General features: G+C 52.4%; 55 protein-coding genes, 2 tRNA genes and 1 pseudogene (1 of these 58 cut by a window edge). 18 read left to right on the forward strand and 40 right to left on the reverse strand.

Annotated elements, in window-relative coordinates; translation table 11 throughout:
* Nucleotides 1–57 precede the first annotated feature (57 nt).
* From ACTIDN_RS00640 to ACTIDN_RS00695, 12 genes are all read right to left on the reverse strand, one after another.
* Entirely contained in the window at nt 58–534 is a 477-nt protein-coding gene (locus ACTIDN_RS00640) for a type II toxin-antitoxin system RatA family toxin (RefSeq protein ID WP_415507762.1), read from the reverse strand.
* A gap of 2 nt (nt 535–536) precedes the next feature.
* The gene (lipA, locus tag ACTIDN_RS00645; protein WP_415507761.1) at nt 537–1508 is read right to left on the reverse strand and encodes a lipoyl synthase; all 972 of its coding nucleotides are present in this window, start codon (nt 1506–1508) and stop codon (nt 537–539) included.
* Between the two features lie 137 nt (nt 1509–1645).
* Nucleotides 1646–3058 (reverse strand): dihydrolipoyl dehydrogenase, encoded by a 1413-nt coding sequence (gene lpdA, locus ACTIDN_RS00650; RefSeq protein WP_441375630.1) that lies wholly within the window; start codon nt 3056–3058, stop codon nt 1646–1648.
* A 16-nt stretch (nt 3059–3074) separates the two neighbouring features.
* On the reverse strand, nt 3075–4313 hold the full coding sequence (locus tag ACTIDN_RS00655) for a pyruvate dehydrogenase complex dihydrolipoamide acetyltransferase (RefSeq protein WP_441375631.1): 1239 nt from the start codon (nt 4311–4313) through the stop codon (nt 3075–3077).
* Between the two features lie 12 nt (nt 4314–4325).
* Nucleotides 4326–5684, reverse strand: a complete 1359-nt coding sequence (locus tag ACTIDN_RS00660; protein WP_441375632.1) for a pyruvate dehydrogenase complex E1 component subunit beta — start codon at nt 5682–5684, stop codon at nt 4326–4328.
* 6 nt (nt 5685–5690) lie between these two features.
* Nucleotides 5691–6701 carry a pyruvate dehydrogenase (acetyl-transferring) E1 component subunit alpha gene (gene pdhA / locus ACTIDN_RS00665; RefSeq protein ID WP_441375633.1) on the reverse strand — a complete coding sequence of 337 codons (1011 nt, stop codon included), beginning with the start codon at nt 6699–6701 and terminating at the stop codon, nt 5691–5693.
* A gap of 118 nt (nt 6702–6819) precedes the next feature.
* The gene (gene moaC, locus ACTIDN_RS00670; protein WP_441375634.1) at nt 6820–7302 is read right to left on the reverse strand and encodes a cyclic pyranopterin monophosphate synthase MoaC; all 483 of its coding nucleotides are present in this window, start codon (nt 7300–7302) and stop codon (nt 6820–6822) included.
* A gap of 1 nt (nt 7303) precedes the next feature.
* The gene (gene trpC, locus ACTIDN_RS00675) at nt 7304–8170 is read right to left on the reverse strand and encodes an indole-3-glycerol phosphate synthase TrpC (RefSeq protein ID WP_441375635.1); all 867 of its coding nucleotides are present in this window, start codon (nt 8168–8170) and stop codon (nt 7304–7306) included.
* Nucleotides 8171–8172: 2 nt separating this feature from the next.
* A complete protein-coding gene (gene trpD / locus ACTIDN_RS00680; RefSeq protein WP_441375636.1) occupies nt 8173–9297 on the reverse strand; it encodes an anthranilate phosphoribosyltransferase in 1125 nt (374 codons plus the stop codon).
* 2 nt (nt 9298–9299) lie between these two features.
* Entirely contained in the window at nt 9300–9896 is a 597-nt protein-coding gene (locus ACTIDN_RS00685; protein WP_441375637.1) for an anthranilate synthase component II, read from the reverse strand.
* 56 nt (nt 9897–9952) lie between these two features.
* Nucleotides 9953–11488 (reverse strand): anthranilate synthase component I, encoded by a 1536-nt coding sequence (gene trpE / locus ACTIDN_RS00690; protein WP_441375638.1) that lies wholly within the window; start codon nt 11486–11488, stop codon nt 9953–9955.
* Nucleotides 11485–13401: a peptidyl-prolyl cis-trans isomerase gene (locus tag ACTIDN_RS00695; protein ID WP_441375639.1), complete on the reverse strand. Its 1917-nt coding sequence runs from the start codon at nt 13399–13401 to the stop codon at nt 11485–11487. Before ACTIDN_RS00695 ends, trpE begins: the two co-directional genes overlap by 4 nt.
* Before the next feature lie 231 nt (nt 13402–13632).
* On the opposite strand from ACTIDN_RS00695, the gene tpiA reads away from it, so the two are divergent.
* The 4 genes from tpiA (at nt 13633) to kdsA (ending at nt 17407) form a co-directional block, all read left to right on the forward strand.
* Nucleotides 13633–14373 carry a triose-phosphate isomerase gene (tpiA, locus tag ACTIDN_RS00700; RefSeq protein WP_441375640.1) on the forward strand — a complete coding sequence of 247 codons (741 nt, stop codon included), beginning with the start codon at nt 13633–13635 and terminating at the stop codon, nt 14371–14373.
* 26 nt (nt 14374–14399) lie between these two features.
* Nucleotides 14400–14807, forward strand: a complete 408-nt coding sequence (secG, locus tag ACTIDN_RS00705) for a preprotein translocase subunit SecG (protein ID WP_441375641.1) — start codon at nt 14400–14402, stop codon at nt 14805–14807.
* 141 nt (nt 14808–14948) lie between these two features.
* On the forward strand, nt 14949–16580 hold the full coding sequence (locus ACTIDN_RS00710) for a CTP synthase (RefSeq protein ID WP_441375642.1): 1632 nt from the start codon (nt 14949–14951) through the stop codon (nt 16578–16580).
* A complete protein-coding gene (kdsA, locus tag ACTIDN_RS00715; RefSeq protein ID WP_441375643.1) occupies nt 16577–17407 on the forward strand; it encodes a 3-deoxy-8-phosphooctulonate synthase in 831 nt (276 codons plus the stop codon). Before ACTIDN_RS00710 ends, kdsA begins: the two co-directional genes overlap by 4 nt.
* Nucleotides 17408–17491: 84 nt before the next feature.
* On the opposite strand, the gene gyrB is transcribed toward kdsA, so the two are convergent.
* The 6 genes from gyrB to mutM all read right to left on the reverse strand — a co-directional run bounded on the left by gyrB (nt 17492) and on the right by mutM (nt 25516).
* Entirely contained in the window at nt 17492–19933 is a 2442-nt protein-coding gene (gyrB, locus tag ACTIDN_RS00720) for a DNA topoisomerase (ATP-hydrolyzing) subunit B (protein ID WP_441375644.1), read from the reverse strand.
* Between the two features lie 99 nt (nt 19934–20032).
* Nucleotides 20033–21145 (reverse strand): DNA replication/repair protein RecF, encoded by a 1113-nt coding sequence (recF, locus tag ACTIDN_RS00725; protein ID WP_441375645.1) that lies wholly within the window; start codon nt 21143–21145, stop codon nt 20033–20035.
* Between the two features lie 103 nt (nt 21146–21248).
* The gene (dnaN, locus tag ACTIDN_RS00730; protein WP_415507745.1) at nt 21249–22373 is read right to left on the reverse strand and encodes a DNA polymerase III subunit beta; all 1125 of its coding nucleotides are present in this window, start codon (nt 22371–22373) and stop codon (nt 21249–21251) included.
* Between the two features lie 127 nt (nt 22374–22500).
* Nucleotides 22501–23937, reverse strand: a complete 1437-nt coding sequence (dnaA, locus tag ACTIDN_RS00735; protein WP_441375646.1) for a chromosomal replication initiator protein DnaA — start codon at nt 23935–23937, stop codon at nt 22501–22503.
* 340 nt (nt 23938–24277) lie between these two features.
* Entirely contained in the window at nt 24278–24547 is a 270-nt protein-coding gene (rpsT, locus tag ACTIDN_RS00740; protein ID WP_048839403.1) for a 30S ribosomal protein S20, read from the reverse strand.
* 123 nt (nt 24548–24670) lie between these two features.
* Nucleotides 24671–25516 carry a bifunctional DNA-formamidopyrimidine glycosylase/DNA-(apurinic or apyrimidinic site) lyase gene (mutM, locus tag ACTIDN_RS00745; protein ID WP_441375647.1) on the reverse strand — a complete coding sequence of 282 codons (846 nt, stop codon included), beginning with the start codon at nt 25514–25516 and terminating at the stop codon, nt 24671–24673.
* A gap of 29 nt (nt 25517–25545) precedes the next feature.
* Between mutM and ACTIDN_RS00750 the strand changes: the two genes are divergently transcribed.
* From ACTIDN_RS00750 to ACTIDN_RS00770, 5 genes are read left to right on the forward strand one after another with little or no spacing between them, the layout of a single operon-like run.
* A complete protein-coding gene (locus tag ACTIDN_RS00750) occupies nt 25546–26328 on the forward strand; it encodes a class I SAM-dependent methyltransferase (protein ID WP_048839219.1) in 783 nt (260 codons plus the stop codon).
* An 8-nt stretch (nt 26329–26336) separates the two neighbouring features.
* Entirely contained in the window at nt 26337–27575 is a 1239-nt protein-coding gene (coaBC, locus tag ACTIDN_RS00755; RefSeq protein ID WP_441375648.1) for a bifunctional phosphopantothenoylcysteine decarboxylase/phosphopantothenate--cysteine ligase CoaBC, read from the forward strand.
* Nucleotides 27576–27595: 20 nt separating this feature from the next.
* Nucleotides 27596–28075 (forward strand): dUTP diphosphatase, encoded by a 480-nt coding sequence (gene dut / locus ACTIDN_RS00760; RefSeq protein WP_441375649.1) that lies wholly within the window; start codon nt 27596–27598, stop codon nt 28073–28075.
* Nucleotides 28072–29838, forward strand: coding sequence for an ABC transporter permease subunit (locus ACTIDN_RS00765; protein ID WP_441375650.1), 1767 nt, complete (start codon nt 28072–28074; stop codon nt 29836–29838). The genes dut and ACTIDN_RS00765 overlap by 4 nt, the downstream gene beginning before the upstream one ends.
* A 53-nt stretch (nt 29839–29891) precedes the next feature.
* Complete coding sequence (locus ACTIDN_RS00770) at nt 29892–31196, forward strand: ABC transporter ATP-binding protein (RefSeq protein WP_441375689.1); 1305 nt, start codon at nt 29892–29894, stop codon at nt 31194–31196.
* A 25-nt stretch (nt 31197–31221) separates the two neighbouring features.
* On the opposite strand, the gene msrA is transcribed toward ACTIDN_RS00770, so the two are convergent.
* From msrA to ACTIDN_RS00790, 4 genes are all read right to left on the reverse strand, one after another.
* A complete protein-coding gene (gene msrA / locus ACTIDN_RS00775; protein WP_441375651.1) occupies nt 31222–31752 on the reverse strand; it encodes a peptide-methionine (S)-S-oxide reductase MsrA in 531 nt (176 codons plus the stop codon).
* A gap of 79 nt (nt 31753–31831) precedes the next feature.
* On the reverse strand, nt 31832–34525 hold the full coding sequence (locus ACTIDN_RS00780; RefSeq protein ID WP_441375690.1) for a valine--tRNA ligase: 2694 nt from the start codon (nt 34523–34525) through the stop codon (nt 31832–31834).
* 135 nt (nt 34526–34660) lie between these two features.
* On the reverse strand, nt 34661–35347 hold the full coding sequence (locus ACTIDN_RS00785) for a DUF2497 domain-containing protein (protein WP_441375652.1): 687 nt from the start codon (nt 35345–35347) through the stop codon (nt 34661–34663).
* 30 nt (nt 35348–35377) lie between these two features.
* Nucleotides 35378–36805, reverse strand: coding sequence for a TolC family outer membrane protein (locus ACTIDN_RS00790; protein ID WP_441375653.1), 1428 nt, complete (start codon nt 36803–36805; stop codon nt 35378–35380).
* 306 nt (nt 36806–37111) lie between these two features.
* Here ACTIDN_RS00790 and ACTIDN_RS00795 point away from each other — a divergent pair.
* From ACTIDN_RS00795 to ACTIDN_RS00805, 3 genes are all read left to right on the forward strand, one after another.
* Nucleotides 37112–37185 (forward strand) — tRNA-Cys (locus tag ACTIDN_RS00795).
* A gap of 156 nt (nt 37186–37341) precedes the next feature.
* Complete coding sequence (locus ACTIDN_RS00800; RefSeq protein ID WP_441375654.1) at nt 37342–38544, forward strand: tyrosine-type recombinase/integrase; 1203 nt, start codon at nt 37342–37344, stop codon at nt 38542–38544.
* A gap of 172 nt (nt 38545–38716) precedes the next feature.
* Nucleotides 38717–38793: transfer RNA gene (locus ACTIDN_RS00805), tRNA-Arg, on the forward strand.
* A 343-nt stretch (nt 38794–39136) separates the two neighbouring features.
* Here ACTIDN_RS00805 and ACTIDN_RS00810 read toward each other — a convergent pair.
* The 9 genes from ACTIDN_RS00810 to ACTIDN_RS00850 all read right to left on the reverse strand — a co-directional run bounded on the left by ACTIDN_RS00810 (nt 39137) and on the right by ACTIDN_RS00850 (nt 42610).
* Nucleotides 39137–39337 carry a hypothetical protein gene (locus tag ACTIDN_RS00810; protein WP_441375655.1) on the reverse strand — a complete coding sequence of 67 codons (201 nt, stop codon included), beginning with the start codon at nt 39335–39337 and terminating at the stop codon, nt 39137–39139.
* Nucleotides 39338–39339: 2 nt separating this feature from the next.
* Nucleotides 39340–39717: a hypothetical protein gene (locus ACTIDN_RS00815; RefSeq protein ID WP_441375656.1), complete on the reverse strand. Its 378-nt coding sequence runs from the start codon at nt 39715–39717 to the stop codon at nt 39340–39342.
* The gene (locus tag ACTIDN_RS00820; protein ID WP_441375657.1) at nt 39714–39965 is read right to left on the reverse strand and encodes a hypothetical protein; all 252 of its coding nucleotides are present in this window, start codon (nt 39963–39965) and stop codon (nt 39714–39716) included. Before ACTIDN_RS00820 ends, ACTIDN_RS00815 begins: the two co-directional genes overlap by 4 nt.
* Nucleotides 39962–40450 (reverse strand): hypothetical protein, encoded by a 489-nt coding sequence (locus ACTIDN_RS00825; RefSeq protein ID WP_441375658.1) that lies wholly within the window; start codon nt 40448–40450, stop codon nt 39962–39964. Before ACTIDN_RS00825 ends, ACTIDN_RS00820 begins: the two co-directional genes overlap by 4 nt.
* The gene (locus ACTIDN_RS00830; protein WP_441375659.1) at nt 40447–40773 is read right to left on the reverse strand and encodes a hypothetical protein; all 327 of its coding nucleotides are present in this window, start codon (nt 40771–40773) and stop codon (nt 40447–40449) included. Before ACTIDN_RS00830 ends, ACTIDN_RS00825 begins: the two co-directional genes overlap by 4 nt.
* Nucleotides 40773–41087 (reverse strand): hypothetical protein, encoded by a 315-nt coding sequence (locus ACTIDN_RS00835; RefSeq protein WP_441375660.1) that lies wholly within the window; start codon nt 41085–41087, stop codon nt 40773–40775. Before ACTIDN_RS00835 ends, ACTIDN_RS00830 begins: the two co-directional genes overlap by 1 nt.
* A 101-nt stretch (nt 41088–41188) precedes the next feature.
* Nucleotides 41189–41332, reverse strand: coding sequence for a hypothetical protein (locus tag ACTIDN_RS00840; protein WP_441375661.1), 144 nt, complete (start codon nt 41330–41332; stop codon nt 41189–41191).
* 172 nt (nt 41333–41504) lie between these two features.
* Nucleotides 41505–41792, reverse strand: a complete 288-nt coding sequence (locus ACTIDN_RS00845) for a hypothetical protein (protein ID WP_441375662.1) — start codon at nt 41790–41792, stop codon at nt 41505–41507.
* Between the two features lie 191 nt (nt 41793–41983).
* The gene (locus ACTIDN_RS00850; RefSeq protein WP_441375663.1) at nt 41984–42610 is read right to left on the reverse strand and encodes a toxin-antitoxin system HicB family antitoxin; all 627 of its coding nucleotides are present in this window, start codon (nt 42608–42610) and stop codon (nt 41984–41986) included.
* A 110-nt stretch (nt 42611–42720) separates the two neighbouring features.
* On the opposite strand from ACTIDN_RS00850, the pseudogene ACTIDN_RS00855 reads away from it, so the two are divergent.
* From ACTIDN_RS00855 to ACTIDN_RS00880, 6 genes and pseudogenes are all read left to right on the forward strand, one after another.
* Nucleotides 42721–42831, forward strand: a pseudogene (locus tag ACTIDN_RS00855) (Arc family DNA-binding protein); the annotation flags it as partial.
* A gap of 15 nt (nt 42832–42846) precedes the next feature.
* Complete coding sequence (locus ACTIDN_RS00860) at nt 42847–43269, forward strand: hypothetical protein (protein ID WP_441375664.1); 423 nt, start codon at nt 42847–42849, stop codon at nt 43267–43269.
* Nucleotides 43266–44084, forward strand: coding sequence for a KilA-N domain-containing protein (locus tag ACTIDN_RS00865; protein WP_441375665.1), 819 nt, complete (start codon nt 43266–43268; stop codon nt 44082–44084). The genes ACTIDN_RS00860 and ACTIDN_RS00865 overlap by 4 nt, the downstream gene beginning before the upstream one ends.
* Before the next feature lie 134 nt (nt 44085–44218).
* Nucleotides 44219–44458, forward strand: coding sequence for a hypothetical protein (locus ACTIDN_RS00870; RefSeq protein WP_441375666.1), 240 nt, complete (start codon nt 44219–44221; stop codon nt 44456–44458).
* 133 nt (nt 44459–44591) lie between these two features.
* Nucleotides 44592–45113, forward strand: coding sequence for a hypothetical protein (locus tag ACTIDN_RS00875; RefSeq protein WP_441375667.1), 522 nt, complete (start codon nt 44592–44594; stop codon nt 45111–45113).
* Nucleotides 45114–45152: 39 nt separating this feature from the next.
* On the forward strand, nt 45153–45437 hold the full coding sequence (locus ACTIDN_RS00880; protein ID WP_441375668.1) for a hypothetical protein: 285 nt from the start codon (nt 45153–45155) through the stop codon (nt 45435–45437).
* On the opposite strand, the gene ACTIDN_RS00885 is transcribed toward ACTIDN_RS00880, so the two are convergent.
* The 9 genes in view from ACTIDN_RS00885 to ACTIDN_RS00925 are tightly spaced (each overlapping or abutting the next) and all read right to left on the reverse strand, a layout consistent with a single transcriptional unit that may run on beyond the window.
* The gene (locus tag ACTIDN_RS00885) at nt 45434–47776 is read right to left on the reverse strand and encodes a lytic transglycosylase domain-containing protein (RefSeq protein WP_441375669.1); all 2343 of its coding nucleotides are present in this window, start codon (nt 47774–47776) and stop codon (nt 45434–45436) included. The two genes, ACTIDN_RS00880 and ACTIDN_RS00885, sit on opposite strands and share 4 nt — an antisense overlap.
* Complete coding sequence (locus ACTIDN_RS00890; protein WP_441375670.1) at nt 47766–49271, reverse strand: hypothetical protein; 1506 nt, start codon at nt 49269–49271, stop codon at nt 47766–47768. Before ACTIDN_RS00890 ends, ACTIDN_RS00885 begins: the two co-directional genes overlap by 11 nt.
* The gene (locus ACTIDN_RS00895; protein WP_441375671.1) at nt 49271–50161 is read right to left on the reverse strand and encodes a hypothetical protein; all 891 of its coding nucleotides are present in this window, start codon (nt 50159–50161) and stop codon (nt 49271–49273) included. Before ACTIDN_RS00895 ends, ACTIDN_RS00890 begins: the two co-directional genes overlap by 1 nt.
* Entirely contained in the window at nt 50158–50517 is a 360-nt protein-coding gene (locus tag ACTIDN_RS00900) for a hypothetical protein (protein WP_441375672.1), read from the reverse strand. The genes ACTIDN_RS00895 and ACTIDN_RS00900 overlap by 4 nt, the downstream gene beginning before the upstream one ends.
* Nucleotides 50514–50831, reverse strand: coding sequence for a hypothetical protein (locus tag ACTIDN_RS00905; protein ID WP_441375673.1), 318 nt, complete (start codon nt 50829–50831; stop codon nt 50514–50516). Before ACTIDN_RS00905 ends, ACTIDN_RS00900 begins: the two co-directional genes overlap by 4 nt.
* The gene (locus ACTIDN_RS00910; protein WP_441375674.1) at nt 50795–51283 is read right to left on the reverse strand and encodes a hypothetical protein; all 489 of its coding nucleotides are present in this window, start codon (nt 51281–51283) and stop codon (nt 50795–50797) included. Before ACTIDN_RS00910 ends, ACTIDN_RS00905 begins: the two co-directional genes overlap by 37 nt.
* Nucleotides 51280–52725 carry a hypothetical protein gene (locus tag ACTIDN_RS00915; protein WP_441375675.1) on the reverse strand — a complete coding sequence of 482 codons (1446 nt, stop codon included), beginning with the start codon at nt 52723–52725 and terminating at the stop codon, nt 51280–51282. Before ACTIDN_RS00915 ends, ACTIDN_RS00910 begins: the two co-directional genes overlap by 4 nt.
* Nucleotides 52725–54671 carry a glycoside hydrolase family 66 protein gene (locus tag ACTIDN_RS00920; RefSeq protein ID WP_441375676.1) on the reverse strand — a complete coding sequence of 649 codons (1947 nt, stop codon included), beginning with the start codon at nt 54669–54671 and terminating at the stop codon, nt 52725–52727. Before ACTIDN_RS00920 ends, ACTIDN_RS00915 begins: the two co-directional genes overlap by 1 nt.
* On the reverse strand, nt 54662–55455 hold the 3' portion of the coding sequence (locus tag ACTIDN_RS00925; protein ID WP_441375677.1) for a hypothetical protein. The gene runs 298 nt beyond the window's last position; 794 of the gene's 1092 nt are visible here — the last part of the coding sequence; its start codon lies off the right edge, out of view; it ends in the stop codon at nt 54662–54664. The genes ACTIDN_RS00920 and ACTIDN_RS00925 overlap by 10 nt, the downstream gene beginning before the upstream one ends.

A 55455-nucleotide genomic window follows, 5' to 3' on the forward strand; every position in this document is an offset into this window, starting at 1 on the left:
CAAACAGGGTCGCCTCTCAACGCACGGAAACCGTAAAAGTCTCAAAAAGAATGTGCGTTACCGAGCTGTTTGGCTGGTTTCGGGGCTGACGGTGCCAATTTGTGGTGGACCGTAAACATCACGAGCGCGTTTTATAAATGCGGAGACCATTAAACGCACAGCTTCACCAAAAACCACCCCAATAGCAGCCTGTAGAATGCGGGAGCGAAATTCAAAATCGACATAGAACTCGACAAGGCATCCTTTGGGATCCGGTGTGAACTTCCAAATATTTTTCAGGTACTTGAAAGGCCCTTTCTCATAATGAACAGTGATCTGAGAAAAGCGATCGAGCGTTACACGAGACGTAAAGCTTTCCCGGAACGGACCGAAGCCAACCGTCAGGTCTGCAACAAGCTCTGTGGTCGTTCGGGAGCGTATAGTGGCTGACGTGCACCAAGGTAGAAATTCCGGATACCGGTTTACATCAGCAACTAGATCAAAAATCTGTTCTGGCTGGTAAGCTAGGACACGCTTTTCTGCGTGTTTTGGCATTCTTAAGCCCCTTTCAGTCGTGCTGCGCGCGCCGCTCTCAATTCCGCGAAATCAGAATCAGCATGATAAGATGAGCGCGTAAGCGGGCTTGAACTTACTTGAAGAAACCCCTTAACCCGGGCCATTTTCCCGTAATCCTCAAACTCCAGCGGTGTGACAAACCTGTCAACAGCAGCATGTTTTACTGTTGGCTGGAGATACTGCCCCATGGTGATAAAATCTACATCTGCTATGCGCAGATCATCCATGACCTGAGCTAATTCCATTTTCTCCTCGCCTAAACCCAGCATGAGGCCTGACTTGGTGAATATTGAGGGGTCCATTTCTTTGACACGGTCGAGAAGACGGAGGGATTGATAATATCGCGCACCGGGTCTGATGGTGGGATATAGTCTCGGCACAGTCTCGAGATTATGATTGAAGACATCAGGTTTTGCTTTAACAACAACCTCTAACGCATTGTTTTTGCGTAAAAAATCCGGTGTGAGAATTTCTATTGTCGTCTCAGGGGATGCCGCACGGATCGCACCGATAACTTCTGCGAAGTGACGGGCGCCACCATCAGCGAGGTCATCACGATCTACAGAGGTGATAACCACGTGACGTAAGCCCAGTTTTGCTACGGCTTCAGCTACGCGTGCAGGTTCATCAGCGTCCAGAGCATGGGGTAAACCCGTGGTGACATTGCAAAAAGAGCACGCGCGTGTGCAAATTTCCCCCATAATCATCATGGTTGCATGGCGTTGAGACCAGCATTCGCCAATATTCGGGCACGCCGCTTCCTCGCACACTGTCACCAGACGATTATCGCGCATGAGCTGCCGGGTCTCATGATACACTGGATGGGTAGGTGCTTTAACGCGGATCCATTCCGGTTTACGGGCAATCGGATTATCTGGTCGATGCGCCTTTTCCGGGTGCCTGACTTTACTTGCTCCACCTTTACGGTGATCGATTAAGACACGAGTAGACATGATGCCCGCCTGCACACAAACTGAAGACTAAGGAATAGAACTGTGACGCTCCCTCCTTCACGTCAAGGCAGAAGCGTCACAGATAAGCCAGCAAAGGCATCACACCCGTGCGATGACCAGACTAGGGTATAATTTTACTAGAAATGCAGTGCACCGCTATAGGCAGCCAAGACCGCTTCATGCATCGATTCAGAAATGGTCGGGTGCGGGAAAATGGTTTCCGTCAGTTCCGCTTCGGTCAGTTCTCCGGAACGTGCAATGACATAACCTTGAATCATCTCGGTCACTTCTGCACCAATCATATGCGCCCCGAGTAGCTCGCCTGTTTGTGCATCAAAAACCGTTTTGACCAACCCCTCGGCTTCCCCCATTGCCAAAGCCTTACCATTGGCAATCAGCGGGAATTTCCCCACACGCACTTTGTAACCGGCTTCCTTTGCGCGTGCTTCTGTGTAGCCCACAGAAGCAACCTGCGGCCGGCAGTAAGTGCAGCCAGGAATTTTGGTTGCATCGATAGGATGTACGGTTTTTCCTGCAATAGCTTCCACACACATTACAGCTTCATGGCTGGCTTTGTGCGCAAGCCATGGCGCGCCTGCGACGTCTCCAATGGCATAAACACCAGCTTCTCCCGTACGGCACAGAGCGTCGGTGACAATATGCGTACGATCAACTGTTATTTTAGTGTTTTCTAACCCTAGATTTTCAACATTTCCGACGATACCCACAGCCGAGATAACACGATCTACAGTAATGTTATGGGTTTTACCGCCAGCTTCCACGGTAACCGTTACGTCTGTCGCATTTTTTGAAAGCGGGCCAAGCTTAGCGCTTGTGAAAACTTTCATGCCCTGTTTTTCGAACGATTTTTGGGCAAGCGCGCTGATTTCTTCGTCTTCCACTGGCAGTACGCGTGGTGCGACTTCAACCAGCGTTACCTCTGCCCCCATATTCCGGTAGAAAGACGCAAATTCGGTACCAATTGCTCCAGAGCCAATAACAAGCAGCCGCTTGGGCAACTCATCCGGCACCAAAGCTTCACGGTAAGACCAAACGAACTTGCCATCAGGCTCAAGGCCGGGAAGGACACGCGCCCGCGCACCTGTCGCTAGAATAACATGCCGAGCTGTAAGGGTTGTCTCAGCGCTATCTTTTTGGCTGAGCTTAACCTTGCGTTTGCCTTCTGGGCCAATGCCGTCCAGCTTCCCATATCCGTTAAAAACGGGGACTTTCGCCTTTTTGAGGAGGTGCGCAACGCCGGAGGCAAGCTGTTTGGAAACAGCACGAGAGCGCCCCACAATTTTGGAGAAGTCAAAGCTGACCCCTTCAGCTTTGAAGCCATACGTGTCTAGATCATGCAGCAGGTGATTGATTTCTGAAGCACGTAGCAAGGCTTTTGTGGGAATACAGCCCCAGTTAAGGCAAATGCCGCCAAGATGCTGGGCCTCCACAACACCGACTGAAAGCCCGAGCTGCGCAGCCCTCAGTGCCGCGACATATCCGCCAGGGCCACCGCCTATGACAAGAATATCAAAATCTGTCTTACTCATGGGTGTGTTCCTAACTTTAAATCACGAGGCTTAAAGGTGATTCCACGATAGAACGGAAAGCGGAAAGCCACTCTGCTGCTGTAGATCCATCTACAACACGATGATCGACCGATAGAGTTACGGTCATGACGGTGGCTATAGCGATCTCATTCCCTTTTACCACGGGCAGCTTACGGCCCGCTGCAATGGCAAGAATAGCAGCCTGCGGCGGGTTAATGATGGCAGAAAAATCTTTCACGCCGTACATACCCATGTTGGAGATGGAGAAAGTACCTCCCTGAAACTCTTCAGGTTTCAGTTTTCCAGCCCGTGCGCGCTTTACCAGATCTTTGGTTTCCTGACTGATCTGCTTCAGACTCTTTTTATCAGCCTGCTTAACAATAGGCGTAATCAGCCCGTCAGGAATGGAGACAGCGACAGAAATATCAACGTCATCATACATGATCATGGCATCATCAGTGAATGACGCATTTACGCTGGGAATACGCTTCAGAGCGACTGCTGCGGCTTTTACCAGCATGTCATTCACGGATAATTTGAACGTGTCAGGCCCTTCTGCCGGAGATGTGGCATTGAGCTGTGAACGCAGCGCCAACAGGGCATCCAATTCTACATCAACCGACACATAGAAGTGTGGAACCGTACTTTTTGACTCTGCCAGTCGTTTTGCAATGACCTTGCGCATTGAAGAATGCGGAACGATTTTATGGCCACCAGACGAAAGCGGAGCTGCTGCCACGGCTTTTTCTTGGCCTTTGATGGATGTTCCCGGATGCGCCGCAGCATCCACGTCTTTTCGTACAATACGACCGTTCGGGCCGCTGCCTTTAACAGTAGCGAGATCTATATTTTTCTGGGACGCAACACGTTTGGCCAAAGGCGAGGCAAACACCCGGTTTGTGGGAGGCGTTGAAGCAGCAGGAGTTTGAGACGCTACTTTTGGTTCGGGTGCAGCCGCTTCAGGTTCTTTTTTAACAGGCGCAGCAGCGGACACGCTTTCTGGCACCGCCTCGCCTTCTTCTACGAGGATAGCAATGGGCGTGTTTACACTGACGCCTTGCGTGCCTTCCTGAACCAGAATGCGGCCAAGGATACCTTCTTCCACCGCTTCCACTTCCATGGTGGCTTTATCGGTTTCAATTTCTGCCAGAACGTCTCCAGCAGAAATGGTGTCCCCTTCCTTTTTGAGCCAGCGTGCAAGTGCTCCTTCCGTCATGGTGGGGGAAAGAGCTGGCATAAGAATTTCAGTAGCCATGATATAGTTCCCTCACACTATGCCGCGCACGGCATCCACAATGTGGCTGGCCTGAGGCAGGGCGAGTTTCTCAAGATTGGCAGCAAATGGCATTGGCACATCTTCTCCTGCGATACGCACAGGGGGTGCATCCAGCCAGTCAAAAGCGTGTTCAATCACCTGCATGGCCACTTCTGCGCCAATACCGGCAAAGGGCCAGCCTTCTTCAACCGTAACGAGACGGCTGGTCTTCTTAACGCTTTCAACAACGGTGGCGGTATCAAGCGGGCGTAGCGTACGCAGGTTGATGACTTCAGCCTCAATTCCCTGCTTGGCCAGTTCCTCCGCAGCCTGAAGGGCAACGCCGACCATGATGGAAAATGTTACGATGGTAACATGAGACCCTGCCCGCTCAACTTTGGCTTTGCCGATCGGGAGAATGAAGTCTTCGTCGGTTGGGCACTCAAACTTCCGACCGTAGAGAATTTCGTTTTCCAAAAAGACAACCGGGTTCGGATCGCGAATGGAAGCCCGGAGCAGACCTTTTGCATCAGCGGATGACCACGGTGCGACAACTTTTAAGCCGGGTACGTGTGCATACCAGCTTCCGTAACACTGTGAATGCTGTGCACCTACACGTGCGGCGGCACCATTAGGGCCACGGAACACGATGGGGCACCCCATCTGACCGCCAGACATGTAAAGCGTTTTAGCCGCTGAGTTGATGATATGATCAATGGCCTGCATGGAGAAGTTCATGGTCATGAACTCGACAATGGGTTTAAGGCCAGTCAATGCCGCGCCGACAGCCATGCCGGTAAAGCCGTGTTCGGTAATAGGCATGTCTATGACACGCTTTTCACCAAACTCAGCCAGCAAGCCTTGGGAAACCTTGTAAGCGCCCTGATATTGAGCAACTTCTTCACCCAGCAGAAAGACATCCGGATCACGACGCAACTCGGCTGCCATGGCCTGATTAAGCGCTTCACGCACAGTAATTTCAGCGGTGGGCCCCCAGTCCTTTTCAGGTTCTGGAGTGCTTAAAGCGCGCGGTGCAGATGCATTGACTGGGGATGCTAACGGTGCATCATCCGCGTGATGCGCGGGTGCAGCCTGCGGTGCAACAGTGGATTTGTCAGGGACTTCTTCCCCTTCGCTGACCAGAATGGCAATGGGGGTATTCACAGCTATGTTCTGTGCGCCTTCTGGCACAAGAATACGGCCGAGAATGCCTTCGTCAACAGCTTCAACTTCCATTGTAGCCTTGTCAGTCTCAATTTCTGCAAGGACATCACCGCTGGAAACAGCATCACCTTCTTTCTTCAACCACCGGGCAATTGTGCCTTCGGTCATGGTGGGAGAAAGAGCGGGCATTAAAATATCAGTAGCCATGAGTTATCAAGCCTCTAGCAGAACGTCAGTGTAGAGTTCGGCAGCGTCAGGCTCGGGGCTTGTCTGCGCGAATTCAGCCGAATCATTAACAACAGCTTTAATGTTGTTTTCGATGGCTTTTAGGTCTTCTTGTGTGGTTCCGGCATCCAACAGAATCTGACGGACGTGCTCAATGGGGTCACGCGTTTTGCGGATTTCATCCACTTCTTCACGTTTGCGGTATTTTGCAGGGTCAGACATGGAGTGGCCGCGGTAACGATATGTCATCATTTCCAGCAGATAAGGGCCTTTTCCTGCACGGCAGTGGGCTACGGCTTCAACGGCTGCTTCGTTCACGGTTGCAATATCCATGCCGTCAACGCGTCGACCGGGAATGCCCCACGGCTCACCGTTGCGCCACATTTCGTGTGAGGCAGAGGCGCGCTCTACGCTAGTGCCCATACCGTACAAATTGTTCTCAATAACAAATATGCAGGGCAGTTTATGCAAAGCAGCAAGATTGAAACTTTCGTAAACCTGGCCTTGGTTCGCAGCACCGTCACCAAAATAGGCAATCGAAACTTCGTCCGTACCGCGATATTTGTTAGCGAACGCCAGTCCAATGCCTAAGGCAACCTGCGCACCGACAATACCGTGTCCACCGTAAAAATTCTTTTCGCGTGAGAACATGTGCATGGAGCCACCTTTCCCGCGGGAATAGCCGGTGGCGCGGCCTGTCAGTTCAGCCATGACCCCTCTGGGTGTCATGCCGGCAGCCAGCATCTGCCCATGGTCACGGTAAGAGGTGATAAGTTTATCACCGTCTTTTAGTGCCATCTGAATCCCGACGACTACCGCTTCCTGACCGATATAGAGATGGCAGAAACCCCCAATCAGTCCCATGCCGTAAAGCTGCCCGGCTTTCTCTTCGAAACGGCGGATAAGCAACATGTCATGAAATGCTTGGGTAAACTGCTCGCGGGTCAGGGATGGCCCATTCCCCCCAGTTTTCTGAATATCGTCTTTACCCGCCTGCATTGGCTGTTTCCTTTTTCGTAGTCAAAAATGCAAAAAAATCACGAAGTCTTTTAAAATCAGAACGACATGCTGCGTCTCCAGCCGCTTGGCTGCCATGTTTTTTATCGGGTACAACTGTCTATGACTTCGCGTCATAATCCCCAGACTGTCCCCCACTTTTGTGCTCAAGGTGGATGTCGGAGATACGCATTCCACGGTCCACCGCCTTGCACATATCATAGAGCGTAAGCGCTGCGGCTGAGACCGCTGTCAGTGCCTCCATTTCTACGCCTGTTGCCCCTGTTGTAACAACGGTCACGCTGATCTCAATACCGTTATCACTAGGCAAAAGATCGACCTGAACACTGCTAAGTGCCAAAGGGTGGCATAAAGGTATGATATCTGCGGTCTTTTTTGCTGCCATGATGGCCGCTATCCGTGCGGTTGCCAGCACATCACCTTTTGGTGCTGTGCCAGAAACAATCATCTGCAGGGTTGCTGGCAGCATGTGAATGCTGCCTTTTGCAGTTGCTCGGCGTTTTGTGCTCGGTTTGTCTGAGACATCCACCATATGCGCATGTCCTGCATCGTTAAGATGCGTCAGCCGGGAGGATATGCTCATTTCAGGCAGAACCGAGAAGTGCCCGTACGGCCTGTTCTGGGTCCGGTTGCCGTAAAAGCGATTCCCCTACCAGAAAACCAGTCGCTCCAATTTCGGCTAGGCTCACGACGTCCGCATGAGTTTTGATACCACTTTCCGAGACTATAATACGGTCCGGCGGCACCAAAGGGGCAAGCTCACGAGTGGTAGCAATGTCTGTCTTTAAGGTTTTGAGATTACGATTATTTATCCCAATTAGGAATGTATCAAGCGCCAGAGCTCTGTTGAGTTCTTCTTCATCGTGAACTTCAACTAATACATCCATCTCCAAACCCTTGGCATGATCAACCAGTTCAAGGGCTTCTTCATCTTGCAGGATGCTCATAATGAGAAGGATGCAATCTGCACCAATCATGCGGCTTTCATAAACCTGCCACGGGTCAAGGATGAAGTCCTTGCGAAGCACTGGCAGGGAGCAAGCTGCCCTAGCGGTCTGGAGATCTTCGTTCTGTCCGTGAAAGCAAGAGCTTTCAGTCAGAACGGAAAGACATGCAGCACCAGCGCGCTCGTAAGCTTGGGCTATTTTTGCCGGGTCATAGTGTTCTTGCAGAATGCCGGCTGAAGGAGAGGCTTTCTTTATTTCTGCTATCAGACCAATGGAGCGATCAGCGGCCTTTTCTTTTAGCGCCCGACCAAATCCGCGAGGAGCATCTTTGCTTTCCTGCGCTCGAGCGGTAATTTCCTTTAACGGAAGAAGAGTTGAACGGTGCTCAACTTCAACCCGCGTGCGGGCGCAGATACGAGAAAGCACATCCGGCAACTCTTCCGCACGAATGCACGCTTCAACGTCGGATACGCCTGTAGTGGATGAAGAGGGTGTTTCGTTCATGGTCATCCTGTCACGTTTGGAGCATGCGTAGAGGCAGAAGATGTACGCAAACTGGTTAGGACTGCCAAGGCAGAACCATCATCAAGAGGTCGGCTGACGTAAGACACACTTTCCTTAAGGGCCATGGTGTCAATTTTACCGTCAATCAAAAGTTTGGTGCGTCCAGCAACATGCAGAGCACATGCTGCGTTCAACACGACGGTATCACGATACGCGCCGTGAGCACCGTTTAGAAGAGCTAAAAGTGCTTGCGCATTATAGACGGCATCATCGCCTTTAATGTCGGAAATGGGGGCTTGCTGTAAGCCTGCCATTTCTGGCGTTAGGGTGAAATGATATTTTTGTCCCTGATCTAGCGCAACCACCTGCGTTGTGCCCGCAAGCGTTATTTCGTCAATCCCCTGACACTCGCCTTCGGGCTGGCCACACACAGCCCAAACAGTGTGCGACCCCAAAAGACTTAAGACATCGACGATAGTATCGAGCCATTCCGTGGAAAAAACGCCCACAAGCTGACGTTGGACAGATGCTGGATTAACGAGCGGGCCAACAAGATTGAAGAGTGTCCGGATGCCTAGCGCTTTCCTAACAGGTGCTGCGTAGCGCATGGCAGGATGGTGATGGGGAGCCGCCAGAAAAGTGAGGTGATGCTGTGTTAGTTGGTTAGAAAGAGCTTCCAGATTGTCCAGAGGAGCAATTCCCAATGCGGCCAGAACGTCTGATGCTCCTGTGCGGGACGACACAGCACGATTGCCGTGCTTGGCAACTGGAATGCCTAAGGCTGCCAGCACAAACGCAGTGGCGGTCGAAATATTGAGCGTGCCGTAATTGTCCCCACCTGTGCCGCAGACATCTATGGTGTCTGGTGGGACTGTGGGCAGAGAGATCATACGTGCTCGTAAGGCTCGCACGGCCCCTAGTAGTTCCGCCTGCCCTTCCCCTTGCACACGCATGGCTGTGAGAAATGCGGCAATGCGTTCAGAAGAAACACTACCTTCGACAATGATGCCAAAAGCTTGCTCTGTCTCATGAGCATTTAACCTATGACCGAGGCATAGCCTGTTGAGCAGCGATAAAAACACTGCATCTGGTGACAGAGTGTTTGTTGAAAGAGAATAATCGCTCATGCTTATGGTTGGGGCTTTTTGGTAACCCATTCCTGCGCATGGGTCAGAAAATTACGTAAAATGTCATGCCCATATTCTGAGGCAATGCTCTCGGGATGGAATTGCACACCAGATATCGGATATTCCTTATGGCGCACACCCATAATTACTCCGTCTTCCGTCCATGCAGTGACTTCCAGAGTGTCAGGAATACTGTCGGGTGCGAGAGTCAGGCTATGATAACGCGTTGCCTTAAATGGATTGGGAAGACCTTTAAAAACATCAGCTCCATTATGGAAAACCGGACTTATCTTGCCATGCATGGGTGTGGGGGCACGAACTACATTAGCCCCGAATACCTGACCAATAGCCTGATGCCCAAGGCAGACACCAAAAATGGGTATTAGGCCGGCAGCCTGTTTAATAAGATCACAGCAGATACCTGCTTCATTGGGCGAGCAAGGCCCCGGTGAGAGAACAATGGCATCAGGAGCTAAGGCAAGAGCCTCTTCGACAGTCATGCTGTCGTTACGATGGACCTGACAGCTTTCTCCCAGTTCACCCAGATAGTGCACCAAGTTGAACGTAAAACTATCGTAGTTGTCGATCAGAAGGATCATTGCGGTATGATGGCCTTGTGTTGCCGTTACGTCAAATGTCAGTCATCATAAGCTGGTCACCAGCCATGCTGAGCTTGAGAGAGTGCGTGTTCGGCCGCGCGGAACACAGCGCGCGCCTTCTGCCGCGTTTCCTCATATTCAGCTTCCGGTACGCTATCCGCTACAACGCCACAGCCCGCCTGTACATGCATCATACCATCTTTGACGACGGCCATACGAAGGCCGATACAGGTATCCATATCCCCGTCGGCACCAAAATATCCTATACAGCCAGCATAGGTTGCTCGCCGGGTGCGTTCAAACTCGTCAATAATTTCCATTGCCCTAATTTTAGGTGCGCCGGTTAATGTGCCCGCAGGGAAAGCAGCGATAAGCGCATCCAGCACATCAACATCGGGTCGTACTTTACCTTCTACGTTGGACGAAATGTGCATGACGTGGCTAAAGCGTTCAATAACAAAACGCTCAGTGACCTGCACAGAGCCAGGCTCGCACACGCGCCCAACATCATTGCGGCCAAGATCAATCAGCATGAGATGTTCAGCAAGTTCTTTTTGGTCGCTGAGCAAATCTTGCTCAAGTTTCAAGTCTTCTTCGGGGCTTTTGCCGCGTGGTCGTGTGCCTGCAAGGGGCCTTACGGTCATTTTACCATCTCGTACCCGAACAAGAATTTCTGGTGATGAACCGACGAGGGAAAAGGTCCCGAAATCCAGGTGGAATAGAAATGGTGCCGGATTAATTCGGCGCAGGCTACGGTAGAGAGAGAGGGATGGCAGGGGAAATGCGGTCGAAAATCTTTGGCTTGGGACAACCTGAAACGCATCCCCCGCGGCAATGTAATCCTGTATTTTTTCAACTGTTTCGCAAAATTCAGATTTTGTGAAAGTTGAGTGCGGTTCTTCAAATCCGCTCGTCACGGTAGGGGAGCGGTCCAATGGGAGGCCTGCACTCAGGCATGTTTTGGCTTTGAGAAGAAGAGCCTGCGCGTTTTTCCAAGCTTTTTTTGCGGTTTGATGAGGTGCCGGACGGATAGGTGCGGCCAGAATTAGCTCATCACTTACCGTGTCAAAAACAGCAAAAAGCCCAGGCCGAATAAGAATGGCTTCGGGCAAATTGAGGTCATCTATTGGAGCATTAGGCAGATATTCCATCTGCCGTACCATATCGTACCCTAGGTAGCCGAATAACCCGGCAATCATGGGGGGTAGGCCAGCAGGAAGGTCTAACGTGCTTTCTTGAACAAGGGCGCGGAGTGAGGCAAGAGCGGGTTCATGTTGCTTTTCCGGTGCTCCCCCAGCCTCATCAGGAGCCCGATCAAGTGTCACATTCCCTGCGTGGCAGGTCCAGACAAGGTCCGGTTTAAGCGCAATAACAGAATAGCGCCCACGTGAGACACCTCCTTCTACACTTTCCAAAAGCAGGGTGTGTTTATGGGTGGTGCTATCGAATTGACGTAGCCGCATATAAGCAGAAACAGGAGTGAGCAGATCTGCTGGCTCAACGGTAAAGACAACACTTCCCTGCACTTCGCTCCAGCGCTGTTCAACGTCCTGAAGGGAAGGAGATGCTTGGAGATGCGTGTTCAGGCTCATGGAGAAGACGTCCCGTCAAACCCTAGGGAGCTCAGCGTAGCTGTAACGGCACGTTCCGTGATTTTAGGAGGGAAACGTTTAGCAAGCGCATCGACATACGAGGCAACCAAGTCATCGCCCTCAGATTGCGTCAAAGCATCTTTCACGCGCTGAAAGCCAACCGGATCAGCCAAGGGATCTGGCGTATAAACCTTGGTTACTGTCGCGATGAAGAAAGAGTTTTCGTCTTGCGCCATAACTGACTGGCTAGCTTGCATCTGGGGCAGATAGCCCATCAGCTCAGAAGGAATGTTTTTATTCGGCGCGCTGCGGGAGAATGAGAGATCTTTGATGCTTTTTGCTGCATCAGGTGTCTGCGCAATGCCGCCATGATCTTTTGCTGCTGTGTAAATAGACGTGGCGCGCAGATCAGCGGCATGTTTGCGCGCTTCAGCCTGCCAAGCGGCGAGAACATCAGCTTTTGCAAGTTCAAAACTGCGTGGTGCCGCTGGTGTAATGGCGTCCACCTGCACGGCAAACCAGCTATTGTCAGGGCCTTCTATCAGGTTGGGCTGATTACCCTTTGGAAGAGAAAAGACCTTTTGAAGAAGAGCTTCGCGCAGCTTGCCTGATGCAGGAAGAGGTGCAGGTTCCTTTTCCTGTGTGTTGCCGTTGGCGTCCATCGTGCCCGCAGCCGCAACTGCACCAATGTCAGCGGGAATAGAGTCCAGACCACTTCCGGCAATGGCATCCTGTAGTTGACGGCTTCGTTCAGCAACAACAGACGGCGCTTTTGCTGTGCGATATTGCTGCAGAATATCCTGTTTAGCGACCTCAAATGGTGTGGTGCTTGGTGCCGTAATCTTGTTGACACGGAATACAGTCCATCCAGCCTCGGTTTTCACAGGCCCCTGAACTTGAGTCAGAGGTGCTGCAAAAACAGCCTTGCTGAGAACTTCTGATGGAATTCCAGAAGCCCGTGTTGCTGGCATGTCCACAGAAGCTCCGCCTTTGGACGCAGCTTGCACAGTATTCCAGTCCGCACCGCCGTTCCACAGGGCTGCTATCTTGCTAGCAGCTTCCTCATCAGGGAGGGTTATAACCTGCACATCGCGCGTTTCAGGTACGTTGTACCGTGAAGATTCTTCGTCATACACACGCTTTAAATCTTTATCATCGACAGTAATCGTCTGGGCTACCGTTGCCGGTGACAGGACGACAATGCGGGCGTGGCGGAATTCAGGAGCTTGGAATAACCAAGAATGGTTGGCGTAGTAACGCTGTAAGACTGCATCGCTTGGTGTGGCAGGCGTGGCTTGTTCCGCAAACGGCACACGCACCAGATCAACAACTCGCGTTTGTAAACCAAACGCGGAAAGGCGGCGTGCCATGATGGCCGACGATGTGCCACCCTGCGCAACAGGTTGCAAAACCGTGCGTGACGTCAGGTCATCGCGGATCAACGTCAGGAAGTGCTGCTCGTTCATGCCCCGCTCACGCAGTCGCGCATTCAGGATAGTGCGGTCAAACTGCCCAGTGGGGCCTTTAAAATAAGGGAGTGAAAAGACTTCATCCCGTACTGCTGCATCCGGCACACTGACGCCTAGTCGACGCGCCGCTTCAAGAACTTCTTCCTGCCCTACCAGACGTTGTAGCACCTGATAGGCGACCTGTTTACGCAATGCTGGCGGAAGCTGCGATGGGTCTGAAACGCCCATCTGTTTTGCCATGTTAGGCAACTCAGATTGTATGGCCTGTGCAAGATCATCAGAACCAATACGCCCGTTGCCGACTTTTGCGACAACGTCCGTTTCTGTTCCCATATAGTTCACGACATCACCAATACCCCATCCAATAAATGCGAGAAACAGGACGATGGCGATAACCCGGCCTAACCAGGAATCAACAAAAACGTGACGAAGATAGGAAATCATGAACGCAGGATCCGATGGGAGACAGAACAGCATATCACGGCATGCCGTGAACGCGGCACCATAAGCGGCCAGAGAGCGCTTGACCAGTCGTAAGAACAGTAAGGCTCGTTAAACTCGTATCGTACTTGCCTCGAAGTGCCACTGTATGGTTAAGGCTATGTCACCGTAAGGTGGCGGGCACCATGTGCAACAAGCCGCTGCGTAGCGTAGTTCATAGTAGGGAAAGCAGACATGAGCAGACAAATCATCGTCGGTAACTGGAAGATGAACGGCACGACCCGTGACTCGCAGGCGCTTGTTCAGGCTCTTCTTGGTAAAGTGACGGCAGACGGTCCGGAGGTAGTAATATGCCCTCCCTTTACACAGCTTGCCTTGTTGGCCTCAACCGTGGAGCCGTCTCCCATCGGTTTAGGTGCTCAGGACTGCCACAAAGAAGTTTCCGGAGCGCATACGGGTGATATCTCCCCTGCTATGTTGACGGATCTTGGCGTGTCGCACGTCATTCTAGGGCACTCTGAACGCCGGCAGGAGCATGGTGAGTTGGATGAGACTGTGCGGGAAAAAGCCGTTGCTGCGGCAAAAGCTGGCTTAACTCCCATCGTGTGCGTTGGAGAGACAGAAGAGCAGCGTGAAAGTGGTGATCATTTTGATACACTTGGTTGGCAGATCAAAGGCTCTCTACCTGACGGCTTTTCGGGTATTCTTGCGTACGAGCCTATATGGGCTATTGGAACAGGGCGTGCTGCGACAACCGAAGAAATTGCGGAAACAATGACATTCCTGCGGGAAGAGCTTATCCGTCAGTTTGCTGAGGCTGGAAAAACTATCAAAATTCTGTATGGTGGCTCCGTTAATGACAAGAATGCGGCTTCCATTCTGTCGATCGCGGATGTAGCAGGAACGCTTGTTGGTGGCGCCAGCCTGAAAGCTGAAGCGTTCTTGTCCATTATCAGTGCAGCATCTGCTGCCTGAAATTAGTATCTTACCCGGAAGAAGACATGACCACAGCCCTGCTGATTCTGCATTTTTGTGTAACCGTAGCCCTCATAGGCACTGTGCTTATTCAGCGGAGTGAAGGTGGTGGCTTGGGTATTGGCAGCGGTGGGCAGGGCATGGGTGCTTTCATGTCCGGGCGTGGGACTGCAAACCTGCTGACCCGAAGCACAGCGGTTCTTGCTGGCTTGTTCATGCTGCTTTCTCTTGTTCTAGCCGTTCTTAACCGCGGTGCGGTGAGCGGGGCTGGTCACGATATTCTGGCTCAGGCACCTGTTGCACCTGTATCGGCCCCAACACAGCCTGCTCCTGCTCCTGCTCCTGCTCCTGCTCCTGCTCCTGCTCCTGCTGCGGCAACTAATGCGCCGGCTGCGCCTGCTGTGCAGGCACCTCAGCCGCAGACGCAGCACTAATTCTGTGAAGATCGCCCCTCCCCCTTTTCTTAAGGGTGGAGAGGCAACGTGCCTCTGTTCCTCCGCGCTTGTAGAAAGCTGCGGAGGAATTTTTTTGTCCATCTTTACCCACCCGGTTCTGTCCGTGTAGGAAGCCTGCTCATGACTCGTTTTGTATTTATCACCGGTGGTGTGGTGTCCTCCCTTGGTAAGGGCATTGCTTCAGCAGCCCTCGCCTCCCTCCTTCAAGCACGTGGCTATAAAGTCCGCTTGCGTAAGCTGGACCCGTATCTCAATGTGGATCCGGGTACGATGAGCCCCTTCCAACATGGGGAAGTATTTGTCACGGAAGATGGTGCCGAGACAGATCTCGACCTTGGTCACTATGAGCGCTTTACGGGCGTGAATGCGACCAGAGAAGACAATACAACGACAGGCAAGATCTATTCCGACGTTATTGCCAGAGAGCGGCGCGGAGATTATCTGGGCGGGACTGTACAGGTTATCCCGCACATTACAGACGCCATTAAAGACATTGTTGTTGCCAACACGGACGATGTCGACTTTGTTCTGGTCGAAATTGGCGGTACAGTTGGGGATATTGAAAGCCTTCCCTTCCTTGAATCCATTCGTCAACTTCGTAACGATCTCGGTCCGGCTCAGAGTATGGTTGTGCACCTTACCCTGTTACCGTGGATCCCATCAGCGGGTGAACTGAAAACCAAACCAACCCAGCACTCTGTAAAAGAGTTGCAAAATGTTGGTATTCAGCCACAAATTCTTCTGTGCCGGTGTGACCGCGCCATTCCGGATACTGAACGCCGGAAAATTGCTAATTTCTGTAACGTGCGACCTGAGGCAGTTATTGCCGCGCGGGATGTTGATACAATCTATTCCTGCCCGCTTGCTTACCATGCCGAAGGTATGGACAACGAAGTCCTGCGCTATTTCGGACTGCCGTTTGAAGAAGAGCCAGATCTTTCTGGTTGGGAAAAAATTGTTGACGCCATCCGCCGTCCCAACAATGAAGTACGTATTGCTGTTGTTGGTAAATATACTGCCCTCTTGGATAGCTATAAATCCCTCAATGAAGCCCTTCTTCATGGTGGCATAGACCACCGTGTCAAAGTGCGGCTTGACTGGGTAGAAGCTGAGGCTCTTGAAAAATCAGAAGCCGCTCTTGAACGTCTTGCGAAGGCGGATGGTATTCTGGTTCCCGGTGGGTTTGGTGAGCGCGGGTCAGAAGGCAAGATTGCTGCAATTCGTTATGCACGTGAGCATGGCATTCCGTTCTTGGGTATCTGCTTTGGTATGCAGATGGCTGTTATTGAGTGTGCTCGAAATCTTGCGGGGATCCCGGACGCATCCTCTACAGAATTTGGCTATACCAAAGAACCTTTGGTAGGTCTTATGACTGAGTGGGCGCGTGGCAACGAACGTTTGCGCCGTAGTGAAGGTGGGGAGCTTGGCGGGACCATGCGTCTTGGAGCCTACCCTGCCGTGCTGAGCACAGGCTCTCGTGCAGCTGAAGCCTATGGCACGACAGACATCAGGGAGCGCCATCGCCATCGTTACGAAGTGAATATTCACTATCGCGAAAAGCTTGAAGCTGCTGGTTTGAAATTCTCAGGCTTGTCTCCTGACGGTATCTTGCCAGAAGTCGTTGAATACCCGGATCACCCCTGGTTTGTGGCAGTGCAGTATCATCCTGAGCTGAAGTCTCGCCCTTTCGCCCCTCACCCACTGTTCTCCGGTTTTGTCGGTGCGGCTCTTAAAAAAGTGCGGCCAGCATGAGTGGAGCATCGCGTAATTTTCAACTTGGGCAACAATCGGTTGGCAATGATCAGCCGTTTGTTCTAATCGCCGGACCGTGCCAGATTGAGTCTGCTGCCCATGCCTTTGAGACGGCAAGTGCATTGAAGGAGATTTGTTCGGTGGCTGGCGTCGGGCTTATTTACAAAAGCTCTTACGACAAAGCCAATCGCACCAGTCTGTCCAGTGCACGTGGTGTCGGTCTGCATCAAGGTTTGGCAATTCTCGCAGATATCCGTCAACAACTGGGTGTGCCAGTTTTGACGGACGTGCACACGGCAGAACAGTGCGCACCCGTTGCGGAAGCGGTTGATATTATTCAGATTCCCGCATTTTTGTGCCGTCAGACAGACCTTCTGTTGGCAGCAGGAAAAACAGGCGCGGTTGTGAATGTCAAAAAAGGCCAGTTTTTGGCTCCGTGGGACATGCAGCACGTCGCTGCAAAAATTGCATCAACGGGCAACCAAAAAATTATGCTGTGTGAGCGGGGCACCAGTTTTGGGTATAATACCCTGATCAATGATATGCGTGGCTTGCCTATTATGGCGCAAACTGGCTACCCAGTTGTATTTGATGCCACACATTCGGTTCAGCAACCTGGTGGCCTTGGTGGGTCTTCGGGCGGACAGCGCGAGTTCGCGCCCATTCTGTCACGGGCCGCTTTGGCAATAGGCGTTGCTGCCCTGTTTATTGAGACGCATGAGAACCCAGATGCAGCACCTAGTGATGGTCCTAATATGCTGCCCATAATGGCGCTACCTAAGTTGCTGGAGCAGTTCAAAGCGATAGACACGCTGATTAAAAGCTAATCATTAGGCTTTACTTTTAGGCGTAAACAAAAAAGGGCAGACTTTTAAAAGTCTGCCCTTTTTTTGTATTTCTATCTGGCTTCCTTATACGTCCAGATTGGCAACTTTCAGGGCATTCCCGACAATAAAGTCACGGCGGGGCTCAACCACGTCACCCATCAGCGTCGTAAAGACTTGGCTGGCTTCTTCCACATCTCCAACCTTTACCTGCAACAGGGTACGCATAGATGGGTCGAGGGTTGTTTCCCAAAGTTGGGCGTCGTTCATTTCGCCCAAGCCTTTAAAGCGGTTGATCGCCAAACCGCGGCGACCTTGTGTCAGCAAGCGCGTATAGAGCTCTGAGGGGCCAGCAAGCTCGACCTCTGAGCTTTCGTGTTTGAGGATGACGCCTGTTCCGAATTCTTTTTGCAGACGTTCTAACTGCGCGGTAAGCCAACGAGCATCCGCTCCCGCAAAGCTTGTGGGGTCAATCCGATAGACCTCCCCTACGCCGCGTACATTGCGCGCCAGTTCGAGGCCATCTTCACTCGCCACAACTTTCCACCCGCGTTCGTTTTCGGGGGATGCTGCATCCAGATTTTGCTGGAGAGTACTTACCCTGCCCTGCACAATGGCCAGGTCAGCCGCAAGCGCACCAGCAAGAGCAACCTGCTCAATAATCCATTTTGGAATACGGTTGGACAAGCGGGTAATTGCTTGTGCAGTTTGCCGTATGAAAGGAAGGTCTGCTTCCAGCTCTTCACCACTGACAGTTCGCTTGTCGCTATAAACGAAGCTCGCATTATTAAGCGCTTTATCAAGCAGATACTGCTCTAGTGCGGCATCGTCTTTTAGGTAGCGCTCTTCATTCCCGCGTTTGGCACGATAAAGTGGTGGCTGGGCAATATACAGGTAGCCGCGCTCTATCAGCTCAGGCATTTGCCGGAAGAAGAAGGTGAGTAGCAGGGTCCGGATATGTGAGCCGTCTACGTCAGCGTCAGTCATGATGACGATGCGATGGTAACGGAGTTTTTCGACAGAAAAGCCGCCCTGATCTGCTTCCCCCCGACCAATGCCTGTGCCCAACGCCGTAATCAGAGTGCCAATTTCAGCGGACCCAAGCATGCGGTCAAAGCGGGCACGCTCGACGTTCAGAATTTTACCTTTGAGCGGCAGGATAGCTTGAAAACGTCGATCTCGGCCCTGTTTTGCAGTGCCACCTGCAGAGTCACCCTCAACAATGAAAATTTCAGCTTTTGATGGGTCCCGCTCCTGACAATCAGCCAGCTTACCGGGCAGAGAGGAGATATCCAGAACACCCTTACGGCGTGTCAATTCGCGGGCTTTACGAGCTGCCTCACGCGCAGAGGCAGCATCCAGTACTTTGGATACAACAACCTTGGCTTCTTTGGGGTGTGTTTCAAACCAATGGCCGATCATGTCAGATGCAGCCGCGTGAACAACAGGCTGGACTTCTGAGGAAACCAGTTTGTCTTTTGTCTGTGAGGAGAATTTTGGGTCTGGGACTTTGACGGACAGAACAGCCGTCAGGCCTTCCCGCATGTCTTCGCCGACCAGAGACTGAGAATCTTTTTTAGCAATGCTCTCGGCATATTTGCCGACAATACGTGTTAAGGCCTGCCGGAAACCAGCAAGATGAGCACCCCCATCACGCTGAGGAATATTGTTGGTAAAGCACAGCATTGTTTCATGGAAACTGTCATTCCAGCTCAACGCGAACTCTACTTTGATCCCGCTTTCCTCGTTTTCGAGGCTACCCGTGATTGGAGGGGTGACAATCGGTGTTCTGGCTCGGTCAAGCCATTGGACAAATGCTTCTAGGCCGCCATCATAGTGGAAGATTTCTTCGCGTTTTTCTTCCGTACGATGGTCTCTAAGAACAATTTCCAGCCCGGAGTTCAGGAAAGCCAGCTCCCGAAGTCGGCGTTCAAGAATAGCAAAATCGAACACGGTTTTCGGGAAAGTTTTGTCACTTGGTTTGAAGGTAACCAGCGTGCCGCGTTCTTCTGATGATGGGCCGACCACCTCCAAGGCGCGGTCTCGTTCACCATGTCGGAACGTGATCACATGTTCTGTGCCGCCACGCCAAATGCGGACTTCCATTTTTTCAGATAAGGCATTGACCACAGCAGCGCCAACACCGTGCAAGCCGCCTGAAACTTTGTATGAATTCTGGTTGAATTTACCGCCAGCATGAAGGCGGGTCAGCACGACTTCAGCAGCGCTAATGCCTTCCTCAGCATGCATATCTGTAGGAATGCCGCGGCCGTTATCCCGCACACTCACCGTGTCATTAGGGAGGAGAGTGACAATGCAGCGCGTAGCATAGCCAGCTTGTGCTTCATCCACTGCGTTATCAATAATTTCAAACGCCATGTGATGCAGGCCAGACCCATCGTCTGTATCCCCGATATACATGCCAGGGCGTTTTCTAACGGCATCAAGTCCTTTTAAAACGGAGATTGATGACGCGCCGTAATCTTCTTCCATACCGGTCGGTGGCGTAGTCTGAGAGTGGTCAGTCATGAGTAAAACGTACTCCGGAGATGGAAGAATAAAAAACGACTTTCGTTCTTATACTCTGCCAGCCCGTTGGAGGCCAGATTCCTTAAGCTCTTTTCTTGGTCATACGGAGAGAAACTGACCATTTTTCAGGGAGCTAAACTGTGCTGCGCCACGCAAATCTTCAAATAATCCACTATCGGTGCCTGTTAGAATGGCGGTTGTCTGAAAGGTTTTCAGGCGTGCCAACAAAGCGGTGCGTTTGGCTTGGTCAAGATGAACCAAAGGTTCGTCAAAAAGAAGAATGGGCGGAGCGCCACGGTATTCTTTAACCAGATCCGCATGCGCAAGAATAATACCAATCAGCATTGCTTTCTGTTGACCGGTGCTGGCTGTAGACGCCGGGAGGCCTGTTGCATAATCGGAGAGCGTGAAATCTGCCCGGTGCGTGCCCAGAGTGGCCCTGCCACGTTCCCGATCTTCTTGTCGGTTGGCATTCAAGCGTTCTTTTAGCCAGTCCTCGACCACAAGAGCTGCATTTTGCGCTATTTTGTTGCCTATAATGCAGTCCAGTTCGCCACGCGTGGCCGGAAAACCAGAGGTTGCCTCGCTAGCTGAAAGGCATAAGTGCTGGACTAGGTCCTGTCGTGCAGCCGCTATGGCAACAGCATGGCGCGCCATGGAGGCTTCAAGGCCGGCTAGCCAGCTATTTTCAGTAAAGCGTGTTTGTAAAAGGCGATTACGCTGGGCCATTGCGCGGTCATACGCCGTAAGTTCCCGTGCATGGTTAGGACTAATTGCCATAACGAGCCTATCCAAGAAACGTCTGCGGCCAGATGTGTTATCACTGAAAAGCCTATCCATCTGTGGTGTGAGCCAGACGGCGGCTAATGTATCTTCAAGAGACTCTTTTTTTGGTAAAATTCTGCCATTGAGCAGGTGCACACGTCTGGCAGCCTCACCCCCTGGCGCAATGCCGGTTGCAAGATCAACGTATTCGTTATCCAAGTGAAACCGTGCGCTAATGCCCCATTTCACGCTTTGATTATAACCAAGTTGCGTAATGGGGGCACGTCGTAATCCTCGGCCTGCTGTGAGCAGGGAGAGGGCTTCAAGGAGGTTGGTTTTCCCGCTGCCGTTTTCGCCCGTTAAAACGACGAGTGAACTTTCAGGCTCCCACACTAAGCGGGGATAATTACGAAAATTGGTAAGCGTAAGCTTTTTAAGCCGGGGCATAGTATCCGGGCGCGCTTACGATATGAGAGAAAAGCACGGACAAAAATGATAATCCCGGCAGGTTTTTAAGTTTGAAGTTAAAAACCTGCCGACAATATTCACCTTAGACGCGCATTGGCATCAGCACATAGAGTGCTGAGGGGCTATCAACATCGCGCACAATGGTTGGCGCGGAGCTGTCGGAAAAAGCGAATTCAACGTCTTTTTCAACTTGGTCCGTGATGTCGTTCAGGTAACGGGCCTGAAATCCGATTTCCAGTGGTTCTGCGTCAAAGGAAATGCGATTATCGTCTAGTTCTTCCTTTGCGACACCCTGCTCTGCGCTACTTGCGGAGAGTGTCAGCAATCCTGGTTCCAATACCAGTTTTACCGGACGTGAACGTTCCTGGCTGATGGCTGCAACACGCGCCACAGCGTCAGCAAAGTCTTTTTTGCTGACGCGCAGAATGCGCGTATTATTGCGAGGAATAACACGATCATACTCAGGGAAAGTGCCGTCAATCAATTTTGACGTCAGCATGATTGGGCCAGCCGTGAACTGGATGCGCGTCTCGGAAAGCGCGATTTCAATTTCTTCCGGTGCTTCATCAAGAAGCTTGCGCAGTTCAGCGACTGTTTTGCGCGGAATAATCACGCCAGGCATCGTCTCAGCGCCAACCGGGAGGTCTGCTTCTACTCGTGCAAGGCGGTGGCCGTCTGTTGCGACGGCTCTGAGTAGAGGTTTGCCCTCGTTTTCTGTGGCGTGGAAGAAAATACCATTCAGGTAATAGCGGGTTTCTTCTGTAGAAATCGCAAAACGTGTGCGGTCAATCAGAGATCGCAGAGTGGTTGACTTTACCTTGAAATGGCAAGGAAGCTCCCCTGCTCCCATGGATGGGAAATCATCAACACTCAGTACGTTCAGGCGCGTTGCAAAGCGGTCTGCACGCAACTGGAGCGGGGTGTCGCCTTCAGCCTGGTCCAGTTCAACTTGAACATTATCCGGAAGCTTGCGGACGATTTCATACAGAACAGAGGCGGGCGCGGTTGTAGCGCCTTCTCGGGAAATGGTTGCCGGAATAACTTCCACAACCTCAATTTCCATATCTGTGGCTTTGAGGCTCAACTGGCCATTTCCAGCCTGAATAAGCACGTTGGCCAGAATGGGGATAGTATTGCGCTTTTCAGCTACACTCTGGATGTGTGCCAAAGCCTTGAGCAATGTTGTGCGCTCAGCTGAAAACTTCATCTATACCTCATCCCTGCGTGTTACGCTCTGGCGGGAAACATAGAGCGTAAAATCAATTATGGAATCTACCAGCGGTCGGCTGGTAGGTCTAGAAACAAAGCGTTTTAATCTTAGGAAAAGCGGTTTCTCAACTTTCCAGCATACGCCTTAGCAACTCAACGTCTTCAGCGAAGGCTGTATCACGTTCCATAAGCTCTGTGACGCGTGATACCGCATGCATGACTGTCGTATGGTCGCGGTTGCCAAATTTGCGACCAATCTCAGGCAGCGAGCGGCTTGTAAGCTGCTTGGCCAGAAACATTGCTACCTGACGTGGGCGTGCTACAGCACGCGCCCGACGCGCAGAGGACATATCGGTAAGCCGAATATTCCAGTGTTCAGCGACCTTCTTCTGGATTTCCTCAATCGTGACACGCCGGTCGTGAGCCTTGAGAATATCGTGCAGAACGTCCTGAGTAGCTTCGAGTGTGACGGGGCGACCAAACAGATTGGCGTGAGCAATCAGGCGGTTAAGCGCGCCTTCAAGTTCACGCACATTGGACGTGATCTTGTGTGCCAGAAACTCAAGAACCTTGCTTGGCACCACCACCCCAGACGCGGCAGCCTTTGATTCCAGAATGGAGATTCGTAGCTCGAAGGTTGTGGCATGGATGTCAGCCACCATACCGCAGCCCAGACGCGTACGAAGGCGGTCTTCCAACCCTGAAAGGTCTGACGGTGATTTGTCAGCGGAAACAATGATCTGTCTGCCAGCATCAACAAGAGCGTTGAATGTGTGGAAGAACTCTTCTTGCGTGTTGTCCTTGCCAATCAGGAATTGCAGGTCATCAATCATCAACACGTCAACAGAGCGAAGCTGCTCTTTGAATTCCATAGTCGATTGAGAGCGAATGGCCGCAATAAACCGATACATGAATTTTTCGGCAGACATATAGGCGACAGATACCGTGCCGCTCTGGAGTAATTCTGCGCCGATAGCATGCATAAGATGCGTTTTACCCAAGCCCACACCGCCATAAAGGAAGAGCGGGTTAAAGCCAACGCTGGATGGTTTTTCAGCCACACGCCGTGCGCAGGCATAGGCGAATTCGTTAGGCTTGCCGACTACGAACGTATCAAACGTGAAGCGGCTATCCAGCACGGCAGCAATATCACTTTTGACTTCTGGTGCCACTCTTGGGGCGTCTTCAGAATCAGCTTGTGGTGCAGCGCTGGCGTCAGTAGTTTTTTCTTCTAATGCTAATGGTGGTGCTACAGGGTCTCCGGGGCGAGCAACCTGAAGCTCAACACGCCGAATGGCTGAGACCTCCTGATTCCAGAGCTCACTTAACCGGTCACCATATTGGCTGCGCACCCAGTCACGTAGAAAACGGGTAGGAAGCAGGAGAGTGATTTCGTCGCCATCAACCGGACCAAGGGCGATTTTTGTCAGCCAGGTACGGTATTCTACCTCCCCAACTTCGCCCTTAAGTCTTGAACAGATCCGTATCCACGATTTCTCAAGAGCCTTGCCCTCATCAACATGTGAGAAGGCGCTTTCGTCATCGTCCACTCCGATTGTCATCTATGCTCCCGAGCGGTCAAAACAGCGCGGTAAGCCGCGTGTTATTTACGAATATACGACTGCCATATTCAAGGCAGCCAAACAGCCTGATTTCTGGCAATTTTACAAAAACGACCGATGAAAATAGAACCTGAAAACTGTGTCGTCAGGTGAGGTCCATGGCGCTTTGTGCGTTCCGCCAGAAATAGTGCAGAGCGTGATGCCGGGCAATGAAAATCTGCTTTTTCAGATCTGCACGCCTGTCATGCTCTACACAAAAACAAAGCCGAACCATCTGGACGATGATCCGGCTTTGTAGTCGTCATAGTCAGCAAGCTGCTATAGCAGCCCGAGGCTGGCCTCAGGCTGTTGCGATAGCTTTGATGCGTGCGGAGAGACGAGAAATTTTGCGAGAAGCCGTGTTGTGGTGAACAACGCCCTTGCCTGCAGCGCGCTGAATTTCTGGCTGAGCAGCGCGCAGTGCTTCCCGCGCTTCTTCCTGATTGCCAGCAGCAATTGCAGTTTCGACCTTTTTGATAAAGGTACGCATACGGGATTTACGAGCAGTGTTACGTGCAGTCCGCTTAGCGGTCTGCCGGATGCGCTTACGCGCTGAAGCGATATTCGCCATGAGTTCTATTCTGTCCAGCACAAAAGAGAAAGTAGGCAAACCCAAAGGGTGTGCCAACTAAAAGAGTAGCGGTGCTGTAATCCACACGTGCCCCGTTCGTCAAGCATGTTCGTGCTTTTGGCACTAAAAATCACGAGCTTTCTGCCGAATGGGACAGAAAAAAGTGGAGCGACCAGCCTGCGTTATGTGCTGCACGCCAGAGCATTGTGGTTCCAGCGGGCACTCCGGGCAAGGCTGGCCTGCTCGCCCATAAACTTGCCATGCGTGTTGAAAGTAGCCCAGCCCACCTTCAGGTTGGACGTAGTCTTTCAGGCTTGATCCTCCAGCAGCTATTGCTTCGGTCAGAACGTCTTTTATGGCTGGAACCAACACTTTGATGTCTGTTGTAGTAAGATCTTTAGAAGGTGTGGCTGGGTGAATTCTGGCCCGATAGAGCGCTTCACACACATAGATATTTCCAAGGCCAGCAACATTTTTCTGGTCGAGGAGTGCCGTTTTGATAGGGCTCTTCTTCCCCGCAAGGCAAAGTGCCAGTGCCTTTGGCGTGAACGCTGGCGTGAGGGGTTCCGGGCCCATCGCCTGCAACAGACGATGTTCATATTCGGAGCCCGTCCTGAGAAGGTCAACCATGCCAAACCTGCGAGGGTCAACAAAGCTGCATCTTTTGCCATCGTCGGTTACAAATACGACATGCTCATGGGGTGTTGCGGTTTGTGGAGAATCGAGAATGATTCGCCCTGACATTCCGAGATGCAGCATTATTGATATGCCGCCCGAAAGCCGGATAAGGATATATTTGCCACGGCGTTGAAATGCGGTAATGCGCCTTCCAACAACACGTTGGGAAAAATCGGCAGGAATCTGCCATCGCAGGTCATGGCGTCGCACATGAACTGCGTTCAGGGTGCGGTTTAGCAGAGCAATCTGCATGCCGCGCATCACGGTTTCTACTTCAGGGAGTTCCGGCATGAGTAAAAAGCAGGTTATAGGGTAAGATCATGACCGACAATAGCTTTGCGCCCTCCCCTGGTTCTTCCGCCTCAGCCGCAGAAGAGACCGATTTTGGTTTCCGTTCCGTCAGAAAGGAAGAAAAGAAGCCGCTTGTCCGTGCTGTTTTTGACAGTGTTGCGGGTAAGTATGATGTGATGAACGATGTCATGTCCTTAGGCATCCATCGTATCTGGAAGCGGATTTTTGTAACGGAACTTGGTCCGCAGCCCGGTTTGTCCCTGCTGGATCTGGCTGGCGGTACAGGTGATATTTCATTTGGGTGGTTGAAGGGTGGCGGTGGCCCCACCGTTATGACTGACATTAATGCGAGCATGCTGTCTGTGGGGCGGGACCGTGCTTTAAGTCAGGGGCTGGTATCAGACCTGTCTTTTTGTGTTGTGGATGCTGAAGCCATTCCTCTTAAGGATATGTCAGTAGACCGGGTCTCCATTGCCTTCGGCCTCCGAAACTGTACCGATAAAATGGCTGTCATTCGTGAGGCGCGCCGGGTGTTGCGGCCGGGTGGGCGTTTCATGTGTCTGGAATTTTCACGCGTGCAGGTAGCCGCACTCTCGCCAATTTATGATGCATGGTCGTTCAAGGTTTTGCCGGCTATGGGCAATCTGATCGCGAAGGATCGTGCCAGCTATCAGTATCTGGCTGAGAGCATTCGGACCTTCCCTGATCAGGAAACCTTGGCTGAGATGTTCCGGGAGGCGGGTCTATCTCATGTTAGATACCAGTCTCTCTCTGGCGGTATCGCCGCCATTCATTCCGGTTGGCGCCTGTAAGAGAGGGAATGATGCAGCGGCCAATCCGGTCAGTTCTGCTGATTGTCAGTGGGAGTATTGCAGCGTTCAAGGTCCCTGATCTTGTCCGCCTCCTTCTGGCTGATGGCGTTCAGGTCCGCTGTGTTCTTACACATGCGGGAGCACAGTTTGTAACGCCACTCACTCTTCAGGCCCTGACTGGAAAGCCTGTTTATACCGAACTATTCTCACTAACCGATGAGCAAGAAATGGGCCATATTGCCCTCTCCCGCTCAGCTGACCTCATTGTCGTCTGTCCTGCGTCCGCCAATCTGTTGGCAAAAATGGTGCAGGGTTTGGCTGATGATTTGGCAAGCACTCTTCTGCTGGCGACTGACGCGCCCATTATGGTCGCTCCTGCCATGAATGTGCGTATGTGGGAACATCCCGCTACTCAAGCCAATATAGAGCAACTTCAGCAGCGTGGTGTGCATCTTATTCCACCAACCTCAGGCATCATGGCTTGTGGAGAGTTTGGCCCGGGGCGAATGGCAGAGCCTGCGGACGTAAAAGACTGTGTCATTGCCTATTTCCGGCGCAGTCTTCAGCAGGGTGGTGGCACGCTGTCAGGTAGGCGTGTGTTGGTGACCGCTGGCCCCACCCACGAGCCTATGGATCCGGTGCGTTATATTGCCAACCGTTCATCTGGCCAGCAGGGTTATGCCATAGCAAATGCGTTGGCGGACCTTGGGGCTGAAGTCACGTTGGTTAGCGGTCCGACGGCCCTGCGTAAGCCTGCGGGTGTTGCCGTGCAGGACTGTGAAACAGCACTGGAAATGCAGGCCGTGGTAGCGGCTTTACCCGTGCAAGATGTGGCAGTTTGTACTGCGGCTGTGGCGGACTGGCGCACTGCACAGAAGGTTGACCAGAAAATAAAGAAACACAGTCGCGATGACGTGCCTGCGCCTTTAGAATTGGTTCCCAACCCGGACATTCTCGCAGACCTCTCAGCGCCCTCCCCATCCCGACCGAAGCTTGTCGTTGGATTTGCAGCAGAAACCGAAAATGTTGAGGCTCATGCGCGTGCCAAACGGCTTCGTAAAGGTTGCGATTGGATTGTAGCCAATGATGTCGGTAAGAATTCTGACGTTATGGGTGGGCGTGAAAATCAGATTACGCTTATAACGGAACAGGGTAGTGAGCAGTGGCCTCGACTAGATAAAAATGACGTTGCTCAGAGGCTGGCCGCACTTATCTCTGAACGACTTTCGGGTAATATAGATCTTTAAAATAAAGATGGAGAAGAAGAATGCCGGTGCCGCACGCAGGAAAAACCCCTCTTACTGTGCGGGTGGTGCGTCTCCCTCATGCTGCTGACCTGACCTTACCCAGCTATGCCACAAAAGGTGCTGCAGGTCTGGACCTTGTTGCTGCTGTTACAGAACCTGTTCTTTTGGCTCCTGGTGAGCGTGTCCTCATACCTACAGGTTTACGAATTGCATTGCCGGAAGGTTTTGAGTTGCAGGTTAGGCCGCGATCGGGCTTGGCGCTGAAGCATGGCATTATCCTTCCCAACTCCCCTGGAACTATTGACGAAGATTATCGAGGGGAACTAGGGGTCATCATGCTCAATACGGGCAAAGACCTTTTCCGAATTGAACGCGGAGCGCGCATTGCTCAGGGGGTTATTGCGCCTGTTGAGCGGATTCAATGGGATGAATGCACAACATTGGATGAAACTGCGCGCGGTGAAGGCGGGTTTGGTAGTACAGGAACCGGAGTGCCATGAAGCGCGAGCGGCCAGATTTTACAATCAAGCCGCCCTTTTTCTCTGCCCTGAGAGGTAATGTCGCACAAGGGAGTGTAGGTTTAGTTTTCTTAGTCTGCCTGACCGGCTTTCTCGCTGCAATGGGGGTGTTTTCAGGTACTGTTATTGCGCAACACCCATCCCTTTACAAAGCGCCGGATGACCTTTCAGCTTTCAATCTATTGGCATCCATGCTTGGTACTGCGGGCCGCATGGGGGTGGCTCTTTGTTGCGCTATTATAATGGCCCTAGCGAGCGCTGTGATTGCCACGAAAAATCAGTACGCAAGATTGCTTTTGGAGCCTGCTTTAGAAATCTGCCAGTCAGTGCCTGTGTTGGGCCTGTTTTTTTTCTTTTTATTGGCCTCCCAAACCAAAATTGCAAATCATAATCTGTCGCTTGAAATTGCTACGGTCATGACGGCCACGGTGTCCGTGACATGGCGTTTGGCTGGGGCAGTCTTTCGTGCCTTGAGGGACCTTCCCGCGGATCTCAATGAAGCTGCACTTTCTCTAAGGCTTACAAGCTGGCAACGGTTATGGTCTCTTGAATTACCATATGCTTTGCCAGCATTAGTTTCGAGTTTGCGAATCTCAAGCGCAGCGGCGTGGCTAGTCATCACTTTTTGTGAGAGCGCGCGTATAGCGCCTAGCCATGGCATACTGACCGGTCTGGGTGCTTTTACCAGTGCAGCGGCCTTTCAAGGTAATGTTTGGAAAGTCGCTTATGCGCTGGTGGCGATGGGTTTGGTCTTGCTAGCCTACGACCATATCCTGTTTCGTCCGGCTGCAGCATGGGCACAGCGCTTTGAAAGTGTTCCCATATCAGACAATATTTCAGACCCGTTTTTTCTACGGTGGTATCGGCGCAGCTATATCGTAAATCTCCTCACCTTATATCTCCGTAAAACCCTGCGTCAGCTTGGTCGGTTGTCTATTGGTGCAAGGCCCTCTGCTGTATCGAGCGGTAAAAATCGTTTTGGAAGCAGAGCACAGCTTGGTTTGGTAAGGGCATTTTTTTTCTGGAGTGTCTGTGCCGTAGGAGCTGCACTTGCACTGCTTTTCTGTTTGCAGACCTATTCTCTGGCACAGTATCAGGATGTCTTGTTGAGAGGGTTGGCCACAACAGCCCGCACACTTATAGTGCTTACTTTCAGCTCTCTTCTATGGGTTCCTATAGGCGTATATGTCGGGCAAAAAGGTTACATAGCACGCAAAGTAGCGCGCCTTGCACTTTATGCCATTTCATTTCCGGCCAATCTGCTGTTCCCCTTGTTTGCTTTGGCCAACGTAAACCGTCATGAACCTGCAAGTTTATGGGTTATTGTAGGCTTATTGATAAGTGTGCAGGGGTTCATCTTGGTGAGCGTTATTGAAGGAATGAGATCTTTTCCGCCCGCTCTTCTGGAGGTTGGGCGTAACCTTCATGTCCGGGGCACACTCCTGTGGCGCAAGATTCTGGCTCCCGGTATTCTGCCATATTATGTAGTTGGTTTATCTACTGCATCGGCCATCATCTGGAATGTCACTATTGTGGCTGAGAGTATGGAATGGAGGGGGCACGCAAGCCAAGTCTACGGACTTGGGGCCTATATTGCTCAAGCAATGCAAACAGGTTCAATTCATCAAGTCGCCTTAGGGTGTGTCTGCATGACAATCATGGCCATGATGAGTAACTTGCTGATATGGCGTCCGATCATGCGCTATGTTCAGCGTACCTTCAAAATCTCTGACAAGGCACTCTAATAATGTCTCGCAGTTTGTCAGTTGCCTCAGGCAGCACAGACACTAATGCTCTTATGGAAAGTCGGCACGTAGGGCAAGCTTACCAAAAAGAGACAAGTGTTGACCTTCTGGTGCTGGACGATGTGAATCTGAGCATTCAAGAGAATGAAATTGTCGGACTTCTTGGTCGTTCTGGGTCTGGTAAATCAACGTTACTGCGTATTTTGGCAGGACTTATAAAGCCGACGTCGGGGCAGGTTTTATGGAAGGGCAAACCTTTCACTGGGCCTCTGTCCGATGTCGCTATGGTATTTCAGTCTTTCGCACTATTTCCGTGGATGACCGTTGCCGAAAATGTTGGGTTGGGTCTGGAGGCAGGCACTCTACGCGGAGTGGAACTAGAGCAGCGTATTGAAGAAACCATAGAGCTTATGGGTTTGGGGGGGTACGAAAACGCATGGCCTAAGGAGTTGTCGAATGGCATGCAGCAGCGCGTAGGCTTGGCAAGAGCGTTGGCCATAAAGCCGTCATTGTTGCTCATGGATGAGCCCTTTTCCGCTCTAGATGTCCTGACAGCAGAAAACCTACGAACGGACCTTATTGAACTTTGGAGCGACAAGCGGTTACCAATCCAGTCCATTTTATTGGTAACGCATAATATTGAAGAAGCGGTTTTGATGTGCGACCGCATTGTTATTTTTTCATCCAATCCTGGTCGTGTCGCTCACGTGTTGGAAGTTCCTTTTATACACCCCAGAAACCGTGAAAATCTTGAATTCCGACAGTTGGTTGATCATATTTATGCGTTGATGACGCAGCGTGCGCCCATAGTGTCGGAAGCTGAGTTAGCTCTCTCTCCAAAAAACTCTGTTTCTTCCCCAAGTGGATTGGTCTCCCTCCCCCCAGTCTCAATAACCATGATGATTGGTATGATGGAAGCACTGGCTGCTTCACCGTTAAATGGCAGAGCCGACTTGCCAATGCTTGCAGAAAAATTACAACTTGAGTTGGATGACCTGTTCCCGCTTGGCGAATCTCTAGAGTTGCTAGGCTTGGCTGAACTGGAAGATGGCGATATTTTTCTGACACATGAGGGCCTTCACTTCGTTTTAAGTGACTTGGAGGAACGGAAGGCTATTATGGGTCATGCCCTGATACATAATGTACCGTTGGTTAAAATGATTCAGGGCGTTTTGGACGAAAAAGCCAATCACAGTGCCTCTGCTTCCCGATTTAGAAAAAATCTGGAAGTCTGCATGTCGCCCGATTATGCCAAGCAGACTTTGCAAACCGTAATTGGCTGGGCACGCTTTGCAGAGTTATTCGATTTTGATGAAGAGACTAGTCGTTTTTATCTGGAGGATGAGGATGATATCTAAATATCATCATTGTCCTTGCGGAGGATCATTGGTAACGGCTGAAAAACGCTTTACGCATTTTGGATACTTTAGGCGCAATAACGGCAGAGCAATAACCTGTTAGAGGGTGCTTGCTATAATAATCATGGTGTAGTTCTTCAGCAGGCCAAAAGTGGTCTAGCAACGTAATTTCGGTTACGAGCTTTTGGTCCCAGATGTGACTGTTTTCTATCTCGTCTCGTACGCTTTGCGCAGTTTTCTTTTGCTGATCATCACTATAAAAAATGACGGATCTGTATTGCGTTCCACAGTCATTCCCTTGCCGGTTAAGCGTTGTGGGATCATGCAATGTAAAAAAAATACGCAATAAATCATCGTAACTCATAATGGCAGGGTCAAAGGTAACCCGTACCACTTCGGCGTGGCCGGTTGTCCCCGTACACACCTGCTCATAGGTTGGTTCCGGCGTATGCCCCCCTGCGTAGCCTGGGGTCACTGCTAAAATGCCCTTCATGCCATTCAATACAGCTTCCACACACCAGAAGCAGCCCCCGCCAAAAACAGCTTGTTCAGACATCTGTTACGCCCTCTTTGTTCTGTGTGAATATCTTGTTGTGATGTGAGCACACATCACAACAAGAACAAGGGGAAAAATTTTAGGAAATGCGCAATAGGGCTGCCTTCAAGCGGATGCTCTCTCCTTGTTGAGCAACAAGGCGCTCTCTCATTTCCTGCACAATTTCAGGTTTCGCCCTGGCAACGAAGTTTTCGTTGGCCAATTTCTTTTCTGTCTTGCCAATTTCGTCTTCTGCTTTCGTAAGCTCTTTCTGCAAACGATCACGTTCGGCCGTAATATCGATAAGACCCTCTAACGGAATGATCAGGGTTGCTTCATCCAGCACGGCTTGAGCGCATCCCTTTGGTAGATCCCCTTCCAGCGCAGCAACCTGAGAAACACGTGCCATGCGACCAATGGCCTCTTGCCACCGCTCTGCTCGCGCAACAGTTTCTGGAAGAGCATCCTTCAAAAACACGGGTGCTTTTTGTGAAGGGGGTACATTCATTTCTGAGCGCACAGTGCGCACTTCCGAGATCAGGCGGATCATCTGGTCGCATTCTGACAAGGCCGCTTCAGCATTTTGCAACTGAACAGGTGTTGGCCAAGATTCAGAAATAAGCGTTCCTTCTGCACCGAAACCAAAGGCATGCCAGAGATCGTCCGTAACAAACGGCATGACAGGCTGCAGGAGCCGCAAAATCTGTCCTAAGACATAAGCGGCTACGTTACGGATCTCGTTCGCTTCATTCTGGTTCTCAGACGCGAAAACAGGCTTTGCGAGTTCTAGGAACCAGTCACAAAAACGGTTCCATACGAAACGGTAGCATGTAAGAGCATAGTCGTCGAAGCGATAGACTTCTAAAGCCTTGGTTGCATCGGCAATTGCCTGAGAAGTTTCCGTAATGATCCATTTTCCGAGAGCGGACTGGACAGTGTGCGGATCAAAATCGGCAGAAGCTTTAACGGCATTCATTTCGCAGAAACGGGCCGCGTTCCACAGCTTTGTTACGAAAGCGCGGTAATCTTCAACTTTTTTACGGCCTAGCTTTACATCTCGCCCGATGCCCGTAAGTGAGCAAATGGTAAAGCGCATCGCGTCAGCGCCGTAATCGTCAATAAGCTCGAGAGGGTCGATCCCGTTGCCTTTGCTTTTTGACATTTTCTGGCCACGTTCATCACGCACCAGGCCATGAATAAAGACATCTTTAAAAGGCACATCCCCCATGAAGTGCTGGCCCATCATAATCATTCTGGCAACCCAGAAGAAAATAATATCAAAGCCGGTGACAAGCACATCGGTAGGGTAATATCGTGACAACTCAGGTGTTTTATCAGGCCAGCCCAATGTGGAGAATGGCCACAAACCGGAAGAGAACCACGTATCCAAGACATCTTCGTCCTGAATCAGCGGTGTTGAACTACCGTAATGCTTCGTTGCCTGCTCCTGAGCGTCTTCTTCGTTATGGGCGACAAAGACTTCACCGTCTGGCCCGTACCATGCCGGGATCCGGTGCCCCCACCAGAGCTGACGGGAAATGCACCAAGGCTGAATATCTCGCATCCACGCGAAAAACGTATTTTCCCACTGTTTGGGAATAAAATTGATCTTGCCGCTTGTCACAGCTTCCACGGCTGGAACAGCAAGCTTACCTGCATCACAATACCATTGCGTTGTAAGGCGTGGCTCTACAACAGCACCCCCACGTTCTGCATGCGGCACCTGATGGCGGTGAGGTTCAATTTTTTCCAGCCAGCCAAGTGTTTCAAGCTCGGCAACAATTGCTTTGCGTGCGTCTTCGCGTGACTGACCGATCAGAGATCGGACAAAAGCAGTGTCGGCCAAGCCATTTATGGTGTGAAGTTCAGCGTCAATATCGTCCAAAACAATGCGCGCTTCTTCATCCAGAACGGAGAGCATGGCAAGGCTATGGCGGCGGCCAACTTCAAAATCGTTGAAGTCGTGTGCAGGGGTAATTTTAACAGCGCCAGTCCCTTTTTCAGGGTCTGAGTAGTGGTCGGCTATAATAGGAATAAGGCGGCCAGTCAGCGGGAGGCGTACATTTTTACCAACAAGGTCCCCGTAACGGGCATCTTCCGGATGGACTGCAACAGCCACATCGCCCAGCATTGTTTCTGGTCTGGTGGTCGCAACTGTAATGGTTGTGTCAGGCTTACCGTCTACCGGGTAGCGGATATACCAAAGGTTGCCAGCGACATCCTTACTTTCGACTTCAAGATCCGAAATGGCAGAGCGGAATGTGGGGTCCCAGTTTACCAGGCGGCGATCGCGGTAGATCAAACCCTCTTTGTACAGTGTTACAAAGACTTCCTTGACGGCCTTGGACAATCCTTCGTCCATCGTAAAACGTTCACGGGGCCAGTCCAGCGATGCACCAAGCCGGCGGAGCTGGCGCGTAATGCCGCCGCCGGACTCTTCCTTCCATTTCCATGTACGCTTTATGAATTCATCGCGGCCAAGCTGCTGGCGGGTTGTATTTTCAGCTGCAAGGGAGCGCTCTACAACCATTTGCGTTGCAATGCCGGCGTGATCTGTTCCTGGTTGCCACAAGGTATCGTAGCCCTGCATCCGTTTCCAACGGACAAGAGTATCCTGTAACGTCATGGTCAAGGCATGCCCCATATGGAGCGTGCCAGTGACATTGGGTGGTGGGATCATGATGGTGAAAGGTTTTTTGCCGCAGTCAGGCTGGGCGGAAAAGGCCTGACGGCTTTCCCACAAACTGTAGAGGCGTTTTTCTGTTTCAGCGGGCTCAAAAGTCTTATTCAGCATCATATCCAACCAGAAAACATAAAAAAGGCGGAAGGTATTGCCACCCCCGCCCTAGCAAAGAATATCTTTGCCAAACACTATGAAACGTACCCCAACTTGCCTCTATGGAAAGACTAATTGGGGTGAGCGCTACTTTTAGATTCCACGCTGTGTCAGGCGTTCCACCTCTTCACGCACAGCAGCCTGTACGATTGTTGGCAAATTGGCATTAAGCCATTTTTTCAGGAATGCACGCACTTCCTGGCGGACGATATCTTCAACGGTCAGAGACCCTTCATTGGTAACAGCCACTTTTCTCTCCTCATAGTCTTTCAGGTATTTTTCCTGAAGGGTTTTCTGCAGCACGGCAAATGAACTGCTCGTATCGGAAATTGCTTCTTCACTCAGCGGGATAGGCAAGGAATCGGACATGGGTTTTGCCTTCTTGGTCAAGTCTGTTTGTTTAGCATGAACCATAGAAAAAGTTGGTTCGGTTTCGTCATCTTGGTCACTTGAAGGCACAGAAGCAGAATTTTGATGCGCAACAGCAGCGCTATGGCCCAATGTTTCTGCAGGGCTGCCTTGTTGCTGATTTATTGAGCCTAAACTGTTGTCGTGTCCAGATGTCTGTTCATCTGGAGTATCGGGTGTAGGCGGTTGTGGCTGCTGAGCAACTTCTTCCTGCATGTCCGGAGACAAAACCAGCATATCGTCTTCATCGTCATCATGGCCCAGGCCATTAGCCCCATCAGCGGCGCGTTCCTGCTGTAAGGTATCGCGAATGGATGCCAAGACATTTTCTATAGACTGATGTTCTTCTTTAGAATGAGGGTCTGAACTCATGAGACAATATTCCGGACAAGATAGTGGTTATCACCGACCTGGCTGATTCAGAGCATAATCATTAATGCCCCACAATCTATCTTTTACAGCCTGATAGTAAGCTTTTTCATCATATAGCGGTACACTAAGCTTAAGGTCGGAGGCTGTCAGCCGCCCAATGGCGGACGCCACGTTATAAGATGTTAAAACTAAGTTGCTTAGGCTTTGCACTAGAGCCACCTGTGCTTGCAAAAGAGTTTCCTGCTGCTGCAAAACTTCCAGCGTGGTGCTTGTGCCAACAATGGCCTGTCTTTCAACCCCATCTAAGGCGATAGTGCCGGCACGGATTGCAGCGCGATTGCTAGAGATGGCAGCCTGATAGGACACTAGCCTTTGCCAATTTGAGGCTGCACTTTGTGCTGCTGTACGTCTCTGAACATCTACCTCACGATGAGCTTCCTGCTGTTGCTGTTTTGCTTGTCGGACGGCAGAATATTCTGAACCACCTTGGTAAACGGGCATTTGAAAATTCAGAATCGCATACTTATTTTCATTAACCTGATGGTTGAGGCCCTGATTTAAATTTCGCTGATAGGATGCTTCAGCCGAAATTTTCGGCATGATCGCCGCCATAGCTACCGCAACACTATCTTTTCTGGACGCTTCAGTAAAAAGCGCGCTTATAACATCAGGATTATTGCGCACAGCGAGACTAACAGCAGATTGAGAAGAATTAACTGGCAAAACCAAGGGCTGTGGCGGAACCAGATTAGGAGGGGGTGCCATTCCTACAATCTGCATGTAAGTTGCTTGAGCTGTTTGCAGCGTGCCTTCGGACTGCTGCCTAGTCGCTTTGGCTGTTGCATAAGCAGATTCAGCCTGAGCAACGTCTGTCCGGGTAATTTCCCCGACTTTAAAGCGCTCGTTGGTTGCGCGAAGCTGCTGTTGCAAAACGCGCTCGTTATTGATGTTCAACTGGAGAAGCTGCTCATCTTGGATGACGCCAACATAAGCGTTTACAACATCCATAAAGACTTTTTGCTCAGAGGATATTAAATGAGCGCGCGCCGCCATAACCTGATTAACGGCTTGGTGTGTGGCGGCGGTTGTTTTGCCGCCAGAGTAAAGAGGTTGGGTTATCGTAACCCCGGCTTGATAGCCTGGTGTATCGTAGCGGCGGTTGTAGGCACCAGAGTCGCCTCCACCCTGATAATCACTTATACCTTTATAATAAGACAAGCCGACTGTGCCTGTTACTGTAGGCCGCCATCCGGCCAGTGCTGTCGGGACCTGTTCATCGGCCGCGCGGAGCGTGGCGCGAGCCTCCTGCAATGTTGGGTTGGTCAGATAAGCAGAGGCAAGAGCCTCTTGGAGGGTATGAGGCACAAAGGCAGGAGACCCGCTCCCGTCATATTTCTGGGCCCACGCAGTAGTGCTGCACAAGGCAGCGGCCAAGCCCACCCCATAAATATGTTTCATACCATACCCCCTGCCGCAATTTGGCACTTTATACATCATCAATTCATGGCATGAAAAGACTAGAAATTCTAGTTTTAACCAATAAAAAATACAGCAATAGAATTCCAAGAGCATACAATAAAGTTAAGATGTTTTATTGAATTTTTATGCGTTTTATTTCTTAACGATTTTGTTTCGAGGGGTGGAGGGATTTGTAGGTGTCTCGCCTCACCTTAGAACCTGCAAGAATATGATTTTTTAGAAGCGACACGGGTGTGCGCCCCTTGACCGGATGTTTAAATCAAGGCATAAAGCGCTCACGTCATCGGTCCGGTGGCAGAATGGTGATGTAGCGGACTGCAAATCCGCGTACGTGGGTTCGATTCCCGCCCGGACCTCCATTTCTCTATGCAGAGGAATGCCCCCGATTGACATATCCCGCTAAAAACTGCGCTTTAGAGCATATTCGCTATGTCGTCTTGTGCCGTGGAGAGTCGGGTTATGCATTGTAATTTGGGGGTATATCTGGGGGTATGCCCTAGACCATGGGGGTATCGATGCTGACAGACGCAGAAATCCGCCGATCCAAACCAAAAGATAAGCCGTACAAACTCTCAGACGCAGAAGGCTTGTACCTTTATATACAGCCTAATGGTAGCCGTCTTTGGCGCATGAAGTACCGCTTGGGGGGTAGAGAAAAAACCCTCTCATTCGGGAAATACCCCCTCGTCTCCCTTGCCGGAGCACGCTCAGCAAGATCAGCAGCCAAGGAAGAACTCCAAAAGGGCCGCGACCCAGCGCTTACAAGAAAGCAGCATCAGGCCGAGGCTGCCTGCACTGATAATCACCTGAAATCGGTGGGCGAGCGATGGCTCGCAATGAACAAGGACAAGTGGAGCGCTGGCCACTTAGACCAAGTTACCCGCAGTTTGGAACGGTTTGTCTGGCCTTCCCTCGGGTCAATACCCGTTACAGAGATAACCCCGCCCATGGTTCTTGGTGCTATGGAAGCCGTAGAGCGGTCCAGCGGGGCGGATATCGCGGGGCGCGTCCGCCAGCGGGTGTCCTCAATTTTTACATACGGAATCGCACGCGGGCTTACTCAGCAAGATCCAGCCGCAGTTGTGAAGGGTGCCCTGCCCTCACCCATTAAAAATAGAATGCCCGCCATAACTGACCTCGCCGAGTTGCGGGCAGCGCTGGGCATTATAGAAAGTATGCCAGCCCATCCCACGACACTTCTTGCGATTCGGTTTCTGGCGCTGACAGCCGTTCGCCCAGGTGAAGTGAATGCGATGCCGTGGGTTGAGGTTGAGGGTGACATCTGGTCAATCCCAGCCGAGCGCATGAAAATGAAACGTGGTCATGTTGTTCCCTTGTCACGTCAGGCGCTTGATGTGCTTGAGGCCGCGAAGACGCTCACCGGGAAAGGCCCAATGGTTTTCCCTAATGCACGATGGGCTCACAAGCCAATGTCGGAAAACGCTATGAGTTTCCTGCTCAAGCGGGCTGGGTTTTTCGGGAAGCATGTACCGCACGGCTTTCGGTCTTCGTTCTCGTCGATCATGAACGAACGCCACCCAGAGTTTCGCTCTATTATAGACCAGATGCTGGCCCATGCGTCTCGGAACGATGTTGAAGCGGCATATAATAGAGCGGAGCACAGAGAGCGTAGGCGTGCTTTGGCGCAAGAATGGGCCGATATACTTTTGGAAGGTTTCCCGTCTGCTTTTCAGCTACTCAATAACGCAAGAAGATAGTTGCCATCACGAGTCGCGCTGCACTAGAATCACGAGGCTACGGCGGCGTGGAAGGACACGCGTTGAATTCAATGAGAGAGAGCGGCCAAGTGTCGGCGTCATGCCCACCCAATGGCTACAATAGCCAAAGGTCTCGACGGCATCCGGTATCAAGCCCGGCCCGCAGCATAAAGCGCTGGTAGCTCAACCGGATAGAGCAACGGTCTTCTACACCGTGGGTTGAGGGTTCAAGTCCTTCTCAGCGCACCAGTTTCAAGTTCCAACTATGGGGTAAAGCCCAGCAGTTGGCGGGTGCCAGCCCCGAACCGCTCTGGGCGCAATAATCGTCCATCGGAAATGCGGGTAGTCGTCGTGTGCACGCGGCGCAGAGGTCTGGAAAACAGAGCGGTTACGCCGCAGGAGAAATCCCCCTCTAACCGTCTGGGGCTATACCGGTACGGAGACTGCGACCAGCTTTAGGGACGCAGGCAGACGATGGGAGCTCGTCACTTAAACGGGCCGCTATCCTCACCGTCCTTGTTCAAAAAGAACGCGACCCCTAAAGCCCCCATGAAAGTAAGGCCTCCCGCAAGGAAGGCCTCCACGTACCCGATCACGACGCCTGAATAGCCGCATTATCTACCGTGCATTTGGCAAACAGTGCTGCAATCTGGTCAGCGGTTGGGCCGGTTTTGCTTTTGCTCTGCTCCAGAGCGCTGGCCACGGTCTCGTAAACCTCTGGGCCATATTTCTCAGCAAGGCCTACCACGGTGGCGACTACGCCGAGAACGGCGCTAATTTCTGCTGACGTCATGGTCATTTGCTCCCGCCGATAGCTGCGCAGGCATCGGGGGTTGTTCCCGCTTTCAGGCCTGTCCAGCACGTTTCGAATGATGCGAAGGCCGCCTGTGCAGCACTTACGCTTGTCTCAGAAAGGGTATCGCCCTTCTGTGCTGATGCATTGAGGGTGGCCAGTTCGTTATACACAGACTGGCTGGCCCGCTTTGCGATGGTTTTCTGAGCATCAGTCAGATGAACGCCCGGCACTTTGCCAGCCATCACGTCCGGCATTGGGGCGGCCACGACATGATAGGCGCTTGCCGTGTCATATACGGCCTGACGCAATTTGCCCTGTTCAGTGTTCGCGCACGCAACAACACCCAGAAGGGGCAGCAGTAGGAGGAGTTTTCTCATGTCGGGGTTTCCGTTTTCTTGGGGGCAGCAGCACCGTGGGTTGTTGAAATCAACACGCCCTCGATGGCACCAATTTTGGCTTGTGAGCTGAGGTCAGAGACCCATAGAGGCAGCGTTGCTGTCAGGATGGTACCGCTGACTGCTTCGGACAGCACGCCCATTGCGTTGCCAACTAGCGCGCCCACAGTCAGGCTCAGGCCGATCAGCGTTGTGGGTTGCCGGACGTAATTCAGTATTTTTTGGCTCATGCCATTACTTTCACTGCTTGCTGGAAGAATGGCAGTGCACCCGCGACTGTTCCCTTCCCCAGCTTTGTGTTGAAATTGTCTTTCCAGAACGTGGCCTGCGCTACGGCATTCCCGTATGCGGGCAGCGATACTGGTGAGCGGTAGACATAGAGCGCGGCCATCAAGGCGGCGTAATCCAGCCGCGTGGTCAGCAGCCGTGCGTCTGGCGTTGTGCCAGCAAGTAGCCGGAGCGCCGCATTTTGCAGTTCTGGCCGGTAGCGGATGAAGTTACGCCACATGTCGTCATGTGTGGCCGGTTCCATCTGCCAAGGGCCACGCGCAGGCCCGCCGCCAATCTGCCGTAAAAACCGGTACTGGGTCTCTTTGTTGCCAATACCCAAAACAAGCTGGGCGCGGGCTGGCGTGTTGAGCGACGCAGGCAGAAATGCAAGTGCGGGATCAATCCATTCGCGCAGGACATCGCCTAGGTCCATGCCGCCGCTCATTGATGCATCCAGAAGTGTGAGACGATGCTGGCAACACCGGCTGACGTTGCAGTGACAATCGCCCAGCCTGCCCAGCCGCGCACACTACCAAGCCTTGAAACCTGATTACTGATAGTATCAATTTTCTCAGAAAGCAGACGAAAGCCGCCTTGGAAAGCCCGTTCCTGTGTCTCCGCGCGAGAACGGTTCTCACCGTTATATTCGGCCATTTTCTGTTCAAGCCGCACCTGCCCCTGCTCAAGAGCAGCCTGCCCGTTTTCGAGCGCAGAAATCCGCCGCTCGTGATCGTCTGCGCGATCCATGTAGCTGATTGGTTCTGGCATCAGTTCTGCACCGCAGAGCCATCTGCAAGGGATTTCCACGTATTACTGGAGCATCTCGCAACAACGCCGGTGCCCTTCCCCACCCCCTGCGTAGGAGTTCGCGCATCTGCCACAAACGCCAACTGGCCGTCCGTACAGGCGGCTGGCAAGGTTGCGACTGTCACAACCTGAGAAACTGTCAGTACGACAATGGGATTTGAAGGAACGCCAGCGCGCTTTCCATACGTATATGGCTCAACAGGCGCAGCGGCCTGTGTCTGTGCAAGTGCGGGCGTAACAATGAAAATGGAAGCGGCAAGCAAAAGCAATCGCATGAGAGCAACATTCGGAAGATCGAATTGTGCCGCCAGCGCGAAGCCTGCCGTGCTGTGATTCTAGTACAGGCTGGGGTACGTGGGCAAGTTATAAAAAAGCATCACCAGTTGGTATGCAGGTAAACTGCTATCCAGACGCTTGTGAGCGCCAAGATAACTACGGAGACCACATTGACCAGACGGGTGATAGCCTTGATTGCAGAACTGCCGTCAGGAGCTGATGTTTCTAGGCGAAGAAAGAGCATGGTAACCTCCGCCTCAACGGTACCATTACTTGCTTCATTTTGTACAGATTCACGGCGCATCAAGCTTACCAACGGTATTGCATTGTGCCGCCTAGACTCGTTTAAAGTCGCGCCGTAATCTGATGTTATGCGATTAAAGGGTGTGAGGCAATCGGCCTTCGGAGCCGGGTCACTACCTAGTCGGGCATCCCTTCTCGGCCTGTGTGCGGCGGATTGCTTCTGACTTGCCCATTTCATGTTCGATCATTGAGCGCTTGCGGGCGCTGATGCGCTTTGTCTTCCACTTCGCAATTTTGTCACCGGCTGCAAGGTCATCTTGCGCCAGAGCGGCACAGGTTTCCGTTGCGTAGGCGCTGGTGGGCACTTCTTCGGCTGTAAGGGGGTGGCGCAATGCGTCTGGCCGGGTGTCGCAGCCTGTCAAAAATGAGGCTGTAGCGACGAGTAAAAATAACTTCTTCATGAAATGCTCTCCTATGATGGGGAGAGCCTAACCTTTTTCCGTGTGGTTGGGGAGTCAGAAACACATCCCCATAGAGCACCCGCCGTGGGGTGGCGGGGCGAGCAGGACCGCGTAGGCTCCGTAGAGTACGAGGCCCAGCATAATAGCGGCGCAGAGGTATAGGGCGGTTAGTTTTAGCATGGTGGGAAGGGTCAGAAGGGGATTTCTGGGTCTAGGTCTGGAGGTGTACCATCGTCGCGATACCCCGGACGAGAATTAATTGCAGCGCTTCGAATATCTTGCAGTGACTGTGGGGCATAATAGTTCATGTTCTCGTCCCACTCGTTGCCGCGCTCAGAGAAATATAATTTCCCGTTACTATCTATTGCGCCAGACTCTCCAGATTTAGTTTCAAACCATACATAGTCTCTGCCGTATTTAATATTTGTAGTGGCACTATGTGAGGCTATGACGTCTCGTGCCAACAGCCTTAAATCTCTTTCCTTTCCGAAAGACTCAGATAGTTTTTCCAAAATATCGTTTGTAGATTCTTTTTCTTCGAGTGCTGACTTTATCAGTCTTTTTGCCGCCTCTTCAGCGGATGGAAGACCAGAAATAATACTGTAACGCTCCAATCTCCAAACCATACCTGGCGGCAGTAGTTGCTCGACAAGACCCTCAGTTGCCGCTTTTTCTTGCCCTCCCTCCAGCCCGACATCGAGAAGCCGCAGCATTTCCGTATTTAGGGAGTTACCGTGCTTGTTTGCCGACATAGCGACGCGCTCATGAAGCTCTTTCGGGACGCGCAATGAGAATCGGAGTGTGGTTTCTTCTTCCATAGCTCCGGCATAGCGCCTTTTTTTCTTTTTGTCTTGACGCCATCAGTGATGCCATAGATAAGGAGGGTGTGGCATCATTTGTGATGCCGTAAAGTGGAGCCATAAAGAAACTGGACACAAAGAACGGCGTTAAAACAAGCTTAAGACTTTCAACTGAACTGCACGAATGGTTGAGAGACAGGGCAAAAAACAACGCTAGAAGCCTCAATACCGAGATATTGATCCGGTTAGAGGCGATGAAAATAAATGAAGAAACGAGAGCAGCGGGAGCAAGTTTGGCGACCGAACCCGCTGTCTCTCACGCAGATAGGAAAACTGCTATGTTGAATGATAACATACCTGCGCACGAAAGGGCAAAAATCGTTTTCGATGTGCCTGATGCCTGCTGTTACAAGGGATTATCTCTTCTATCCCAAGACAATCTTCTTAAGCTTGCGCGATCTCAAATGATTACAATGGGTATCCTGATGGATGACGTAATCAGCATGCTTGTAATAGACAATCCCCCTTCACGCGAACAAATGATCAAAATCGCGGGTAGCATGCTCGACACCATTGAAGATAACGAAACAGAGCATGAGGTGTTTTACGCAGGCAAGCCAAGAGAAAGGCTACTGAGTTTGTTCCCTTCGCTTCGTGGTGAAGGAGGTGCAGCATGAGCGAGAATAAGGGTGCCCTCGTTTATAATGAGAAGAAGATCAATTTCCTTGGCGGCAATATTTGCCTGACGGATATGTGGAAGGCCGCAGGAAAGCCGGTATCAAGTTCACCCGCAGAGTGGCAACGTTCTGTGGATGGTGAAAAATTCATCGAGTTTATCAGTGAAACTCTAAACATGGGAATTTCCCATGTTATAAATTCCAAGCCCGGAAAGGGGGGTGGCACGTGGGGGCACTGGCAAGTAGCCTTTGCTTATGCGAAGAAACTCAGTCCAGAATTCCATGCTTGGGTGAACCAAGCTGCCCGTGAAAAAATGGAAGCTATAGCTGGCACACTACAGCAAGCTCCAACAGAATTGGATTTTGTGGCAGCAACTGCCCGCGCAACTGCTTTGTTTCGGTCATTTAATTTTATTGGCAAGTTAACTGGGCTGGATAAAAATCAAGCGGCCATTTCGGCTAATCAGGCTGCACATAAACATACTGGAGTTGACCTGTTGGGGGAGATAGGGGCCATTCAGCTTCCATCTCCGTCTCAGGATAACTACCTCACACCAACCCAGATTGGTGCACCTTTGGGATTATCCGCTCGTAAGGTAAACCAGATCCTCTGGCACGACCTTTATTTGCAAGTTCACACCCCAGGTTCGTCTGGTACTAGCGACTGGAGCATGACAGAAAAAGGTCTTGCTTATGGCCGCATGTTTGATACGGCCCGCAAAGGTGGGAAAGGCTCTCAGCAGCAGCTTAAATGGAAACCGTCTGTCGTTGAGCAACTGCGCCCTTTTGCTCCAACGCCAGCGAAAGCAGCCTGATACAGGCTAGCCACCCCTCCGGGGGTGGCAACGCTGGCGTATTCGCGAGGGCAGCAAGCAGGCTTGAAGAAAAGAACGCTATAATCAACCCGATCTCCGGCCATTACCAGTCGGACCACGACCTGCTCTCAGACATGGCGGTTTTTGAAGAGTATCTGGACGAGTGCCGGAACGTGGTGAGTCGGCACAGATTGCCCAGACTATCACGCGAGCAGGCGGCTGGTCTGTTCTGCCGGATTATGGAGGCCGTACCAGTACGGGGCGTTGTTGACCGGATGCGTGAATTGTTCCTGCGCCGCTATCCGGCATGGGTAGCAAATGTGCAGCGTGGCATCACTGAGTCGAAAGCAGCCAAGCGTCAGGCGCTGGCGTGACAATACGCGGCCCTTCGGGGCTGCGTAATTGATGAGAATCCTTGGTATATGCTGCATTATTCCAATGGTTCTGAACGCACACGGCATACTGATTTTCCTTCTTAAAAACAGCGGTCCTGTGGTACGGAATTACATGCTCAAAATCTTCTCAGAACCACGTAAGCCAAAGTGTTACGCAAGCGCAGCATGGGAGCCGCTAGGGGGTGAGAAATCTCCCCCGGTTCTCAAACTGACGTTTGATATCATCAACACATCAGATGATCCGGTCGAGATAGTCGAGTTCTCGGTGAGCCACCCGACGGGCGTTGAGATTGTGGGATCCCTGCCCGACCTTGTGCGCTTTATTTATGAGTTCGGCCCCAAACCTCAGCTTGCCCACACCTACGGCGTGCATGAAGAACTGGACGGCCAGAAGTACGCAGCCCGCAACCCGACAGAACGGCAGGAAGGCGGGCGCAGGGAATATTCCTTCTACTGTGTGCCGGAAGATGATGGAGACGCCCTGTTCAGCGTTGCCCGGTTAGCCATGTTTACGCAGAATATCGTAGCTTTTGTTGTCCGGTATAAACACGCAGATGAAATGGGCCGCATCCGCAAGATGACAATAGCAACAGAAGTGCCGGACTTTATGCGGTCGCCTGCTCAAACTGTTTAAGCCCTACCCCCACAGGCCTGAGGTGTGGTATGTGGGGGTATGGCAATACTCTACGTCGCAGCAGCGTTCGTGTTCTTTATGTGGTGGGCGCGGGGGTCTTTTATCCCAGCGGCCTTTCTGGCGTTTTGCTCGGGCGGGTTCATGCTGTTGATGACAGTGCTATTTGGCACATCTATGCACGATCTTACTGAAGGTGCGACCCCGTTTATTATTGCCGTTTTCTTTCTGGCTTTCGCGCCCTGGTACATCCGTCAGCAGATAGAGCGCCGCCGCGCTGATGCACTGGACCGCGCCTTGAACGGCGTCCGTTTCAACGGTGACTAACGTCTAGGCATAAGAAGGTTAATAACTTCTTGGTCCGCTCTCTGCATGTTAGTTAGTCTCCGGTTTGCCAAGGCATGATTGGCTAAGTGGTTGACTGTGTGCAGGCCTGCGCCCGCCAATCCTCCGGTTATAGCGCCGCCTTCATGCATCCCAAGCAGGCCCCCGGCTGTGCTGACAACAGCACCAACATTCCCACCTCTAATTTCTTTTTCGCGTTGCTTCATCCCGGCTTTGAATGTTTTTGATGCATTGCTTGATCGGCCTGCCGCCTGAATTTCGCGCTCTGCCAACATATCCCTATAGAGCATTCGCAAGCGCTGTTCTTGCTCTGGCGTGACGACATCTGTCCCTTTAGTTGAAACAGATACTTCGTTTTTATCAATCTGGCTGATCAAGTTTTTCAGGGCTGTATACTTTACAGCTTCCCCGCTGGCTGCATCGTTTGATGCCTGCAAAAGGCCGCGAGATTGAAGAAAGCGCAGTGAATCAATATCGCTGGATCGGCTTGAATACCCTTTTAAGTAGTCATTAAACCCCGGAGCTCCTTGCTCTATATGGTGCGCCAGATCATCCATGAACGGCGTAAGGCGGGAAGCTGCGGCCCTCATATGGCTGCTTTCACTCGCTGCCGCCTGCTGTAACCCATAACCTATGGCCTTGCGCACATTCCATAGATTAGAAGGCAGCGCAGTTCCGGTGTCATCTGATGCATCGGCTAATTCTGTCTTGGCCCGAATGAGAGCCTGCTTTACGGCAGAGTTTCCCCGGTTATCCGCAATATGTTGGTCCAAAACGTCATGCAGTGCTGTGGTTGAAACCGGGGCCTCATTCTGGAATGCGGCTTCGCGCTGTGCTGCCTCAAAAGCAGACCGCTCCTGTTCCAAGTTGGCAATGTGCTCTGGCGTCCCAATCGTATCCCGCAGGTGCTTGGTGTAGGCTTCGCCGTTAGCAAGATCCAGCGTCCGGAACGCTTCTGGGTACAAATCCCGCAAATTGTCTTCCAGCCCTGCCAGTTTCACATCGCCGTTTCTTGTCGCCTTAGTATGGAACACACCCGGAACTTGCGCCTCATAAAGCCGCGTACCGTTTTTGCTGGTAAAGGCCTGCTCAATAGCCTGCGCTGCCTTCTTAGGGTCAGAGAAAGCGCCAATTTTAGAGACCGTCTTTGTTTGTGCCTTTTGCTCTGCCTTCTGGGCTGCTGCTGATAAGGCGCTTTCGGGGGCTTCTGGGGCGCGCTGCATAACGCCGTCTGGGTCAAGGTAATTGATGATCTTGTCTGCGGTACCCTTCAGCCTGCCACCCCCTGCTGAAAGGGCTTTGCCCGCCCCATGACCAAGCGCACTTAGGCCCAAAGTGAGCGCCGCCTGATCTTTCCAGTCACCGTCAGCCAGTGCCGTCTGTACTCCAGCCGCCAAGGCATTGTTGCCCCACCGCGTAACGGCTGGCCCCTCCCCCTTTAGCAGGTTGGCCGCCACCCTGCCGCCACGCGTTCCCTCAAGCATACCCGCAGCGGGACGAACCAACCTGCCGCCCACAGCAGCAGAAAGGCCAGCCCCCAGCATCCCCCCGACTGCACCAGAAACATCGCTCCCATAGTCTCCCTTCCGAGAGTCTTCGTCCGCATTCTCTGCCGCCTCTACAGCATCGCCGATACTTGCGAGTTTACGCGATGCTGCATTGTCATAATGATGACCAGCGGACGCCAGCCAGCCAAGCAGATGCGGAACGCCTGCGCCAAATGTCTTGTCAATTTCGCGCCCCGCTGCATTTACTGTGTCATTGACTAAAGTGCCGGCCTTACCAAGAGCAGACTGCTCAGGAACATGGGCAACAGGCTTCTCTGGCCCCCACCCGTAAATGCTGTCATCCAGAGGTGCGTTCTGCGCCTTCTGTTGAGGTACATCGTCCCATCCATAGATGCTGTCATCCAACGCATCGGACGGATTAGCCGCGCCCTGCTTCTTTTCGATTTTTGCCATGTTCGCCATTACCTTGCCGGGATAGGCCCGCGTCTCATTGTTGTCCCAACGCGCCCGATCCGTGCCGCCATTATAGGCCCGCATTGCATCAGTCGGGTTGCTGTATCGCTTCAGGTTCTCATCCAGCAGCCGAGCCGCGCCATGGATGGCTTGCACTGGATCACGCGGATCAATGCCAAGTGACTTGGCTGTATCCGGCATGATCTGCATGAGACCAATTGCCCCGGCGGGGCTTTGAGCGTCCAGACGACCGCCGCTTTCCGTTTCCGCTACAGCCCTGAGCCACTTCTCATCAATGTTGTGCGCCTTTGAGGCGTCCCGAAACGCCTGATCAACACGCCTTTGAAGATCATCGGCCATTGGACGGGCCGAGTATCCGGTCAACCTGTTGCGGCGTCAGGCCGTAGTCATAGCCTTTTTCACGCTGCGCACGAGCCATGCGCCTGACAGCATCAGAATATTGCGCACGGTCTGTGATATGAGACTTTGCATATTCCCGCCCCTCTTCTGGCCCGAGCCGCTGAATGGTGGCAAATCGCGGGTCAAAATTCTGGTCGTAATCAGCAAGAGCAGAAAGGACTTTCGTGGGGTCTTTTATGGATGCTGCCAGTTTCTGCTGCCCCTGCTTATAGACCGCGGCAGTCAGTATCTCATTGGTCAAGGCGCGGGCCGCCGTTGGCGTCATGTCGATGCTGGGCGTGATATGTCCAAGATCAAGCAGGCCCGCATTAGTGTGGGGGCCGCTGCCGCCGTCCATCATCTGCTTGCGGAGTGTTGCGCCCGCTTTGTCAATTTCCTGAGCAATGGTTGCATATCCCTTGCTGCCACCCCAATCTATGCCGAATTTGCTGGCATTATTGGCAATATCTTTCAAAGTACGGGAGCGTACATTCTTCAACTCGGGAGATGACAGAAGTGCATCCAAATTGCGCAGCGTAGCAATATTCTGCGTCACATCATTCTGCTGCGCTGACAGGGCATTTTGCATATCCTGCCCTGTTTTATACTGATCAGCATAACCGGTGGGTGCGCCAGACATTGGTTCAGCCGGGCCGCCAGCCGTATTTATCCTCCGCCCGGTAAAGTTCCCGCTACCATTACTCTGGCGGAGTTCTCCCGCAGGGCGATAGACGGTGATCATCTGGCCGGTTTCTGGGTCTTTCATTGTCACCGGCAACATGATGGCGTTGCTGTCAGGCCCGACCTGTTTCTGCACAGTAGTGCTTGGCTGGAACTGCCCGCCAGTCATGGCGCTGCCCTGCGTGCCAATGATGACTTGCTGCCCGTTGTCCACGGTTGCGCCGGGAGTACCGTAGGCGTTCGCCTGCTGCCCCTTCGCGGACTGCATGGAGTTGATAAGCTGATCGATGCCGCCCTTTATCCCGTCAGGGTGCTGGGCAATCTGGTCAACAATGGCATCAATGTTCTGTCCGGGGTAAATTGACTTTGCCATACGCCCACCCGCGAATAGGTGCTCCTTATCCGGGTGCGTCCTCACGTAGGAAAGAATGGAGCCAATGGCGTTTTTCCCGGCCTCAGTGTTGGCAAGATCTTGATGCCTGATTGCGTTCTGGTCGCTCATGGCTTGCGCCGCGCCCAAAGCTGCTGCCGGGGTATGGGCCATGGTTGCGCGGGCCTTGGCATAATCCGTGCGGCCATAGGCATCGGTAGCGCCAAGCAGTGCGTTGCCCTGTGCTAACTGGGCATCATACTCCGCCTGCCGTATTTTGGTCCCGAGCAACTGGTTCTGCACCGCCGCCGCCTGCGCGATGTTGGGCATCAGGTTATTCTGCGGCTGGACTGTGCCCTGCCCAATGCCGAGCAGAGCATTGGCGTTCATGTCAAATGTTGGCATCAGGAATACCCCGCAGCAGTAATTCTGTCCTCAATCCCACTATTGGGTGTGCTCACTGATCTGGAGGAATTTCCGTTAATCAGATTATTGTAGGCTGCGTAGTTGCTGCCGTATTTTGCGGCCTGATTTCCTAGACTGTTCAGTCCATTGCCCAGACTGTTGCTCATCGCAGTAGTGCCAGCCATAGACGCGCCAACACCTGCCATCTGAGCCGCAGCACTATTGACTGCGGTGCTGGTGGCATTGCTAGCGCTGGTACCTGCGGCCTGTGATCCATAACCCAGCAACTGGTTCTCACGGTTCCAAGTGTTTGTCAGGTTGCCTTGGCTGGCATTGTTGACACCAAGCAACTGATTGGCCGTATTCAAGGTGTCGTTATACTGGTTCTGATACGTGCTATCAGCTAGCCCGCTGGCGTAGGTGGCCGCCCCTTTAAGGGCTGCACCGCTGTTTGCCAGACCGCGCGCGGCGGCGCTGTTTGTCGCTGCCTGCTCGCCCTGCGACAGGTTCCACTGGTAACCCGGCGTTGCCTTCAGGTAGTCTTCCGTCAGGCCATTCTGTAACCTGTTAAGCTGATTGCCTGCCTGATCCGTGTAAGTATTATCAATATTCCCCCACAACGGCATGTTGCTGTTGATGTTGGCGAGCATATTCTGCCCGGTCGCAACATAGGGGTTCAGATAGTTTTGCGCGGCCTCGCCAGACGCGCCGATGGCTTTGGCTTGATTGGTTCCGGTTCGGCTGGCCTTGTTCATGGCCTTCTGGGTTAAAGCCATCTGCACGGCAGTCGTCGCGGCAGTCGTCGCGGCCTGCACTCCTTGCCCTATCCCGAATACATCGCGGCATAGGCCGTACTGAGTATCGCGTGGGGCTGCGGGATGTCTCATCATGGGCGTTTCATCCGGTAAAGGCAGGTTTCACGGGTCTGGCCGTCTGGCCACGCAACGGGGAAAACCCCGTCCAGCTTAAAGCCGAGTAGCGAGTTAGTGACACGAACGGCCCTGTTGTCTCGCTTTGGTGCGGCAATAAGCTCCGTGGCGTCTGGGTGGTCTGACCAAAAATCAGCGAGGGATTGGCGCATGGCATCAAGCGCTATCTTGCCACGGGCATGCTTGGCGGCGGCACAGTGCGCCTCATAAATACCAGCCTGCTCCAGCGGCATAGTAATGCACACCACATCGCCCACGCGGTAAACCTTGCCGCCCGCCGGGACATCGCGTCCGATGATTTGCTCCACCGTCATCATGATACGACAAACCCGTTGAGGATAAGGGAAAGCCCATTACCCGAAGCCGTGAGCACATCGCCCTGAGCAAGCGAAAACGCCGCCAGTTCGGGCGGGATTGCGCTGCTATTGGGCGGGACAGACCGGCTGATAATGACAGGGAAAGTGCCACCCGCTGCGCGTGTCACGCTAACGGAGAGGGCAACAGCCGCAGTCGTGTTGTTTGCAACAACAGCGGTTGTAATAATTGTGCTGGAACCAGAGCCTGTGGCAACCGTCTGTGCGGATGCCGTCAGGTTTATACCTGGTTGGATTGCGAGCGTAGAAACGGCCATAAAATCTGACTTTGCGCGGCATTGAGCGCCGCATCATCAAGAGATTGTGCCGTTTTCGCCGTAAGGCTGCCGTACGTGAGCAGGGTTAATACTAGTACGTCCTGCGCTGCCAGTAAAGCAGATTGCGCGTCTGCCTCTGCTGTTTTCACAGCATCGCCTAAAACTGTCACCTCAGCACTGGCAGATTTTGCCTCTGTGAGCGCCATGGTCGCGGTGCCTTGTGCTGATGCTGCCTGCCCTAATGCTGATTGCGCGTCCGTTTCCGCTTTATTGGCTGTGCTGATAGCCACAGTAATACGTTGGGTATCGTAAGCCGTATCCGTGCCGGGCTCTTTGCCGGTTCTGTTAAAAATCGCCAGTTGGTAACGCGTAAAGCCTGCTGTCGGGTTGCCATTCCGGTCCGCAATCGGGCCGGAGTAATACGGCATGTAATAGCTGGATGCCTCGCTCATGTCGCCACCGTATCTGCGTCAATAAACCCGCCCATCAAAGCAGCGCCGTTACCCCCGGTCCATGTCATGCGGTACACTCGGTCACGCGCTAGACCCAGTCGCCAGACCGTGGGCCATGTATTCCCATCCTGCCCCAGCGGCATCTGCACATAGGGGTGGCTCCATGTCGCACCCCGGTCATCTGACCAGTCGAGGTGCACAACGGCCCCGCTGCCGTTCTGCATATCCAGCATGAGTTTGCGGTGGATCATGCGCCGTCCATCCCCAATAGCGTGCGGGAATGAGCGCTGGCGCTTTACTGGCGTTCCGGTCTCGGTGTCTAGATCAAGAGAGACCTCGTAAATTGCTCCTGTTTCCGGATCGCCGCAAAACACTCTCCCATATGCGCAGGCCCATGCATTAGCCCGCAGTGGCGCTTCTTCCAGCGTGTGAGGATCCAGAGAACAGCGCTCATGCCACAACCCGGTGGACAGATCATAAACCCACGTTTCCCCTGCCTTCGGGAAGGTCAGGACATAGAAGGTATGGCCACCCTGCTGGTAGATATGCCCTATAGCCGCATCGCTACCTGCATACTGCTGGATGGCGTTCTCTATCGCATATGTGCTGACGGGTTGCGCCGTTTGTCCATTCCCGAGATACACCCGCAGAAGGCCCGTTCGGTCCGCGCCTAGCCAGAGAACCACATCAGAATTTGCGGAAATGCTATAGGGGGCATTACACCCTGCGCCAATGCTCAGTGATGGCATCCGCTGGAACGGGAAATCCGCAGCGCCAGAGGTGTACCACAGCTCAGTTTCCTGCGTCCCGAACAGCCAGATCGTCTGCCCGACAACAGCGATACCGGAAATGGTATCAGGATAGCTGGTCTTGCTGGCAACATAGAGACTGTCAAAGGGTGTTGTCGCCTCGTCAGCGAACTGCGCCGGGCCCACATACCAGTTTGTCGTGTCGGGATTTGTGTAAAGAAAAAACGTATCCAGAATGGCAATCGTACGGGAGCCATAGAATGCGCTGTCCACTATCTGGGTAAGCGTGCCATATAGCCCCTGCTGCGGCTTTTTAGGCAGGGAGCAATACCAGCCACCCTTTGCCGTGCCGTCCACAATGAACAGCGTGATGCCATTGTCCTGCATACGGACCTGACCGGCCCCCGCCGAAATGGTGCCTATTTTCGTGGTGTTGCCGTTGGCCTGCGCCACATAAACCCCGCTCCCCACAACGGCGATCAGATCTCCTTGCGTGGACTGGTACAGGCACCGCACGGCACCCGCCTCTGGCGTTGCAAAAATGCGCGTTCCCGGCGTGGGGTAATGCGCGTATTGCACTGGCTCCTGTTCCTGTGCAGGCAAAGGTTCAGGGATTAGGTTCAGGCAGCGCTGTGCTGCAACTGCCGTTGACCGGGCCTGATATGCTCCTCCCGTCAGGTTGATACGAACCATCAGGGCGTTCCGTAATCGCTGGAGGAGACACCGTTTTCGAGCCAGACCATGTCCCAGTATTTCAGGGATGGAAGTGTGAATGTTATGAAGCCGCCGGATGCATCAGAGCCTGTTGCATAAGTCAGCTTCACCGGAGCCCCATGGTTCACGTCCGGGCTGGCTGTGTAGAGGTCACCAAGCGTTCCGCCTGACGTGTAGTACATCTTGACCTGAAGCGCGCCGGTGGCTGTCGGTGCGGCTGCATTGGCCGCGTTGTCATTCACGTCTGAAAACGAGGCCGCGCTCATCTGCTGGTAATTGAGCAGATGCAGGATATCGAAGCCACTCCGATGGTTCTGGAAGAGCCAGACCTTGCCAGCTGCCGCAGTCGTGCTGCCCGTAGCACCTGAGGTGATAGACGGAGCCGCTGCGGCCGAGGCACTGATGTTCAGCCGCAGCAGTTTCTCGTAGGCCACGCCAAAAGTCTGGTAGTCATACTCACCCTGCACCATGTCGGGATTAGGGCTAAGCATGTTGCCGATGGGGAAATCATCATTACTGATGAACCGCGCCCCATCACCGGGGTTCTGTTGCCCATCCACAATCCAGGCGTGATGTGCACCAGTCGCAAGCATTGCCGCTTCCTGATACAGGACGCCGGGTGTGTTGAAGGTGCACGCGGTGGGGCCACCATTGATGGAACATGACTTTGACGCACCGAGCGTCTTGTTCAAGCCCATATCCCAGTCGAGACCAATGTTATTGGGGGTTCTGTTCGCCCACCCCCAGACCTGCCGCGCCTTGGTCAGGAAGTCACCAAAGTTTCCAATATCAGATGGATTATTCCAGCGTTCTACGAAATGATAAGTTTCGCGTCCTGACTGAACGAGATCCTGCTCATTGTACGAACCTGCCGGGTTTAAGACCATTGGGCCGTTCACATACCCCTGAACCGTCTTCAGGAATGTGGAATATGTGGTGTCCATTATGATCCGGGACGCTTCCCAGTTCCAGAGCGCGGTATTGATCGTGCCGAACGTATCAATAAACATGCCATCAAATCCAAGACGCTGGCGCATTAACTCAGCTTGTTGACCCCAGTATGCCTGCCAATCCTTATTATTCGGGTCCATGTAAGCTATTTTGTCGTTGAATTTTAGCAGATCAGAAACCGTACATGATGACCCGCACGCTTTTGTAAACATCCCCCATGATAATTGCGCCCCTGATCCGTCGCGTGTAAACCCGGGAGAAACCCCATAATTGGCAGCATAGATCGGCATATACATCAGCGTACCCATACGAAGGGTTTTTGCTGCTGATATATGGCGCTTTATCAAATCCGTGCTGATAGTCTGTCCGTCACCATTGACCCATGACAGAGTGTCAGTCCACGGCTTATGCCAGCGGTAGAGCATGTTGTAGAATTGAAGATTGTTGCAATGATAAGCGTTGAGGCTCTGCAAATCCTGCTGCGGCGTACCGAACAAATTCGGCTTCCAGCCACCCCAGTCCGTATATGTGCCAACAACCCAGCACTGCCGAGGGTATGTCCACCAGTCGGTAGAGAGGTCAAACGCCCCTGCTTCCTGATCAAGCTGATGGCCGTTCTGGTCCGCTGCAACCAAAGTGACCAAATACCCCTGCCAGTTGGTCCGGCTCGATGGAAAGCGTAACTCTGTGGTTATCAGCCCGCCTGCCGGGAGCGCAGTCACCGCAACCGACACCGGCTGGCCAACCTGCACACCCCGCCCTGATACTGTCCCCGTCACAGTTCCCGTAAACGGTGCCCCTGTGCTGTTGGACAGAGTGACGAACATACGTATCTGCTCGCCTCCCCGATACCGTGAGAAATCAGTATTGATGGACTGGATAAGCGGGCCGGATAAATGCGGGTCAGCATGTGCCGTCAGGGGAGCGGCCGCCAAAAACCCCAAAAATATGGCCAGTCGCTTGATCATCTGCATGCGCTATCGCTCCGATAGATATCGCCTGCATCATCGACACAGACAAAATGAGCGCCAGTTAAGGGCGCGGATGTCAGCATACCGCTATTTCTGAGAGGACTGGAAACATTAACATAGCCCGTCCCTGCTGCTTCGATATTGAGCCAACTGTTCCCGACCTGTGACGCAATATACATGTTCGCATATTGATCCTGCCAGATAGAGGCAGGGTTTGTTTGACCCGGCCCAAAGAAATCCAGAACAGCACCATTCGTGCCTCCTGATGCGGTCCCATGCAGCTGCACATGGTTACCGTAAAGCGCGATACCCCCAGTCCCGTTCGAATAAATTGACGTGCTGCCGTTTGTGGACCCCGGAGACATGTAGAGACCGCCGCCAGTATCCTGCCAGAGAGAGGCTGGAATACTATTGCCCTGCCCGTACAGGTTGATCTTGGCGGCTCCTCCTGCGCCCGTATCATGCACTTCCAGAGCGCCGTTCGCAGTGTAGAACTCGAAACGCGTATTGCTTGAATTTGTCGAGAAATTCGCGTTTCCATCAGGGTCCTGCCAGAACGTCACAGGGTTTGATGAGAGCGTGGATTGCAGAGTCAACTGCGGCGCTGATGCATTCCCAATCGTCAGGCCGCTAGATACCGTGATGTTCGGGGCCAAATATAGGTTCGGCCATGTCCCCAGAATATCCCCCGCCAGAGGCTCACCGAACACGCCGTTCGGCGTGGTAATGGGGACTGTAAATGTGCAGCCAGTTGGGATGGCACCATTCCGGGTGCAGGAGAACACAC

The sequence above is a fragment of the Acetobacter sp. genome (assembly GCF_052102375.1).
GTDB lineage: Bacteria > Pseudomonadota > Alphaproteobacteria > Acetobacterales > Acetobacteraceae > Acetobacter.

What these genes read in the sequence shown, in the direction of transcription:
- ACTIDN_RS00660 (WP_441375632.1), bottom strand. Translation starts at nt 5,684, where the DNA reads ATGGCTACTGATATTTTAATGCCCGCTCTTTCTCCCACCATGACCGAA.
- trpE (WP_441375638.1), bottom strand. Translation starts at nt 11,488, where the DNA reads ATGAGCCTGAACACGCATCTCCAAGCATCTCCTTCCCTTCAGGACGTT.
- ACTIDN_RS00655 (WP_441375631.1), bottom strand. Translation starts at nt 4,313, where the DNA reads ATGGCTACTGAAATTCTTATGCCAGCTCTTTCCCCCACCATGACGGAA.
- recF (WP_441375645.1), bottom strand. Translation starts at nt 21,145, where the DNA reads ATGCCCCGGCTTAAAAAGCTTACGCTTACCAATTTTCGTAATTATCCC.
- lpdA (WP_441375630.1), bottom strand. Translation starts at nt 3,058, where the DNA reads ATGAGTAAGACAGATTTTGATATTCTTGTCATAGGCGGTGGCCCTGGC.
- ACTIDN_RS00905 (WP_441375673.1), bottom strand. Translation starts at nt 50,831, where the DNA reads ATGGCCGTTTCTACGCTCGCAATCCAACCAGGTATAAACCTGACGGCA.
- ACTIDN_RS00840 (WP_441375661.1), bottom strand. Translation starts at nt 41,332, where the DNA reads ATGCTCTTTCTTCGCCTAGAAACATCAGCTCCTGACGGCAGTTCTGCA.
- dnaN (WP_415507745.1), bottom strand. Translation starts at nt 22,373, where the DNA reads ATGAAGTTTTCAGCTGAGCGCACAACATTGCTCAAGGCTTTGGCACAC.
- ACTIDN_RS00770 (WP_441375689.1), top strand. Translation starts at nt 29,892, where the DNA reads ATGGAAAGTCGGCACGTAGGGCAAGCTTACCAAAAAGAGACAAGTGTT.
- ACTIDN_RS00890 (WP_441375670.1), bottom strand. Translation starts at nt 49,271, where the DNA reads ATGCCAACATTTGACATGAACGCCAATGCTCTGCTCGGCATTGGGCAG.
- ACTIDN_RS00870 (WP_441375666.1), top strand. Translation starts at nt 44,219, where the DNA reads ATGGCGGTTTTTGAAGAGTATCTGGACGAGTGCCGGAACGTGGTGAGT.
- moaC (WP_441375634.1), bottom strand. Translation starts at nt 7,302, where the DNA reads ATGAGCATATCCTCCCGGCTGACGCATCTTAACGATGCAGGACATGCG.
- secG (WP_441375641.1), top strand. Translation starts at nt 14,400, where the DNA reads ATGACCACAGCCCTGCTGATTCTGCATTTTTGTGTAACCGTAGCCCTC.
- ACTIDN_RS00825 (WP_441375658.1), bottom strand. Translation starts at nt 40,450, where the DNA reads ATGAGCGGCGGCATGGACCTAGGCGATGTCCTGCGCGAATGGATTGAT.
- ACTIDN_RS00800 (WP_441375654.1), top strand. Translation starts at nt 37,342, where the DNA reads ATGCTGACAGACGCAGAAATCCGCCGATCCAAACCAAAAGATAAGCCG.
- tpiA (WP_441375640.1), top strand. Translation starts at nt 13,633, where the DNA reads ATGAGCAGACAAATCATCGTCGGTAACTGGAAGATGAACGGCACGACC.
- ACTIDN_RS00845 (WP_441375662.1), bottom strand. Translation starts at nt 41,792, where the DNA reads ATGAAGAAGTTATTTTTACTCGTCGCTACAGCCTCATTTTTGACAGGC.
- ACTIDN_RS00885 (WP_441375669.1), bottom strand. Translation starts at nt 47,776, where the DNA reads ATGGCCGATGATCTTCAAAGGCGTGTTGATCAGGCGTTTCGGGACGCC.
- trpD (WP_441375636.1), bottom strand. Translation starts at nt 9,297, where the DNA reads ATGAGCGATTATTCTCTTTCAACAAACACTCTGTCACCAGATGCAGTG.
- ACTIDN_RS00815 (WP_441375656.1), bottom strand. Translation starts at nt 39,717, where the DNA reads ATGAGAAAACTCCTCCTACTGCTGCCCCTTCTGGGTGTTGTTGCGTGC.
- ACTIDN_RS00835 (WP_441375660.1), bottom strand. Translation starts at nt 41,087, where the DNA reads ATGCGATTGCTTTTGCTTGCCGCTTCCATTTTCATTGTTACGCCCGCA.
- ACTIDN_RS00900 (WP_441375672.1), bottom strand. Translation starts at nt 50,517, where the DNA reads ATGATGACGGTGGAGCAAATCATCGGACGCGATGTCCCGGCGGGCGGC.
- ACTIDN_RS00820 (WP_441375657.1), bottom strand. Translation starts at nt 39,965, where the DNA reads ATGAGCCAAAAAATACTGAATTACGTCCGGCAACCCACAACGCTGATC.
- ACTIDN_RS00810 (WP_441375655.1), bottom strand. Translation starts at nt 39,337, where the DNA reads ATGACGTCAGCAGAAATTAGCGCCGTTCTCGGCGTAGTCGCCACCGTG.
- ACTIDN_RS00875 (WP_441375667.1), top strand. Translation starts at nt 44,592, where the DNA reads ATGCTCAAAATCTTCTCAGAACCACGTAAGCCAAAGTGTTACGCAAGC.
- ACTIDN_RS00710 (WP_441375642.1), top strand. Translation starts at nt 14,949, where the DNA reads ATGACTCGTTTTGTATTTATCACCGGTGGTGTGGTGTCCTCCCTTGGT.
- coaBC (WP_441375648.1), top strand. Translation starts at nt 26,337, where the DNA reads ATGATGCAGCGGCCAATCCGGTCAGTTCTGCTGATTGTCAGTGGGAGT.
- kdsA (WP_441375643.1), top strand. Translation starts at nt 16,577, where the DNA reads ATGAGTGGAGCATCGCGTAATTTTCAACTTGGGCAACAATCGGTTGGC.
- lipA (WP_415507761.1), bottom strand. Translation starts at nt 1,508, where the DNA reads ATGTCTACTCGTGTCTTAATCGATCACCGTAAAGGTGGAGCAAGTAAA.
- msrA (WP_441375651.1), bottom strand. Translation starts at nt 31,752, where the DNA reads ATGTCTGAACAAGCTGTTTTTGGCGGGGGCTGCTTCTGGTGTGTGGAA.
- gyrB (WP_441375644.1), bottom strand. Translation starts at nt 19,933, where the DNA reads ATGACTGACCACTCTCAGACTACGCCACCGACCGGTATGGAAGAAGAT.
- rpsT (WP_048839403.1), bottom strand. Translation starts at nt 24,547, where the DNA reads ATGGCGAATATCGCTTCAGCGCGTAAGCGCATCCGGCAGACCGCTAAG.
- ACTIDN_RS00685 (WP_441375637.1), bottom strand. Translation starts at nt 9,896, where the DNA reads ATGATCCTTCTGATCGACAACTACGATAGTTTTACGTTCAACTTGGTG.
- ACTIDN_RS00785 (WP_441375652.1), bottom strand. Translation starts at nt 35,347, where the DNA reads ATGAGTTCAGACCCTCATTCTAAAGAAGAACATCAGTCTATAGAAAAT.
- ACTIDN_RS00790 (WP_441375653.1), bottom strand. Translation starts at nt 36,805, where the DNA reads ATGAAACATATTTATGGGGTGGGCTTGGCCGCTGCCTTGTGCAGCACT.
- ACTIDN_RS00750 (WP_048839219.1), top strand. Translation starts at nt 25,546, where the DNA reads ATGACCGACAATAGCTTTGCGCCCTCCCCTGGTTCTTCCGCCTCAGCC.
- ACTIDN_RS00640 (WP_415507762.1), bottom strand. Translation starts at nt 534, where the DNA reads ATGCCAAAACACGCAGAAAAGCGTGTCCTAGCTTACCAGCCAGAACAG.
- pdhA (WP_441375633.1), bottom strand. Translation starts at nt 6,701, where the DNA reads ATGCAGGCGGGTAAAGACGATATTCAGAAAACTGGGGGGAATGGGCCA.
- ACTIDN_RS00865 (WP_441375665.1), top strand. Translation starts at nt 43,266, where the DNA reads ATGAGCGAGAATAAGGGTGCCCTCGTTTATAATGAGAAGAAGATCAAT.
- ACTIDN_RS00880 (WP_441375668.1), top strand. Translation starts at nt 45,153, where the DNA reads ATGGCAATACTCTACGTCGCAGCAGCGTTCGTGTTCTTTATGTGGTGG.
- ACTIDN_RS00765 (WP_441375650.1), top strand. Translation starts at nt 28,072, where the DNA reads ATGAAGCGCGAGCGGCCAGATTTTACAATCAAGCCGCCCTTTTTCTCT.
- ACTIDN_RS00920 (WP_441375676.1), bottom strand. Translation starts at nt 54,671, where the DNA reads ATGCAGATGATCAAGCGACTGGCCATATTTTTGGGGTTTTTGGCGGCC.
- ACTIDN_RS00915 (WP_441375675.1), bottom strand. Translation starts at nt 52,725, where the DNA reads ATGGTTCGTATCAACCTGACGGGAGGAGCATATCAGGCCCGGTCAACG.
- ACTIDN_RS00695 (WP_441375639.1), bottom strand. Translation starts at nt 13,401, where the DNA reads ATGATTTCCTATCTTCGTCACGTTTTTGTTGATTCCTGGTTAGGCCGG.
- dnaA (WP_441375646.1), bottom strand. Translation starts at nt 23,937, where the DNA reads ATGACAATCGGAGTGGACGATGACGAAAGCGCCTTCTCACATGTTGAT.
- mutM (WP_441375647.1), bottom strand. Translation starts at nt 25,516, where the DNA reads ATGCCGGAACTCCCTGAAGTAGAAACCGTGATGCGCGGCATGCAGATT.
- ACTIDN_RS00910 (WP_441375674.1), bottom strand. Translation starts at nt 51,283, where the DNA reads ATGAGCGAGGCATCCAGCTATTACATGCCGTATTACTCCGGCCCGATT.
- ACTIDN_RS00895 (WP_441375671.1), bottom strand. Translation starts at nt 50,161, where the DNA reads ATGATGAGACATCCCGCAGCCCCACGCGATACTCAGTACGGCCTATGC.
- ACTIDN_RS00860 (WP_441375664.1), top strand. Translation starts at nt 42,847, where the DNA reads ATGAAAATAAATGAAGAAACGAGAGCAGCGGGAGCAAGTTTGGCGACC.
- ACTIDN_RS00830 (WP_441375659.1), bottom strand. Translation starts at nt 40,773, where the DNA reads ATGCCAGAACCAATCAGCTACATGGATCGCGCAGACGATCACGAGCGG.
- dut (WP_441375649.1), top strand. Translation starts at nt 27,596, where the DNA reads ATGCCGGTGCCGCACGCAGGAAAAACCCCTCTTACTGTGCGGGTGGTG.
- ACTIDN_RS00850 (WP_441375663.1), bottom strand. Translation starts at nt 42,610, where the DNA reads ATGGAAGAAGAAACCACACTCCGATTCTCATTGCGCGTCCCGAAAGAG.
- ACTIDN_RS00780 (WP_441375690.1), bottom strand. Translation starts at nt 34,525, where the DNA reads ATGCTGAATAAGACTTTTGAGCCCGCTGAAACAGAAAAACGCCTCTAC.
- trpC (WP_441375635.1), bottom strand. Translation starts at nt 8,170, where the DNA reads ATGAACGAAACACCCTCTTCATCCACTACAGGCGTATCCGACGTTGAA.